The sequence below is a fragment of the Aquisalinus luteolus genome (assembly GCF_009712425.2).
In the GTDB taxonomy this organism is placed as follows: Bacteria; Pseudomonadota; Alphaproteobacteria; order Caulobacterales; family Parvularculaceae; genus Aquisalinus; species Aquisalinus luteolus.
In genome coordinates this window covers 676,029-731,925 of sequence record NZ_VCJR02000002.1, presented here as the reverse complement: position 1 = coordinate 731,925, position 55,897 = coordinate 676,029, and the positions used below count along the sequence as shown (strand labels likewise).

General features: G+C 60.4%; 59 protein-coding genes and 1 riboswitch (1 of these 60 running past the window's edge). Of the genes, 38 read left to right on the top strand and 21 right to left on the bottom strand.

Annotation, left to right across the window (positions count from 1 at the left end; genetic code table 11):
* The 4 genes from purD to FF098_RS12080 all read left to right on the top strand — a co-directional run.
* A protein-coding gene (purD, locus tag FF098_RS12095; RefSeq protein ID WP_155140834.1) for a phosphoribosylamine--glycine ligase crosses the window boundary here: on the top strand, positions 1-945 show its 3' portion. 330 nt of this gene lie to the left of the window's left edge; only the last 945 of its 1,275 coding nucleotides appear in the window; the start codon falls outside the window, past its left edge; it ends in the stop codon at positions 943-945.
* 7 nt (positions 946-952) lie between these two features.
* The gene (trhO, locus tag FF098_RS12090; RefSeq protein WP_155140832.1) at positions 953-1,900 is read left to right on the top strand and encodes an oxygen-dependent tRNA uridine(34) hydroxylase TrhO; all 948 of its coding nucleotides are present in this window, start codon (positions 953-955) and stop codon (positions 1,898-1,900) included.
* 83 nt (positions 1,901-1,983) lie between these two features.
* A complete protein-coding gene (locus FF098_RS12085) occupies positions 1,984-2,403 on the top strand; it encodes a hypothetical protein (RefSeq protein ID WP_155140830.1) in 420 nt (139 codons plus the stop codon).
* Entirely contained in the window at positions 2,393-3,046 is a 654-nt protein-coding gene (locus tag FF098_RS12080; RefSeq protein ID WP_155140828.1) for a glutathione S-transferase, read from the top strand. The genes FF098_RS12085 and FF098_RS12080 overlap by 11 nt, the downstream gene beginning before the upstream one ends.
* A 3-nt stretch (positions 3,047-3,049) precedes the next feature.
* On the opposite strand, the gene FF098_RS12075 is transcribed toward FF098_RS12080, so the two are convergent.
* The 4 genes from FF098_RS12075 to FF098_RS12060 form a co-directional block, all read right to left on the bottom strand.
* Positions 3,050-3,304 carry a hypothetical protein gene (locus FF098_RS12075; protein WP_155140826.1) on the bottom strand — a complete coding sequence of 85 codons (255 nt, stop codon included), beginning with the start codon at positions 3,302-3,304 and terminating at the stop codon, positions 3,050-3,052.
* A gap of 42 nt (positions 3,305-3,346) precedes the next feature.
* A complete protein-coding gene (locus FF098_RS12070; protein WP_155140823.1) occupies positions 3,347-4,219 on the bottom strand; it encodes a dienelactone hydrolase family protein in 873 nt (290 codons plus the stop codon).
* Between the two features lie 67 nt (positions 4,220-4,286).
* On the bottom strand, positions 4,287-4,811 hold the full coding sequence (msrA, locus tag FF098_RS12065) for a peptide-methionine (S)-S-oxide reductase MsrA (protein ID WP_155140822.1): 525 nt from the start codon (positions 4,809-4,811) through the stop codon (positions 4,287-4,289).
* Positions 4,812-4,899: 88 nt separating this feature from the next.
* Positions 4,900-5,406, bottom strand: coding sequence for a hypothetical protein (locus FF098_RS12060; protein WP_155140820.1), 507 nt, complete (start codon positions 5,404-5,406; stop codon positions 4,900-4,902).
* Positions 5,407-5,527: 121 nt separating this feature from the next.
* On the opposite strand from FF098_RS12060, the gene FF098_RS12055 reads away from it, so the two are divergent.
* A complete protein-coding gene (locus FF098_RS12055) occupies positions 5,528-5,851 on the top strand; it encodes a hypothetical protein (protein WP_155140818.1) in 324 nt (107 codons plus the stop codon).
* 7 nt (positions 5,852-5,858) lie between these two features.
* Here FF098_RS12055 and FF098_RS12050 read toward each other — a convergent pair whose 3' ends face one another.
* Positions 5,859-6,305: an acyl-CoA thioesterase gene (locus FF098_RS12050; protein WP_155140816.1), complete on the bottom strand. Its 447-nt coding sequence runs from the start codon at positions 6,303-6,305 to the stop codon at positions 5,859-5,861.
* Between the two features lie 89 nt (positions 6,306-6,394).
* Here FF098_RS12050 and FF098_RS12045 point away from each other — a divergent pair, with 89 nt between their 5' ends.
* Both FF098_RS12045 and FF098_RS12040 read left to right on the top strand, forming a co-directional pair.
* A complete protein-coding gene (locus FF098_RS12045) occupies positions 6,395-7,441 on the top strand; it encodes a phosphotransferase family protein (RefSeq protein WP_155140813.1) in 1,047 nt (348 codons plus the stop codon).
* Between the two features lie 175 nt (positions 7,442-7,616).
* Complete coding sequence (locus FF098_RS12040) at positions 7,617-8,849, top strand: TIGR03862 family flavoprotein (RefSeq protein WP_155140811.1); 1,233 nt, start codon at positions 7,617-7,619, stop codon at positions 8,847-8,849.
* Positions 8,850-8,911: 62 nt separating this feature from the next.
* Here the strand turns inward: FF098_RS12040 and FF098_RS12035 are convergent, their stop codons facing one another.
* Complete coding sequence (locus FF098_RS12035) at positions 8,912-10,423, bottom strand: esterase/lipase family protein (protein ID WP_155140809.1); 1,512 nt, start codon at positions 10,421-10,423, stop codon at positions 8,912-8,914.
* Positions 10,424-10,526: 103 nt separating this feature from the next.
* Positions 10,527-11,951, bottom strand: a complete 1,425-nt coding sequence (locus FF098_RS12030) for a UDP-N-acetylmuramate--L-alanine ligase (RefSeq protein WP_166426506.1) — start codon at positions 11,949-11,951, stop codon at positions 10,527-10,529.
* 149 nt (positions 11,952-12,100) lie between these two features.
* Between FF098_RS12030 and FF098_RS12025 the strand changes: the two genes are divergently transcribed.
* The 3 genes from FF098_RS12025 (at position 12,101) to FF098_RS12015 (ending at position 14,521) form a co-directional block, all read left to right on the top strand.
* Positions 12,101-13,240, top strand: coding sequence for a serine hydrolase domain-containing protein (locus tag FF098_RS12025; RefSeq protein WP_166426505.1), 1,140 nt, complete (start codon positions 12,101-12,103; stop codon positions 13,238-13,240).
* Between the two features lie 147 nt (positions 13,241-13,387).
* Positions 13,388-13,981 carry a hypothetical protein gene (locus FF098_RS12020; protein WP_155140804.1) on the top strand — a complete coding sequence of 198 codons (594 nt, stop codon included), beginning with the start codon at positions 13,388-13,390 and terminating at the stop codon, positions 13,979-13,981.
* An 18-nt stretch (positions 13,982-13,999) separates the two neighbouring features.
* Positions 14,000-14,521, top strand: coding sequence for a hypothetical protein (locus tag FF098_RS12015; protein ID WP_155140801.1), 522 nt, complete (start codon positions 14,000-14,002; stop codon positions 14,519-14,521).
* A 10-nt stretch (positions 14,522-14,531) separates the two neighbouring features.
* Here the strand turns inward: FF098_RS12015 and FF098_RS12010 are convergent, their stop codons facing one another.
* Together FF098_RS12010 and tadA are read right to left on the bottom strand one after the other, a co-directional pair.
* Positions 14,532-15,752, bottom strand: coding sequence for an acyl-CoA dehydrogenase family protein (locus tag FF098_RS12010; RefSeq protein WP_155140799.1), 1,221 nt, complete (start codon positions 15,750-15,752; stop codon positions 14,532-14,534).
* A gap of 86 nt (positions 15,753-15,838) precedes the next feature.
* Positions 15,839-16,297 carry a tRNA adenosine(34) deaminase TadA gene (gene tadA / locus FF098_RS12005; protein ID WP_155140797.1) on the bottom strand — a complete coding sequence of 153 codons (459 nt, stop codon included), beginning with the start codon at positions 16,295-16,297 and terminating at the stop codon, positions 15,839-15,841.
* Between the two features lie 80 nt (positions 16,298-16,377).
* Between tadA and FF098_RS12000 the strand changes: the two genes are divergently transcribed.
* The 5 genes from FF098_RS12000 to rsmD are packed head-to-tail and all read left to right on the top strand — an operon-like array spanning position 16,378 to position 20,567.
* Positions 16,378-17,301, top strand: a complete 924-nt coding sequence (locus FF098_RS12000; RefSeq protein WP_155140795.1) for a CPBP family intramembrane glutamic endopeptidase — start codon at positions 16,378-16,380, stop codon at positions 17,299-17,301.
* A 17-nt stretch (positions 17,302-17,318) separates the two neighbouring features.
* Positions 17,319-18,341 (top strand): CPBP family intramembrane glutamic endopeptidase, encoded by a 1,023-nt coding sequence (locus tag FF098_RS11995; protein WP_155140793.1) that lies wholly within the window; start codon positions 17,319-17,321, stop codon positions 18,339-18,341.
* Positions 18,262-19,086 carry a pseudouridine synthase gene (locus FF098_RS11990; RefSeq protein WP_155140791.1) on the top strand — a complete coding sequence of 275 codons (825 nt, stop codon included), beginning with the start codon at positions 18,262-18,264 and terminating at the stop codon, positions 19,084-19,086. Before FF098_RS11995 ends, FF098_RS11990 begins: the two co-directional genes overlap by 80 nt.
* On the top strand, positions 19,086-19,988 hold the full coding sequence (locus FF098_RS11985) for a hypothetical protein (protein ID WP_155140789.1): 903 nt from the start codon (positions 19,086-19,088) through the stop codon (positions 19,986-19,988). The genes FF098_RS11990 and FF098_RS11985 overlap by 1 nt, the downstream gene beginning before the upstream one ends.
* A gap of 3 nt (positions 19,989-19,991) precedes the next feature.
* A complete protein-coding gene (gene rsmD / locus FF098_RS11980) occupies positions 19,992-20,567 on the top strand; it encodes a 16S rRNA (guanine(966)-N(2))-methyltransferase RsmD (RefSeq protein WP_155140787.1) in 576 nt (191 codons plus the stop codon).
* A 99-nt stretch (positions 20,568-20,666) separates the two neighbouring features.
* Here the strand turns inward: rsmD and FF098_RS11975 are convergent, their stop codons facing one another.
* Entirely contained in the window at positions 20,667-21,443 is a 777-nt protein-coding gene (locus FF098_RS11975) for a hypothetical protein (protein ID WP_155140785.1), read from the bottom strand.
* A gap of 121 nt (positions 21,444-21,564) precedes the next feature.
* Entirely contained in the window at positions 21,565-22,359 is a 795-nt protein-coding gene (locus FF098_RS11970) for an META domain-containing protein (RefSeq protein WP_155140783.1), read from the bottom strand.
* Between the two features lie 138 nt (positions 22,360-22,497).
* Here FF098_RS11970 and FF098_RS11965 point away from each other — a divergent pair, with 138 nt between their 5' ends.
* The gene (locus FF098_RS11965) at positions 22,498-23,505 is read left to right on the top strand and encodes a P63C domain-containing protein (protein ID WP_155140781.1); all 1,008 of its coding nucleotides are present in this window, start codon (positions 22,498-22,500) and stop codon (positions 23,503-23,505) included.
* 81 nt (positions 23,506-23,586) lie between these two features.
* Here the strand turns inward: FF098_RS11965 and groL are convergent, their stop codons facing one another.
* Together groL and groES are read right to left on the bottom strand one after the other, a co-directional pair.
* Positions 23,587-25,242 (bottom strand): chaperonin GroEL, encoded by a 1,656-nt coding sequence (gene groL, locus FF098_RS11960; protein WP_155140780.1) that lies wholly within the window; start codon positions 25,240-25,242, stop codon positions 23,587-23,589.
* A 51-nt stretch (positions 25,243-25,293) separates the two neighbouring features.
* Positions 25,294-25,581 (bottom strand): co-chaperone GroES, encoded by a 288-nt coding sequence (gene groES, locus FF098_RS11955; RefSeq protein ID WP_155140778.1) that lies wholly within the window; start codon positions 25,579-25,581, stop codon positions 25,294-25,296.
* A gap of 382 nt (positions 25,582-25,963) precedes the next feature.
* Between groES and FF098_RS11950 the strand changes: the two genes are divergently transcribed.
* Positions 25,964-26,626, top strand: a complete 663-nt coding sequence (locus FF098_RS11950) for an OmpA family protein (RefSeq protein ID WP_155140776.1) — start codon at positions 25,964-25,966, stop codon at positions 26,624-26,626.
* A 57-nt stretch (positions 26,627-26,683) separates the two neighbouring features.
* On the opposite strand, the gene FF098_RS11945 is transcribed toward FF098_RS11950, so the two are convergent.
* Positions 26,684-27,055 (bottom strand): 2OG-Fe(II) oxygenase, encoded by a 372-nt coding sequence (locus FF098_RS11945; RefSeq protein ID WP_155140774.1) that lies wholly within the window; start codon positions 27,053-27,055, stop codon positions 26,684-26,686.
* Positions 27,056-27,136: 81 nt separating this feature from the next.
* On the opposite strand from FF098_RS11945, the gene FF098_RS11940 reads away from it, so the two are divergent.
* From FF098_RS11940 to mutL, 11 genes are all read left to right on the top strand, one after another.
* Positions 27,137-27,706, top strand: a complete 570-nt coding sequence (locus FF098_RS11940) for an SRPBCC family protein (protein WP_155140772.1) — start codon at positions 27,137-27,139, stop codon at positions 27,704-27,706.
* Between the two features lie 55 nt (positions 27,707-27,761).
* On the top strand, positions 27,762-28,193 hold the full coding sequence (locus tag FF098_RS11935) for an OsmC family protein (protein WP_155140770.1): 432 nt from the start codon (positions 27,762-27,764) through the stop codon (positions 28,191-28,193).
* Between the two features lie 42 nt (positions 28,194-28,235).
* A complete protein-coding gene (locus FF098_RS11930; RefSeq protein WP_155140768.1) occupies positions 28,236-29,099 on the top strand; it encodes a TIGR01459 family HAD-type hydrolase in 864 nt (287 codons plus the stop codon).
* Between the two features lie 8 nt (positions 29,100-29,107).
* Entirely contained in the window at positions 29,108-30,052 is a 945-nt protein-coding gene (locus FF098_RS11925; protein WP_205967483.1) for a bifunctional riboflavin kinase/FAD synthetase, read from the top strand.
* Between the two features lie 174 nt (positions 30,053-30,226).
* Positions 30,227-30,979: a DUF3011 domain-containing protein gene (locus FF098_RS11920; protein WP_166426504.1), complete on the top strand. Its 753-nt coding sequence runs from the start codon at positions 30,227-30,229 to the stop codon at positions 30,977-30,979.
* Between the two features lie 237 nt (positions 30,980-31,216).
* Positions 31,217-34,114 (top strand): isoleucine--tRNA ligase, encoded by a 2,898-nt coding sequence (gene ileS, locus FF098_RS11915; RefSeq protein WP_155140764.1) that lies wholly within the window; start codon positions 31,217-31,219, stop codon positions 34,112-34,114.
* A gap of 3 nt (positions 34,115-34,117) precedes the next feature.
* Positions 34,118-34,735, top strand: a complete 618-nt coding sequence (gene lspA / locus FF098_RS11910; protein ID WP_155140762.1) for a signal peptidase II — start codon at positions 34,118-34,120, stop codon at positions 34,733-34,735.
* Positions 34,736-34,796: 61 nt separating this feature from the next.
* Complete coding sequence (locus tag FF098_RS11905; RefSeq protein WP_155140760.1) at positions 34,797-35,354, top strand: DUF3035 domain-containing protein; 558 nt, start codon at positions 34,797-34,799, stop codon at positions 35,352-35,354.
* A 166-nt stretch (positions 35,355-35,520) separates the two neighbouring features.
* Entirely contained in the window at positions 35,521-36,132 is a 612-nt protein-coding gene (locus FF098_RS11900; RefSeq protein WP_155140758.1) for a DUF2799 domain-containing protein, read from the top strand.
* 43 nt (positions 36,133-36,175) lie between these two features.
* Positions 36,176-37,024, top strand: coding sequence for a tRNA 2-thiocytidine(32) synthetase TtcA (gene ttcA, locus FF098_RS11895; RefSeq protein ID WP_155140756.1), 849 nt, complete (start codon positions 36,176-36,178; stop codon positions 37,022-37,024).
* A gap of 52 nt (positions 37,025-37,076) precedes the next feature.
* Positions 37,077-38,990, top strand: a complete 1,914-nt coding sequence (mutL, locus tag FF098_RS11890; protein ID WP_155140754.1) for a DNA mismatch repair endonuclease MutL — start codon at positions 37,077-37,079, stop codon at positions 38,988-38,990.
* Positions 38,991-39,000: 10 nt separating this feature from the next.
* Here mutL and FF098_RS11885 read toward each other — a convergent pair whose 3' ends face one another.
* Positions 39,001-40,230: an APC family permease gene (locus FF098_RS11885; RefSeq protein ID WP_155140752.1), complete on the bottom strand. Its 1,230-nt coding sequence runs from the start codon at positions 40,228-40,230 to the stop codon at positions 39,001-39,003.
* 91 nt (positions 40,231-40,321) lie between these two features.
* Here FF098_RS11885 and FF098_RS11880 point away from each other — a divergent pair, with 91 nt between their 5' ends.
* Together FF098_RS11880 and FF098_RS11875 are read left to right on the top strand one after the other, a co-directional pair.
* Positions 40,322-41,005, top strand: coding sequence for a nitroreductase family protein (locus FF098_RS11880; protein ID WP_155140750.1), 684 nt, complete (start codon positions 40,322-40,324; stop codon positions 41,003-41,005).
* A gap of 56 nt (positions 41,006-41,061) precedes the next feature.
* Positions 41,062-41,727, top strand: a complete 666-nt coding sequence (locus FF098_RS11875; protein WP_155140749.1) for a MarC family protein — start codon at positions 41,062-41,064, stop codon at positions 41,725-41,727.
* A 145-nt stretch (positions 41,728-41,872) separates the two neighbouring features.
* On the opposite strand, the gene FF098_RS11870 is transcribed toward FF098_RS11875, so the two are convergent.
* The 5 genes from FF098_RS11870 to FF098_RS11850 form a co-directional block, all read right to left on the bottom strand.
* Entirely contained in the window at positions 41,873-42,538 is a 666-nt protein-coding gene (locus FF098_RS11870; protein WP_155140747.1) for a response regulator, read from the bottom strand.
* Positions 42,535-44,421: a sensor histidine kinase gene (locus tag FF098_RS11865; protein ID WP_155140745.1), complete on the bottom strand. Its 1,887-nt coding sequence runs from the start codon at positions 44,419-44,421 to the stop codon at positions 42,535-42,537. Before FF098_RS11865 ends, FF098_RS11870 begins: the two co-directional genes overlap by 4 nt.
* Before the next feature lie 152 nt (positions 44,422-44,573).
* Positions 44,574-46,055 (bottom strand): histidine--tRNA ligase, encoded by a 1,482-nt coding sequence (gene hisS, locus FF098_RS11860; RefSeq protein ID WP_155140743.1) that lies wholly within the window; start codon positions 46,053-46,055, stop codon positions 44,574-44,576.
* A 104-nt stretch (positions 46,056-46,159) separates the two neighbouring features.
* Positions 46,160-47,314 carry a hypothetical protein gene (locus FF098_RS11855; RefSeq protein ID WP_155140741.1) on the bottom strand — a complete coding sequence of 385 codons (1,155 nt, stop codon included), beginning with the start codon at positions 47,312-47,314 and terminating at the stop codon, positions 46,160-46,162.
* On the bottom strand, positions 47,298-48,446 hold the full coding sequence (locus tag FF098_RS11850; RefSeq protein ID WP_155140739.1) for an energy transducer TonB: 1,149 nt from the start codon (positions 48,444-48,446) through the stop codon (positions 47,298-47,300). The genes FF098_RS11855 and FF098_RS11850 overlap by 17 nt, the downstream gene beginning before the upstream one ends.
* 99 nt (positions 48,447-48,545) lie before the next feature.
* Positions 48,546-48,712, top strand: a riboswitch (FMN riboswitch).
* A 122-nt stretch (positions 48,713-48,834) separates the two neighbouring features.
* Here FF098_RS11850 and ribD point away from each other — a divergent pair.
* From ribD to FF098_RS11810, 8 genes are all read left to right on the top strand, one after another.
* Positions 48,835-49,974, top strand: a complete 1,140-nt coding sequence (gene ribD, locus FF098_RS11845; RefSeq protein ID WP_155140737.1) for a bifunctional diaminohydroxyphosphoribosylaminopyrimidine deaminase/5-amino-6-(5-phosphoribosylamino)uracil reductase RibD — start codon at positions 48,835-48,837, stop codon at positions 49,972-49,974.
* The gene (gene ribE / locus FF098_RS11840) at positions 49,956-50,600 is read left to right on the top strand and encodes a riboflavin synthase (protein WP_155140735.1); all 645 of its coding nucleotides are present in this window, start codon (positions 49,956-49,958) and stop codon (positions 50,598-50,600) included. Before ribD ends, ribE begins: the two co-directional genes overlap by 19 nt.
* Entirely contained in the window at positions 50,600-51,259 is a 660-nt protein-coding gene (gene ribB, locus FF098_RS11835; RefSeq protein ID WP_155140733.1) for a 3,4-dihydroxy-2-butanone-4-phosphate synthase, read from the top strand. Before ribE ends, ribB begins: the two co-directional genes overlap by 1 nt.
* Positions 51,260-51,274: 15 nt before the next feature.
* Positions 51,275-51,766 carry a 6,7-dimethyl-8-ribityllumazine synthase gene (gene ribH, locus FF098_RS11830; protein ID WP_155140731.1) on the top strand — a complete coding sequence of 164 codons (492 nt, stop codon included), beginning with the start codon at positions 51,275-51,277 and terminating at the stop codon, positions 51,764-51,766.
* Positions 51,759-52,394, top strand: coding sequence for a GTP cyclohydrolase I FolE (folE, locus tag FF098_RS11825; protein ID WP_188544105.1), 636 nt, complete (start codon positions 51,759-51,761; stop codon positions 52,392-52,394). The genes ribH and folE overlap by 8 nt, the downstream gene beginning before the upstream one ends.
* Positions 52,395-52,448: 54 nt before the next feature.
* Positions 52,449-53,099, top strand: a complete 651-nt coding sequence (locus FF098_RS11820; RefSeq protein WP_155140729.1) for a YqaA family protein — start codon at positions 52,449-52,451, stop codon at positions 53,097-53,099.
* Positions 53,100-53,155: 56 nt separating this feature from the next.
* A complete protein-coding gene (locus FF098_RS11815) occupies positions 53,156-53,614 on the top strand; it encodes a winged helix-turn-helix transcriptional regulator (protein WP_155140727.1) in 459 nt (152 codons plus the stop codon).
* A gap of 276 nt (positions 53,615-53,890) precedes the next feature.
* Positions 53,891-54,826 (top strand): serine hydrolase domain-containing protein, encoded by a 936-nt coding sequence (locus FF098_RS11810; RefSeq protein WP_155140725.1) that lies wholly within the window; start codon positions 53,891-53,893, stop codon positions 54,824-54,826.
* A gap of 15 nt (positions 54,827-54,841) precedes the next feature.
* On the opposite strand, the gene FF098_RS11805 is transcribed toward FF098_RS11810, so the two are convergent.
* Entirely contained in the window at positions 54,842-55,897 is a 1,056-nt protein-coding gene (locus FF098_RS11805) for a S41 family peptidase (protein ID WP_166426503.1), read from the bottom strand.

Below are 55,897 nucleotides of genomic sequence, written 5' to 3'. Positions count from 1 at the left end.
GCGGAATTCGAGATCCCCACAGCCCACTATGGCACTTTCACGCAGGCCGACGCCGCGAAGAAATTCCTCGCCAGGATGACCGCGCCCTATGTGATCAAGGCGAGCGGCCTTGCCGCCGGCAAGGGCGTCGTCATCGCCGAGACGATCGAGGAAGCGCACGATGCCATCGACGCCATGCTGGGCGGCCAGTTCGGCAGTGCAAGTTCGCAGATCGTGATCGAGGAATTCATGAAGGGCGAGGAAGCGAGCTTCTTCGTTATCACCGACGGCACGCGCGCGGTGAAGATGATCGGTTCGCAGGACCACAAGCGCGCCTTCGATGGCGACACCGGCCCGAACACCGGCGGCATGGGCGCCTATTCCCCGGCGCCGGTCTTCACCCCGGAAGTCGAGCAGCTGACCATGGAGCGCATCATCGAGCCAACGATAAAGGCAATGCGCGCCCGGGGCACGCCCTATGTTGGCGTGCTTTATGCCGGGCTGATGGTGACAGAAGACGGACCGAAGCTGATCGAATATAATGCCCGCTTCGGGGACCCCGAATGCCAGATCATGATGCGCCGTATGCAGAGCGATATCGTGCCCGTGCTGCTCGCCGCTGCCAGGGGCGATCTGTCAGGTAAGTCCTTCAGCTGGTCGGAGGAAGCGGCCGCCCTCGTCGTCTATGCGGCCAAGGGCTATCCCGGTGCATATGAGAAGGGTTCTGAGATCCGCAATATCGGTGCGGCGGAAGCGATTCCGGGCGTGGAGGTCTTCCACGCCGGGACAAAAGCCAAGGGTGTGCACCTGCTCTCCAATGGCGGTCGTGTGCTGAATATCACCGCGACCGGCAAGGACGGGCGCGAGGCGGTCGAGCGGGCCTATGAGGCGATCCGCCTGATCGACTGGCCCGACGGCTATTTCCGCACCGATATAGGCTGGCGAATGCTGGCCCGGGATGCCTGAGACTGGAATGACCGAGACTGAAGGAAATCAGTGGGTCGTTGCGGCCCTCTATAAATTCGTGTCGCTGCCGGACCATGCGGATCTGCGTCGCCCCCTGCTCGCGGCCTGCGAGGAAGCCGGGGCGTGTGGTACGCTGTTGCTGGCAAAAGAAGGCATCAACGGCACTATCGCGGCGCAGGGCGATGGCATCGACCGTGTGCTGGACTGGCTGCGCCGCGACGGGCGTTTTACAGATATCGAGGTGAAATATTCCCATGCGGAGGAACAGCCGTTCTATCGCATGAAGGTGCGCCTGAAGAAGGAGATCGTCACCCTCGGCGCCGGCGATGTCGACCCGAACGAGCAGGTCGGCACTTATGTGGAGCCCGGCGACTGGAACGCGCTGATCATGGACCCGGACGTCCTCGTCATCGACACGCGCAATGACTACGAAGTCGCCATCGGCACATTCGAGGGCGCGGATAATCCGCACACGACGTCGTTCCGTGAATTTCCTGCCTATGTCGAAAAGCTGAAGGCCGAAGGCAAGAAACCGAAAGTCGCCATGTTCTGCACCGGCGGCATCCGCTGCGAGAAGGCTTCCAGCCTGATGCTGCGCGAGGGCTTTGACGAGGTCTATCACCTGAAAGGCGGCATCCTGAAATACCTGGAGACCGTACCGGTGGATGAGAGCCTGTGGCGCGGCGAATGTTTCGTGTTCGACAATCGCGTGTCGGTGCGCCACGGCCTGGAAGTCGGCGACTATGATCTCTGCCATGCTTGCCGCATGCCGATCTCGGCAGAAGACAAGGCATCGGAGCATTACCGGCCCGGCCTCTCCTGCCCGCACTGCATCGGCGAGCGCAGTGAAGAGGAACTCGCCCGCTTCGCCGAGCGTCAGCGGCAGGTGCAGCTGGCCAGAGAGCGCGGCGAGACCCATATCGGGTCTAGACCCGAGAAAACGAAGCAGCGCTAGAAATAACTTATGATTTTGACTTGCCTTGTAATCTGATTTCGAAGCTCAAAATATAAGTTAGAGGTTTTAAGTATACGGTACCCATGACTACCAAGATTATAATATGGTGTAGGGTCATCGAGTTTGCTCTCGCAGTCATTGTGACTGCTTTATTCTGGAGGTTTTCCCCGGGGTTTCAGGGAAACTTCGAAGAGCTCAATTTCTTTTTCCTGCTGGTTTATGCTGCCGGGTTCTGGCTGGGGGCTTACTTTGCAGGTTTGTACATACCCTTGCTTTGCCTCCCCGCATTTTTGCTAAAAATTGTAAACTTGCGAAATGCATTCATTATGTCATTCGCCAATGTAATCCTTTCCTCCCTGTGGTTTGCAATCTGGATGTACTTACTATACGCACCTCCAAAAGTCTGGATACCTTACGCAATAATGTCCGCAGTCATATTTCTTCTGCCACCCGTAGTTTATTCCATACAACAGCATAAAGTTCAGGAGATCGATGACCTCTAGGCCCGTCCTCTATTCCTTCCGCCGCTGCCCCTACGCCATGCGCGCCCGGCTGGCAATATCCATCAGCAGACTGACGGTTGAATTGCGCGAGGTGGTGCTGCGCGACAAGCCGCCTTCCATGCTGGAGGCAAGTCCCAAGGGCACGGTGCCGGTGCTTGTGGCGGGTGACAGGGTGATCGAGGAGAGTGACGAGATCATGTTCTGGGCCCTGCGCCAGAGCGATCCTGAAAACTGGCTGCAGCCATGGCGGGAGAACCGCCCCGCCGTCGAAGCGCTGATCGTGGAAAATGACGGCCCCTTCAAGCGTCATCTCGACCGCTACAAATATCCCGTGCGCTATCCGGATGAGAATATCGTCGCCGAGGAACAGCGCGATGCTGCGCTGGAGATTCTCGCCGGGTGGGACAGCCTGATCGGCCGCGGCGGCTGGCTGTTCGGCGAGGAGGTCAGCGTCGCCGACATGGCCCTGTTACCTTTCGTGCGCCAGTATGCCCATGTCGACAAGGACTGGTTCGACGACCAGCCGATCCCCGCGGTCAAGGACTGGCTGGAGCGCTTTCTCGCCTCTGACCGGTTCAAGGCGATCATGCCGAAATTCGACCAGTGGGAAGAGGGAACAGACGGGGTCGCGTTCCCGGCTTGAAGTCTATTCAGACCTCAGCCATTTCAGCGTGCCTTCGGCCATGCCCTTGAACTTGGGATGATCCTTCAGCGGTGCGACCCAGAGCGTGTCCGGGTTCGTGCGCCGCTTGACCGCATGATAGAGCTGCGAGCGGGTCTGATCCGTCCGCACAAGGAACAGCCGGTCATCGAACTGGCGAATATCCGGTGAGTGGGTTTCCACCGGCTCTGAATTGCCCTTGATATAGACGGCGTAAAGGCGTTTCTCTGTGTCTGACATGTTCCAGAAACACGTCGTCTTATATGAGGGTTCAGTTTACCCTCAGGCCAGATGTTCCTTGAAGAAATCGATGGTCCGCTGCCAGGCCAGCGCCGCCGCCTCGGCATCGTACCGCGCGGCATTGGCGTCGTTGTTGAAGGCGTGGTTGACGCCCTCATACATGTGGATCGTGTAGTCCTTGCCCGCCGCCTCGAGGGCATCTTCATAGGCCTCGATCCCGGCATTGATGCGATCATCGAGCCCGGCATAGTGGAGCATGAGCGGCGCTTCGATTTGCGGCACATCGGCGGCATCGGCCTGGCTGCCATAATAGGCAACGGCGGCATCGAGGTTCGGGTCGCGCACGGCGAGACGATTGACCTGCCCACCGCCCCAGCAGAAGCCGACGGCCCCGACCTTGCCGGTCGCCCCTTCTGTCGTGCGCAGATACTCAAGACCAGCAAAAAGCCGGTTCGTCGCCGTTTCCGTCTCGATCTGGTAGATCATGTCCCGCGCCTCGTCCTGGCTTGCTGGCGTTCCGCCATAGGGCGACAGCATGTTCGGTGCGAAGGCGAGGAAGCCTGCCTGCGCCACTCGGGCGGCAACATCCTCAATATGCGGATTAAGCCCGCGGTTCTCGTGGATCACCATCACCGCCGGCCACGGGCCCTTCGTCTCCGGTGTGAACATTGTGCCGGAGACGGGCACATCGGCCTGATAGGTGACGGTGGATTTGTAGTCGGCCATGGCCTCCGACGCGCTCATCGCGCCTTCGGCAGCATAATTGTTCTGCAGGGTGGGGACGCAGGCCGAGGCAGCGGCGGCAGACCCGGTCAACACGGTCAGCTTCGCCATGAAGGCGCGACGGCTCATCGTGCCATGGGTGAAGGCATCATACAGCCTGATGATGTCCTGCGAAATCTTCGTATCGGCCATGCTTCCTCTCCTTCTCTCTCGATGACCTGAAAGATAGGCCATCGGGAAAGGAAGGCGAGTTGGTTTTTTAGCTGGCCTTGGCGCTGTCCAGCGTCCAGTCCGGACGCACATAATGGCACGTATAGCCATTGGGATAACGCTCGAGGTAATCCTGGTGGAAGTCCTCCGCCTGCCAGAACATCGGCGCGGGCACCAGCTCGGTCACCACCGGGCCCGGCCACTTGCCGGAGGATTCAACGGCATCGATCACATCTTCGGCAATCTTTTTCTGGGCCTCATCAGTATAGAAGATCGCGGAGCGATACTGGCTGCCGCGGTCATTGCCCTGGCGGTCCTTTGTTGTCGGATCGTGGATCTGGAAGAACCATTCAAGGATTTTCTCATAGGAAACCACGGACGGATCATAGGCGATCTCGATGGATTCAGCGTGGCCGGTACGGCCTGTCTTGACCTGGTCATAGGTGGGATTGTCCACCGTGCCGCCGGTATAGCCGACGCGGGTGTCGCGCACGCCCGGCACCTTGCGCAGCAGGTCCTGCATGCCCCAGAAGCAGCCGCCGGCGAGAATGGCTTTTTCAGTCGTGTCGGTCATGGATCTTGCTCCTGTGTATGCTTCCCGGGAAATAGGGCGCAAGCGGCGCACATGCAACGCCCCTCTCGAAACTGTCATGCGGGCAGCTTTACCAGTCGACAGCAGGCGCGATCGTACCCTCTGGGCAAGGCGAAAGCTTCTGTCCCTTACGGGGGTCCTCGATCCGCCGCTCCTGTTTCGTCTCTGGATGCATCAGCGTGCGCCGGGGCTGGGCAAACAGGAACGGCTCGCGGCGCGGGCCGGTACTGACCGTGAAACGCACACGATGCTGGACAACCTCGCCGGGGGAGGCCGGGTCGCGGGCGATGAAGTACCAGACCGTGCCGTCGATGCCGCCGGTCACGCCTTCGGCATGATTTTCACGTTCAATCTCCCGGTGCTGCAACAGGGCGCGGTCGACAGGTTCGCCATCGCGGAACATCTCGATCCATCCATCGCGGATCACCCAGGCATCGATCAGGCCGTCACAGCCTGCACCATTGTCCCAGCCCCAGACATGATCGCGCGTCAGCAACGCTTCTGTTTCATCGTTACCACCAGTGCAGGCGGCGAGCATTAACCCGGCAAGGAATATCGCATTAATCAGTCTCCCCATGAGAAGGCTCTATACTGCAACTTCACGCATTTGTCAGTCTCGGTCATTTTCAGAACTGGTAACGAGACGAGAACAGCGGTGTTATGACGGCCATCACAACAATCGGAGCGAGGAGTGATTCATGGCCATTTCATTTTTCGGCCACTGTGCCCTGCCGCCATCGGAGGCCGCCTTGCTGCTGGGCGAAATACGCGGCATGCATCCGGACTGGTTTTCCAATGTCTTCCGGATGACGGAGGCGCATGTCCCCTCGGAACCTTTCGGCAAGGACATTGCCCGCGGGTTTGGCATTGAGGCGAAAAGCGGCTTTTCCCTGCATGTCATTGACAAGTCCCGCCTCGACGAGGCAATGCAGGCGCTGGACGAACTCTATCGCCTGTTCGGCATCGACAAGCTGGTGATCACCCGGGAGATGGACAGTATCCACCCGCCGCCGGCCGACTAGAAGCGTCTCACTCCCGGAACTCGGCAGGGTCGAGACCGAAGATATCGAAAATCTCGTCAGTGATGCGCAGGGGGCGGCCGGTCTTCTTGTCCTTCATGCACCAGGTCGTCAGCGCCCGGGCGGAGAATTTCGACGCGCCTTCCTTGCGGATATCGACATAACGATCAAAGCGTGGCCCCTTGGCCTTGCCGAGCCAGGTAGAGATGACCGCCTTGTCGCCGGTGGTAATGGGGTCGCGATAATCGATCTCGTGACGCAGAACGACGAAGATCACCTGCTCCTGCAAGTCCAGCGGCGCGACCTTGCGCCAGTGACGCACGGCAACATCCTGCACCCAACGCAGGTAGACGGCGTTGTTGACATGTCCGAGCACGTCAATATCGCGCACCGTAGCAAAAATCTCGCGAGTGAATGCCGTCTCCAGCGAGACCGCGCCTTTTCCATTATTGTTCATGGGCTGTCCGCCCTCCTCTTGCCGCAACTGCGTCATCAGCTTGCGTCTCAATGTAGGGTGTGAATAGGTTTTCTCAAAAGGAGACCCGCATGTCCACCGGCACGATAGAAACACCTGACCGCCTGAAATTCGACGAGGAGGCGCTGGCCGCTTACCTGAACGATCATGTCGACGGGTTCGCCGGGCCGATGAGCGTTTCCAAATTTGCCGGCGGAGAATCGAACCCGACCTATCTGCTGACCACCCCGGAAAAGAAATACGTCCTGCGACGAAAGCCACCGGGCAAGCTGTTACCGTCCGCCCATGCGGTCGACCGCGAATACCGCATTATGACCGCGCTGGGCCAGCAGGGCTATCCTGTGCCGAAAACTCATGTTCTGTGTGAGGACGATAGTGTCATCGGCACCATGTTCTTCGTCATGGACATGGTCGAGGGGCGTATCTTCTGGGACAAGGTGATCGACGATGTGACGCCTGACGAGCGCCGCGGCTTCTTCAACGAGGCGATCGACAATCTCGCCCGCCTGCACCAGATCGACTATCAGGCGGCAGGCCTTGGCGATTACGGCAAGCCCGGCAATTATTTCGCCCGGCAAATCGAGCGCTGGACGAAACAGTACAAGGCGGCTGAGACAACGGCGATCCCCGAGATCGACAATCTCATCGACTGGCTGCCGAGTGCCGTGCCGGATGATGACGAGACGACCATTGTCCATGGCGACTACAAAATAGACAATTTAATCTATGCACCGGGCGAGCCGAAGATCATCGCGACGCTGGACTGGGAACTGTCGACCCTCGGTCATCCGTTGGCGGATTTTTCCTACTTCCTGATGCCTTGGTCGATGCCGCAGATCACGACGCTCGGCTATTCCGATGTCGATTTCGATGCGATGAACATCCCGACCATCGCCGAGGCGTCGGAGCGCTATTGCGCCGCGACCGGGCGATCCGCCCTGCCTGACCTCAATTTCTGCATGGCGTATAACCTGTTTCGCTTCTCCGGCATCGTGCAGGGCGTCTACAAGCGCGCGCTGCAAGGCAATGCCTCCTCGACCAATGCGGCAAAATACGGCGCGGTCGTCCCGATGCTGGGCCAGGCCGGCTGGGCGTTTGCGAAAAAGGCCGGGGCGTAAGGGAGCTGTATTAACTGGCCAAGAAGAATTCTCTCAAAGGCCTGTAAGGCAGAACCTGCCTTACAGGCCTTGGCCGCCATTGTTTCCATACGTCTCAATCAGTCAAGGGTGAAACCGCTTCGCGGCGGCGAAGCCGCCCTTGACAGATTGAGACGTATGGAACACTCCCAATTCCATGAGTAAGTCCAGACATATCGCCATCATCGGCGGGGGCCCTGCCGGGCTGATGGCTGCCGAGGCCGCCGCCCGAGGCGGCGCGCAGGTGCATGTCTATGACCAGAAGCCGACGCTGGCCCGCAAGTTCCTGATGGCGGGCAAGAGCGGGCTGAACATCACCCATTCCGAAGACCATGACACCTTTCTCTCCCGCTACGGAGCATCGGCTGATCGGTTGCGTCCTTATCTTGAAGACTTCGGACCTCAAGACGTGACCGCGTGGATGGAGGGGCTGGAGACGGAGTGGTTCACCGGGTCGTCAGGCCGTATCTTTCCCACGGCGATGAAGGCCTCTCCCCTGTTGCGGCGCTGGGTCGCGCGGCTGACCGATATGGGCGTGACCTTCCACATGCGCCACCGCTGGACCGGGTGGAGCAACAACACGCTGACTTTCACCCGCGAGGGCGTGCCGGTGACAGCCAGGCCGGACGCGGTGATCCTTGCCATGGGCGGGGCGAGCTGGCGGCGGCTGGGGTCTGACGGCGAATGGGCTCCCGTCCTCGACCATGCGGACGTACCTCTTGACCCGTTTCGCCCCTCCAATGTCGGCTTTGATGTAGCGTGGTCGGAACACTTTATCGGCAAGCATGGCGGCGAACCGGTCAAGCCGGTGGCGCTGCGCGTCGGCGAGACCATAGTGCGGGGCGAATTCGTCGTCACCCGCCATGGCATAGAAGGCAGTGCGGTCTATACGGTATCCTCCGCGCTGGTCGATGAATTGACCACAGCAGGCAAGGCTACCCTGACCCTCGACCTGCTGCCAGACCTGAAGCTGGGCGAGATCGAGGAACGCCTCGCCCGCCCGCGCGGCAAGCAGTCCCTGTCGAACCATCTGCGCAAGGTGCTGAACCTGACCGGCGTGAAGGCCGGCCTGCTGCGCGAGCTGACACCGCCTGACGTGATGGCCGACACGCAGGCGCAGGCGCTGGCGCAGTCGCTGAAGGCCCTGCCGGTGCCCATCGCAGCGGCTCGCCCGATGGACGAGGCGATTTCCACCGCTGGCGGCGTCGCGTGGGACGCGCTCGATGAGAACCTGATGCTTCGCAACCTGCCCAGTGTCTATTGTGCCGGGGAGATGATCGGCTGGGATGCCCCGACCGGCGGCTATCTGATCACTGCCTGCCTTGCCACCGGCCGCGCCGCCGGGCTTGCTGCCCTTCGTGGCCCGGCAAAGCCGGGCACCTCAGGGTGAGGCGTAAGCATTTCTGATCCTCATCCTGAGGTGGTCACGCAGTGACCCTCGAAGGACGAGGATCACCCCGAGTAAGGCTCTACCGAGAAGACATCATCGTCGGCGATACGCGGCACGATGATCTCGATATAGTGCGTCGCGTATCGGCGCAGGAACCGGTCATCGTGATTATAGTCGTTGTTGGTTTCCTCGGCCCGCAGCGGGATGAAGCCGGAGCCGTGTTTCGTGTCTCCATCGAAAAAGGAAATTTTCGATCCGCTGGCCGAGACGGTGATGCCGGCGACGAACATGTGCTCGCGGCGGTAATCGAGCGAATCGAAAAATCCGCCCTTCTTCTTCAGCTCCATCCGGTCCAGATGCAGTACACGGCGGTGAGAGGCACGGCGGTTGACATGGACATTGCGCAGAACATCCGTATGCGCCTTGATCTCAGCGGCGGTGATATTGTCGCTGACTTTCAGCCCGCGCGCAGGGTCATTGCGCGACGGTGCCGTCAGCCACAGGAAGTAATCGCCGATGGGAAAGGGCGTATCGTCCTTCACATCCAGCACGATCTGGTAGTGCTCGTTATAGCGCGAGGGGATGCGGTCACCTTCCTTTTTCAGCACGCGCTGGCGCAGTGCCTCCGCCTCCTCGCCGCTCTGGGCAAGGCGGCGGGTATGGTCGTTCACCGCCTGCCACGCCGCCTGCACCTTGTTGTACTGCGCGGCATTTTCCACGCTCAGCGCCTCGACGATCATCTTGCGCAAGCGGTCGCGGATCTCCGGATCGTCGGACAGGCTTTTGGAGTTGCGCGTCGGATTGAGGATTGTGAGATGCGTGCGGTCGGGCAGCACGGCAAAGGCGGTCTTCTCCGGCCCGCGCACCGTCCAGCCCGTGATCTGCGGATTACGCTTGTCCTTGGTGAAATCGACCGTCACGCCGCGCGGGTCGAAATTGGCACCCGCAATGCGCACCGTGCCGTCCCAGCCATTCTGATTGAGGATCGTCGTACCGTCGATCGGTTGCGCCCCGACGATGACATAGGGCCGGACCTTGTTGGCGGCATTGCCATAGGGGCTCGCCGTGTCGCCGTCGCGCGACAGCCGGTCGCGCAGGTCGAGCTGCTGCTGATAGGCGGAGCCAAGCTCCAGCGCATGCAGCAATTCCTCCCCGCTCTGGAAGCCACGGGAAAAGTTGAATTTCAGCATCCGCCCCAGCGCCGAGCGGCCATAGGTGGCAAGCGGCGAACCGTGATTGGCGGGCGCCAGCATCAGGAAGTTCTGTACCGGGACAGGTTTTCCGGATGCGAACAGATCGGCGATCCATTCGCGGGTAACGAAGGCCCCGGTGGAATGAACGACAACGTGAAACTGCGCCGCCAGTTTTCCATCCGCCTGCAGCCCGGTAATGACCTTGTCCATGCGCCGCGCGACATCTTCCACCCGCACATCGTCATAAAGCGATGGATATTCGCCGAGCAGCATCGGCACGACATTGAAGCCGGTGTCGCGCAACAGCTGGGCGACATCCTCCATGGACGAGCGACGCGCGCTCCAGCCGTGGATCAGCAATACATGCTTCGATAGTGGCATGACCTCTCTCCTCCCGTCATGATAGTACAGGATGGGCACGGAGGACATATAAAATCAATTGAGACCGCGGGGATAATTTATCTCAAATTATCCCGACTACTGATTATAACACGGGATAACGTAGCTCTGCCTCGGCGATGACCTTCTTGAGCAAACCGTCGAAACTGCCCGAGGACAGGATCAGCACCACGTCGCCCGCCGGGTCGGCATCGGTGAGGATGGTCTTGTAGCTTTCCGCATCGAAGGTACGCACGTCATCGTAATGCTTCACCGCCTCTGCGTGGATTTCATCGAGAGTGACCTGGTCGTGGGTACCGGCCCCTTGTGTCGGCGGGGCATAGAGCCAGATCCGCGCCGCACCGTCGAAGACGGTGGCGTACTGACTGAGGGCTGCGCGGTTGCGCCAGGTGAAGGTGTGCGGCTCGAACAGGATCGTCAGTCTGCGATCCTTGTAGTGCTCTTTCAGGGCGGTGATCGCCGAGCGTGCCTTTTCGTATGACGAGCCGAAGCCTTCATAGACGGGCAGCAGGCTCTTGTCTGTCTTGCGGTCGAGCCGCCTTTCGATCCCGTTATAGCGGGCTATGCCGGCGCGGAACTCCTCGAGTGTCACAAACCCACCACCGATCAGGCACGCCGCCGCACCGGTGATGTTCTCGATATTGTGCCGGCCGAGCAGGCTGGTCTCGATGGTACCCAGTTGCTCACCTTCATGGACAAGCGTGAAGCTGGAAATCTCGCCGAGCGCGATATCCTCTGCCGTCCAGTCGGCAGGACGCCCCAGCGCATAGCTGACCCTTTCGCCGGGATAGGCCTCGTAAAACGCGCGGGCGTTGTCCTCGCCGGTGCAGGCGATCAGGCGGCCATCGCGCTTTTTGAGCCCTTGCAACAGGGCAACGAAGGGCTTGTGATAGCTTTCCAGCGTCGGATAGATGTTCACATGGTCATGGCAGGCGGAGGTCAGAACCACCGTGGACGGATCATAATGCAGGAATTTCGCCCGGTCATCCCAGTTGGCGCTGGGATATTCATCGCCCTCGAATACGAATGTCCCCTTGCCCAACCCTGAGGAGTGGTCGAAATTCTTCGGGATCGCGCCGATGAACCAGCTCGGGTCATTGCCCGCATGGATCAGCACCCAGGCGATCATGGACGTCAGCGTCGACTTGCCATAGGAGCCGGCAACGACAATTCGCTCGCTCTCAACCGACAGATCCGCCAGCACTTCGGGGAAGGACTTGACCTTGTCCCTGTACTGATCGAGGGCGAGCGCGACTTCCTCATTCGTTTCGGGCACCAGCCTGGCGTTCTTGCCGATGACGATGAGCTCGACATCGGCGGGGATGTTGCTCGCGCGATAACCAGGCTCCAGCACCAGCCCGATGCGGGTCAGGTAATCGCTGACGGGCGGATAGAAGCCGTCATCCGAGCCGCTGACTTCATAGCCACGCCGCTGCAACAGATGCGCCACGGCGGACATGCCGGCCCCGCACAGGCCGATGAAATGGGCTTTGGGTTGGTTCTCGGACACTCTGAGCTCGCACATTTATATAGGAACTACGCTTATGCCCCGCCCGGACGTGTGCGCCAAGCCTTGATTCCATTCTTTCCAAGCCGGCCATTGACATGCCGGTCCACGCCCCTCACCTGTTCCTAAAGGGGCGCAACGAAGGGATAAAAATGAAAAGCTATTTTTGCAGCACCATTGCCGCCTCGCTCTGCGCAATACTTCCCGGGACAGTCAGCGCACAGGAAGACGCGCCCGGCCAGATCGAAACGAAACTGGAAGACTTCAGAAATTTCCTGCAGGAGTATCGCCGCGACAACCGCGTGCTGAGTTTCTCCGTCGCTCTCGTCAAGGATGGCGAGATCGTTCTGGCCGAAGGCATCGGCTGGCAGGACCATGATGCCGAGGAGCCGACGACTGCTGATACGTCGTACCTCGTCGCCTCGATCACCAAGACCTTCACTGCCGCAACCTTGCTGCAGATGGATGCCGACGGCCATATCGATCTCGATGATGACTTCACGGAGTTGAGCGACTGGGACGGGCGTTGCGAATGGCTGGCAGGCTCCGGCATCATCTTCGGCGGCGGCACGCTGGAGGATGGCACCGTGATAGAAGCGCCACGTTGCGACACCCCAATTACCCTGCGTCAGGTCCTCTCCCACCGGGTCAATGGCGAGCCGGGCACACGCTTTTTCTATAATCCCGTCGTCTTTGGCAGGCTCGCCAATTATGTCGAGGAACAGACAGGCCGGTCATGGGTTGACTGGGTCGATCAATATGTCATCGACAAGGGTAACCTGAACGACATCGCTGCCGGCTGGCGCGACGAAGATAAAGGCCATGTTCTGACCCATCTCGCACCGCCCTTCATGCATGTGCCGCTGGAAGAGGACAGCGACGGCCTTCAGCCCTCTCCCCTGCCCAATCCGGAAATGAACGCCAGTTCCGGCATCATCGCCAGCGCAAGGGTGCTTGCCGAATACTCCATCGCCCTCGACGAGAACCGCATCATGACGGAAGAATTGAAAGAGCGGATGTGGACGCCGCCAACCGATCTGGATGGCACGCCTGCGCCACATGCCTATGGCTGGTTCGTACAGGACTGGGAGGGCCATCGCCTCGTCTGGCACACCGGCTGGTGGCCCGATGCCTATGCCGGTCTGCTGCTCAAGGCGCCGGATGATGGCTGGACGCTGGTGGCGCTGGGCAATACCGATGGCATCCGAACCGATATCAACACGCTGGCGGATGCGCGCGTGCAGGACCATCCGCTGGCAGCAGAATTCCTGAAGACTTTCGTGGCTGACTAGCGCTCGTTCGCTTCGAAATAACACCGCACATCAAGAAGGCCCGGAACCTCTTTCCGGGCCTTTTCTCTTTCGGCCCTCCCCCGAAACGGGGGTTTGCCCATTGGGTATGGCATTGCATACTGGCGAAGAGAGCAAGGGGAAGATCACATGCATAAACGATTTCTCATGCCCGCTATGGCGGGCAAGTTCGCCGTGGCTTTGGTTGCTGGCGGGGCATTTTTTTCTGGCGGAGCCTCAGCTTCACAGAGCTCATTGCTAGAGCTCAAGGTCGAGAAGAAAGCCGATCAAGACAGTGAGGCCGGTATTTCCGGCTTGAAGCTGAAAGAGTTCGATACAAAGGGTGCCGACATGATCCTCGGCAGCTGGCAGCGCTCCGATGCCTCCGGTGTGCCGAGCATCGATATCGGCGTTGTAAAGTGTTCATCCGAAATGGACGATGCAAAGCTGCCAGACGGCCTGGAAGAAGCGAAGGGGGAATTCACCTTTTTCTACGCACCGGACGGGCTCTACCTGCTGCACCGCTCGCCATCGAGTGTCTTCTCTTTCTCCGACCCCGGACTATACAAGCTTGTTCATTCCCGGCTGGGTGTTGCCGGTGGCGTGACGATACACAACTTTCCGCATAATGGCGGCGAGCGTGAAGTCAAGATCTATCGCATGGAAGCCATCGCCAATGACGGCAAATCCATGTTGAAGCTGCAATCGCAGGACAGCAGCAAGTTCCTTTTGAAATGTGACTGAGACTGACGGGGGATTACCATGAAAGAGATTATTCTGGCAGCATTGCTGGGCAGTGCCATGGTGGCCGGTGCCACCGCACAGGAGGCCGCACCAGAACTGGAAGAGTTCACCGATTACGATGACTTCTCCGATGATGAAAGCCTGCTGGAAGGCAGCTGGGAACAGATGGCGCTGGACGACAGTGTCTATATCAACCCGCTGGCGGAAATTCCGTGCGAGCAATCGGCCGTTGTCAGCGGCGAGGGCGGCAGTATCACGGTCAGTGGCATGTACACCTTCTTCTGGAGCGATGAAGGTTTTGTCGTGATCGAACAGGGCTTCGGCCTTGGCGGTTTTTTCGGTGAGGCCGAAACAACCGTTGCCGTGCTCGACTATGACTACCAGTATGGCGGCGGGCTTATCGTGAAGAACACTATTGGCCCGCTCGCCCAAATGGTCATCACGCCGTTCGAGGATGAAAACTTTCCCGGCGAGCAGCTGATGGAAGTGCGCGAAGCGAAGGAAGGCGGCAGCGCGTCCTACTTCCGCAAATGCGGATAGGTCCGGCGACCTAACGGTTCATGTATTTCTTCATTTCCAGCCGGGCGATGGAGCGGCAGTGCACTTCGTCCGGTCCGTCGGCAAGGCGAAGCGTGCGCTGCATCGCATACATGTTGGCGAGGGGGAAATCGTCACACACGCCGGCGCCGCCAAAGGCCTGGATCGCATCGTCGATCACCTTCAGCGCCATGCGCGGCGCGGCGACCTTGATCATGGCGATCTCGCCGCGAGCAACCTTGTTGCCGACCGTGTCCATCATCCACGCGGCTTTCAGGCATAGAAGACGTGTCATCTCGATATCGACGCGGGCTTCGGCAATCCGCTGTTCCCAGATCGAATGCTGGATGATGCGCTTGCCGAAGGCCTCGCGCGAGCCGAGGCGCTTGACCATCAGCTCCAGCGCCCGCTCCGCGGCGCCGATAGTCCGCATGCAGTGATGAATACGCCCCGGCCCGAGGCGGCCTTGCGCGATCTCAAAGCCGCGCCCTTCGCCTAGGATGATATTTTCTTTCGGCACACGGACGTCTTTCAGCTCGACTTCCATATGGCCGTGGGGCGCGTCGTCATAGCCAAAGACCGGCAGGTGACGCTTCACCGTCACGCCCGGCGTGTCGGCGGGCACCAGGATCTGCGATTGCTGGAGGTGGCGCTCGGCTTCCGGATCGGTCTTGCCCATGACGATATAGATCGAGCAGCGCGGGTCACCCGCACCGGACGACCACCATTTGCGGCCATTGATGACATAATGGTCGCCATCGGCCTTGATCTGGGTCTCGATATTGGTGGCATCTGAGGAGGCAGCATCAGGCTCCGTCATCAGGAAGGCGGAGCGGATCTCCCCGGCCAGCAGCGGCTTCAGCCATTTTTCCTGTTGTTCCGGCGAGCCATATTTCTCCAGCACTTCCATATTTCCCGTATCAGGCGCGGCACAGTTGAACACTTCCGGCCCGATATGGCTGCGGCCCGTCAGCTCGGCGATCGGCGCATAGTCGGCATTGGAAAGACCGGGGCCGAAATCAGGGTTCGGCATGAACATGTTCCACAGGCCTGCCTCTTTTGCCTTCGCCTTCAGCTCCTCGATCACCGGCGGCACACACCAGCGCTCGCCCTTCGCGCTCGATTCAGCCAACTGGCGGAAATACTCCTTCTCGCCCTCCTCTACATGGTCCTGCATGAAGGCGCGGACCTTCTCGATATACTCCTTGGCGCGGGGGGAATGCTCGAAATCCATGTCATGTCTCCGGTAATCAGCTTTGCCCCAGTATGACGATGACAGGCGGCTGCCGAAAGCGGCGGGTGCAGTTGATCTGCAGCTGATTATGACTTTCGCCGTGCGCGGAAAAAATCCTTGAGCATGGCGGCGGCGTCCTCACCGAACGGCCCCTGCTCAACCACGGGCCTGTGGTGACAGGTCGGCTGCTCGAAAAAGCGCGGCCCATGCATGACGGCGCCACCCTTGGGGTCATCGGCGGCATAGACGAGCCGGGCGATCCGGGCATGGCTGATCGCCCCGGCGCACATGGCACAGGGTTCCAGCGTCACGAACAGCATCATATCGGTGAGGCGATAATTGCCGATCAACCGGGCGGCGTCGCGCAGGGCGCGGATCTCGGCGTGGCCGGTCGGGTCATGGCTGCCAACCGGCGCATTATGCGCCGCTGCGATCACGTCCCCATCGGGCGCAACAACGACGGCCCCGACCGGCACTTCCCCCGCTTCGGCAGCTTTTGCCGCCTCGGCCAGCGCAAGGCGCATATAGTCATTGTCGTCACGCATACGCCTTTGCAACCTGTGGATGATGTTCAGCCGTTGAAAACCGCCTTTATATCGCAAGTAGCAAGCTGAGGGGCAAGCTGTTGCGGGCAGGCGTATTTTTCAACCGCGTATCGCAGGCAAGAAGGCGCACGCCGGGGCTGGTCGCGCTCATCGTCTCTTTTGCCTGCATGATCGGCGGGGGCATCGTCGGCTACTTCCTGTTCTCCCCCCTTGTCGATCCCCGCGAAATGGAAGCCCGACAGGGCACCACCAGCACGAGCGTAGACCCGTTCGCCCTGCCCGATGCGATCTTCATGCTGGTCGGCTACACGATCCTCGTCTTCGTTTTCCTGTGGCTATGGCTGCGGTTTTGGGAGAAGCGAACCTTCACCAGTCTCGGGCTGGAGCCATCGGCGATGGCCAAGGGGCTGCGCGGCGTCCTGTTCGGCATGGCAGCAGTGATCATCTGGGCGGCCACACTGATCCTCACCGGTGTGGGAACGCTGGAAATCGCGGTCGGTGACTTCCCGCTTGCTGCCCTCCTCGCCGCCCTCGTCCTGATGCCGCTGGCCTGGGCAGTGCAGACAGGCTCGGAAGAGATCATCTTTCGCGGCTTCCTGCTGCAGACCGTCGGCCACCGCCATGGGCTCATCCTTGGCGTCGTTGTCTCCTGTGTCATCTTCACCCTCGCCCATGCCGGCAACGGGGTCGAGAATGGCTATTACTTCGCAGGCATCTTCCTGCTGGCAATCTTCCTCTGCCTTTATGCCATCGCCGAAAACAGCCTGTGGGGGGTGTGGGGCTTCCACCTTGCCTGGAACTTCACCCAGAGCGAGATTTTCGGGATGAAGGCAATCAGCGACGATGTCTCGCCGAACACGCTGTTCATCACCCTCGACAAGACACCGCGCCTGATGCGGCTTGAAGCAACCCAGACCGAGATATCGCTGGTCGTCATTGCCCTGACACTCGTCCTTATCCTGATTGCCTTTTTCGGCCTCATGAGGAACACTCGCCCCGATTAGGACAAGAGGGAACAAGCATGAGCAAACCGACCTTTTTCATGATGGCCGAAGCAGGCAAGCGCGTGACCGCCGCATGGTGGGGTGTGCCGCTGATCCTGCTGTTCTTCATCGTCGGCAGCACGATCGGGGCGCTTATTTTCTTTGCGCTTCTGGGTGCGGGCCTGTTGCAGGACGACATCGTTCTCGACCTCGAAAATTTCAGCGCGATGATGGCGACGTTCGATTCGACGACGCAGGGCATCTACCTGTTCCTGACCTTCATTTTCTGTGCGATCCCGATCCTTGTCTGGATCCTCGTCTTCGAGAAACGCTCCCTCGCCTCCTTCGGCCTTGGTAATTTCGGACCCGGTCTCGTCAAGTTCGCCCGTGGGTCGGTGCTGGCCATCGCGATCATGGCGGTCATGACCTATGGCCTGACAGCCTTGGGCATGGTCGAGAGCACGGCCCCTGCCGTGCCTGCAAACTGGACCATGGTCTGGCCGCTGCTGGTGCTGTTGCTCGGCTGGACGGTGCAGGGCTCTACCGAGGAACTGGCTGCCCGCGGCCTCTTGTTCCAGTCTGTCGGCGCGCGCCACGGCCTGATCGTCGCCTTCATCATCTCCTCGGCGATCTTTACCCTCGCCCATGGCAGCAATGAAAACGTCACGCCGTTGTTCCTGCTCAACCTAGTTCTCTACAGCGTCTTCATCGGCTTCTATGCCCTGCGCGAGGCAAGCCTGTGGGGCATTTGCGGCTATCACGCCATGTGGAATTTCGCGCAAGGCAACATCTTCGGCTTTGCCGTCTCAGGCTCCTATATCGGGGCTGACAGGCTGATGACATCGACCTCGACCGGGCCAGTCTGGATCACCGGTGGCGATTCCGGCCTTGAGGGAGGGGTTGTCACCATCGTCGGTCTGGCGCTAAGCACCGTGGCCGTCCTGACGATCAAGCCGGACGCCCACGCGAAAGAAATTGCCCATGTCGGAGAAGAAAACGCCGTCGCGAGACAGAAAGCCCGCACAGACGCGAAAGCCGCAAAAGCCGCCGCAAAGCCCTGATGCCGAGGCGAGCGGCGACCGCATCGCCAAATATCTCGCCCATGCCGGTGTGTGTTCGCGCCGCGATGCCGAAACGCTGATTGCCGAGGGCCGCGTCTCCGTCAACGGCGTCGTGCTGGAAACGCCTGCCTTCAAGGTCACCGGCGAGGAAGACATCCGCGTCGACGAAGCCCGTGTCGGTGCCCCGCAAAAAACGCAGCTCTGGCGCTATCACAAGCCCGACGGGCTGGTGACCACTCACAAGGACCCGCAGGGCCGCACCACCGTGTTCGACACCCTGCCAGCCGGCATGCCGCGGGTCATTTCCGTCGGTCGCCTCGACCTGACGACCGAGGGGCTGTTGCTGCTGACGACAGATGGCGCCCTCGCACGGGCGCTGGAGCTGCCCTCGACAGGCTGGATCAGGCGCTATCGCGTGCGTGCCTGGGGCAAGATCAGCCAGAAACAGCTCGACACGCTGGCCGATGGCGTGACTGTCGATGGCGTCGAGTACGGGCCGGTCAAGGCAACCCTCGACCAGCAGCAGGGCGACAATGCCTGGATGACCGTGGCGATCCGCGAGGGCAAGAACCGCGAGATCCGCAACGTTATGCGCCACATGAACCTGCAGGTGAACCGCCTTATCCGCACCGCCTACGGACCGTTCCAGCTGGGCAAGCTGCCGGTTGGCGGGCTGGAAGAGGTGAAGGCCAAGATGCTGAAGGAACAGCTGGGCGCGAAGCTGAGTGAGGGCCTCAATTTCTGATGCCACTGTTCGACGAGTATCTCGTCTGCGACTGGTCGGCGGCCAATGGCCCCAAACTGGGCAAGGATTCTATCTGGATCGCGACCGCCAGCCGCCGCAGCGGACGCGTTGCCGTCACCAGGCCTGAAAATATCCGCACACGACACGAAGCCATGGAAGTCATCAAGGCGGCCTGCGTGAGGGCCGCAGAAGATGGGCGGCGCCTGTTCGCCGGGTTCGACTTCGCCTTCGGTTACCCTGCCGGTACGGCAAGGGCGATTGCCGGAAAGGCCGATTGGCAGGCGCTGTGGCGAGTACTCGGCGAACTGATCGAGGATGACGAGAAGAACACTTCCAACCGGTTCGATGTCGCGGCCTTTCTCAACCGGTCGTGTTTCAAGGGGAACAGCCCCTTCTGGGGCCACCCTGCAGGTCGGAGTTATGACGGGCTGGGGCCGAAACGACCGAAGAAGATGCCCGCCGGTATTGCTGAAAAGCGCCGTGCCGAGACGATCATGGCCGGGGCGCAACCGGTCTGGAAGCTCGCTTATACCGGCGCGGTCGGCAGCCAGTCACTGCTCGGCATCGCCCGGCTGGAGGCCCTGCGGCGCGTCCCGGGATTGAAGCGGCACATCGCTGTCTGGCCTTTCGAGACTGATTTTGCAGAGACGCTCGACAAGGCGGTGACTCTGGCGGAGATCTACCCGTCCGCTTTTCCTGTCTCTTTACGCGACGGTGAGGTGAAAGACGCCGCGCAGGTACGCACGCTCGCCGCCGCCTTTGCCCGTCTCGACAAGGCGGACCGGTTCAGGCCATTGCTGGACCGGCCCGTAAGCCTTGACGACAAAACGATAGGTCAGGTGTTACGCGAAGAGGGCTGGATTGTCGGTGCCGGCCTGATCGGGTCGGAGTGGAAGGAGTAAGCCATGCGGATCATCGGTGGACAACATAAAGGCCGTGGGCTGATAAGCCCGAAAGGCCTGTCGACACGACCGACGACCGACCGGGTGCGCGAGAGCCTTTACAACATCCTCGAGAACGGGCGTGGCGTGGATTTCGAAGGTCTGAGGGTGATCGACCTGTTCGCCGGGTCCGGTGCGCTGGGTCTCGAAGCCATGTCACGCGGGGCTTCCTTCTGCCTGTTCGTCGAAACAGATGCGGAGGCACGCGGTGTCATCCGCGACAATGTCGAAGCGCTCTCCCTGTTCGGCAATACGCGAATCCACCGCCGCTCGGCGACCGATCTCGGCACCAAGCCGGCAGGTGTCGGCGCGCCGTTCGATGTCGCCTTCCTCGATGCGCCCTATAACAAGACCGGCGGTAATGACCTGACCGGCCCGGCCCTCGCCGCCCTGCGCGATGGCAACTGGCTCTCGGACGCGGCGCTTGTCATCGTCGAGCAGTCGACACGCGAGAAACGCTCCGTACCCGATGGATATGTCGAAGACGACAGGCGCATATTTGGCGACACCCAGATCGGCTTTCTGTTTCGCAAGGGATAAAACCGAAAAGCCCTGCCCCGGTTTTCGGGACAGGGCTTCTGCGGTGGTCGTCATGGCGCTGGGTGCTTTAGGGGACGCACCATGACGCGGTGAACATCGCTAAAGCGCTAGCGCTGCTTTCATCTTGTCTTTCTCGCTGGCCGTCAGGTCCTCGATATCATCAATGAACTCGACCGCATCTTCCTTGCTGACGCCTGTCATCTTCATGAAAGACCGGTTGACGCCATCATCGCTGTCAAAGTCAAAGACCATCTTGTGATTGGTTTTCACGACGACCTTCTTGCCGCCTTCTTCCGTCCACGTTGCTTCCGGCGGCAGCGGCGGTTCCGGCATGTCGACCATGTCGCCGTCTTCGCCTGAGCGGATAACCTCGACCTTGACATCTTTGGTTTCGCCATCATCGGATTTCAGCGTCTTCACGACGATGACCTTCTGGCCTTCGTCAGTATCGACCGTGATATTGCCCTCGATATCGACACCGGCTTTTTCCAGCAATTGCTCGACATCCACATCGATGCCGTCGCCGTCATCGAGCTCGACCACCTTGATCTTGTGCTTGCCGTTTCCGGTAATTATCCGCATGTCGGAGCCGTCATTGAGCTCCACGACTTCTGTATGCGGCATGGCATCATAAACGGCGGCAAGGCGCGCGTCGGCGTCGGCGCCTGATACGATGCTCACCTCACTGCCCTTCTTCTCGGCGACGACTGTCGTCTCGGTCGCGGTGTCGACCACGGCCCAGGTCTTGTCGTCATTGATGCTGGATGTGAACAGCTTGTAGCTGCCCTCGTCCCCGGCCTGCGCAGCAAGCGGTGCCAGAGCCAGAGCCCCGGCTGTGGCGGCGATGCCCATCCCGGCGATGATTTTCTTGAACATGGAAACCCTCCTTCTCGTAAATACGAAAGAAATAGAATATCAGCCTGTCCGCCGAGACAACTAAATCCTTCGTAATTAAACGGTAAGGTCGGATTTCCTGATTTTCTGCCCTCAGATCCGTCTATCGCCGGGCGATGATGGATATCTCGTCACCGGAAAGTTCCAGTGCGCCTTCCGGCGTGACCTGCCACGAACTGACGCTTTCCAGCGCATTCAGGAAAGTGGTTTCCTGGTTCATCAGCGCCTCGGCGCACATCTTGCGGGTCGCAGCCGCCGGGCCGATGGTCAGGGTGCGCTCGCCAGCCTCATAGCTCGCATTGAAATTGTTGCAGCTGGCCATGCCGGCGACGCGTCCGTCCTCACCGAAGTTGAGGGTCGTACGCGATGAATCGATCACACCGCCGCCATTGATGTCCTCGACGACCCATTCGCCGCCGCCAAGCCCCTCAGGCCCGGCATAGAGATCGCCTGTACCGGCATTCGTATCCACAGCGCCGGTCTCGACCGCTTCCGGTTCGCTGATCAGGTTGCATTCGGGATAGTCCTCCCCCGCCAGGGTCAGCATGGCCGTATTCCCTTGCGTCCAGAACACCGTGTTCGGATCATTTGCCGCCTGGAACCGGGCGCCGGAGGCAGAAACGACGCTGAACATGGTGTAGACCTCCTGATCCACTGTCATTTCCATGCGTTCCACGCCCTGGAAACGAACGGCGACCTGTGTCGCGCCACAGCGGAAGACATAGGCGTCGGAATTATCGACCTCTTCCATCTCGTCGAAGGAAGCTGCCTCATCGGCTGCACGCTCCATGTCATCGCCAAATGGTTCCTCTGTCGATTGCTCGCCCGGTCCGCAGGCGGCAAGGCCAAGGGCAGTAAATGACAGCAGGCTCAAGGTCAGGCGGGACAGGGTCGGCATGGGCTTTTCCTCCGGGTAATCGATAAAGGCCTACCATACAGATAGCGCGTCACCGAGAAAAGCAGCACAAAAAATGCTTGCATAAAAAATTTGCATGCATATGCTTGCATGACCATTTTTGCAAGCATGGAGGCTTGAATGTCTGAAAAAGATGAATCGAAATCGATTGGTGGAAAAGCCCGAGCATCAGCGCTTACACCTGAACAGCGCAGAGAGATTGCCAGAAAAGCGGCAGCCGCAAGGTGGGCCAAGGACACCCCAATAGCGCATTTTGAAGGTGAATTCTCAATCGGTGATAAGTCAATCGACTGTGCTGTTTTGCCGGACGGAACGAGGGTAATCAGTCAGGCTTCATTTCTGCGCGGTATCGGCAGGTCTAGGTCGCCTAAAGCCGGTACAGGCGTATTGAGCACAGTCGATAAGCTTCCATTCTTTCTTAGCGCACAAGTTTTGCAGCCCTTTGTCGACGATGATTTGAAGAAGGCAATCGAGCCGATTTTTTACAGAACCGAAAATGGTTCCAAGGCCGTTGGATATGACGCCTCCGCGCTCCCTGCTGTTGCGGAAGTATATCTCAAATACCGTGATGCATTAGTAGAGGAAGAAAAGTCTATACCTTCAAATTATCATCATATTATCAAAGCTTCCGACGTTTTGATGAGAGGCCTAGCCAATGTCGGCATTATCGCCCTTGTTGATGAAGCTACTGGTTATCAAGAAGTTCGAGACCGCCAAGCCTTACAGAAAATCCTTGATAAATATCTCGCCAAAGAACTTGCAGCGTGGGCAAAACGATTTCCGGATGAATTCTACAAGCAAATTTTTCGCCTTAGAGGCTGGGAGTGGAAAGGCGTTCAGGTCAGAAAGCCACAAGTAGTAGCTAAGTACACGAATGATATTGTATACGACCGTCTAGCGCCGGGAATTCTGGAAGAGCTAGAGCGTAAAAACCCAAAGGATGAGAAGGGTCGTCGAAAAGCTCGTCACCATCAGTGGCTAAGCGAGGATGTTGGCCACCCAGCTCTAGCTCAGCACTTGCACGGCGTAATCATGCTCATGAAAACAAGTGGATCTTGGAACGACTTTATGAATAAGCTGAACATAGCAGCACCCAAAAAGGGCAAAAACTTAGAGCTATCAGTTTAAGAATTTGATCAAACAAAAAGGCGGCCCCGAGAGGCCGCCTTTCGTCCAGAAGACATGTCTGGATGGTTGAGCGAGACTTCCTTAGAAGCCCATTCCGCCCATGCCACCCATGCCGCCCATACCGCCATCTGGCATGGCGGGAGCGGCGTCATCTTTTTTTGGTTTGTCAGCGACCATCGCCTCCGTCGTGATCATCAGGCCGGCAACCGAGGCTGCATCCTGAAGGGCGTGACGGACGACTTTCGCCGGGTCGACGATGCCCATGGCGAGCAGGTCGCCATACTCATCGGTCTGGGCGTTGAAGCCGAAGGAGGTAGAGTCCTGCTCCAGCAGCTTGCCGACGACGATCGAGCCTTCGCCGCCTGCGTTGGCGACGATCTGGCGGATCGGTGCCTGGGTCGCACGGCGGATGATGGCGATACCGGCATCCTGGTCGGCGTTTTCGCCCTTCAGGCCGTCGAGACCTTTGGAGGCGTACAGCAGCGCCGTACCACCGCCCGGGACGATACCTTCCTCGACCGCAGCGCGGGTAGCGTTCAGGGCGTCATCGACGCGGTCCTTGCGCTCCTTCACTTCGATCTCGGTCGCACCGCCGACCTTGATCACGGCAACACCGCCGGCCAGTTTCGCCAGACGCTCTTGCAGTTTCTCACGGTCGTAATCGGAGGTGGTGTTTTCGATCTGCTGACGGATCTGGGCCGTGCGGGCTTCGATCTGGGCTTTCTCGCCGGCACCGTCGACGATCGTCGTGTCGTCCTTGGTGATGACGACGCGCTTGGCAGTGCCCAGCATGTCGAGGCCGACATTTTCCAGCTTGATGCCGAGATCTTCGGAAACGACCTGGCCGCCGGTCAGGACAGCGATGTCCTCGAGCATGGCCTTGCGGCGATCGCCGAAGCCCGGTGCTTTCACGGCAGCGATCTTCAGGCCGCCGCGCAGTTTGTTGACGACGAGGGTCGCCAGTGCTTCGCCTTCGATGTCCTCGGCAATGATCAGCAGCGGCTTGCCGGTCTGAACGACGGCTTCAAGCAGCGGCAGCATGGATTGCAGGTTGGACAGTTTCTTCTCGTGCAGCAGCACGTAGCAGTCTTCGAGTTCTGCCTGCATCTTCTCGGCATTGGTCACGAAGTAAGGCGACAGGTAACCGCGATCGAACTGCATGCCTTCGACGACGTCCAGCTCGGTTTCCAGCGACTTGGCTTCTTCAACCGTTATGACGCCTTCATTGCCGACCTTGTCCATGGCGCGGGCGATCATCTCGCCGATGGATTTCTCGCCATTGGCAGAGATCGTACCGACTTGCTCGATGCCCTCGGAACCGGAAACCGGCTTGGCGATTTCCTTGATGGATTCAACGACGCGGGCGACGGCGAGGTCGATACCGCGGCGCAGGTCCATCGGGTTCATGCCGGCGGCAACTGATTTGGAGCCTTCGCGGATGATGGCCTGGGCCAGAACCGTGGCGGTCGTGGTGCCGTCACCGGCTTCGTCATTGGTCTTGGAAGCAACTTCCTTGACCATCTGCGCGCCCATGTTCTCGAACTTGTCTTCAAGCTCGATTTCCTTGGCGACGGAAACGCCGTCCTTCGTGGTGCGCGGGGCGCCGAAGGATTTCTCGATCACGACGTTGCGGCCTTTCGGGCCGAGCGTGACCTTTACGGCATTGGCGAGAATGTCGACGCCGCGCAGCATTTTCTCGCGGGCATCTGCATCGAATTTTACTTCTTTGGCAGCCATGTGTGTCTACTCCTGAAAGTGTTGATTTCGTTGGATTATTGGGTCTGAGGCCTAGTCGAGAATGCCGAGGATGTCGGATTCCTTCATGATGAGAAGGTCTTCACCGTCGACCTTGACCTCGGTGCCGGACCATTTGCCGAACAGGACCTTGTCGCCAGCGGAAACGTCGAGCGGCGTGATCTCGCCATTCTCGTTTTTGGCGCCGTTGCCGACAGCGACGATTTCGCCCTGTTGCGGTTTTTCCTTTGCGGTATCCGGAATGATGATGCCACCGGCGGTTTTCGTGTCTTCTTCGATACGACGCACGAGAACGCGGTCATGAAGCGGTCTGAAAGCCATTGAGTTCGTCTCCCTTGATGGATGGCTTGCCCTCCGGGTTGAAGGGCGCGAATTACTGTCTGCACCGACACGGAGGAGGCGTTAGCACTCACCCTGCCCCAGTGCTAACAGCGAGGTAGGAGGGCAGCCGGAAACTGTCAAGAAGCCCGCCCACAAAAATGTGACCCCCGCCCTGAAATCCGCCGCAATCGCGGGCACATTTTTGCCTTGATCCAAGTTAATGATGGCATCGACCGAGAGGACGGCGTAGACGATGCCTGTAGCCTCACAAATGGGCGTTGATGACGCTGTGAGGGAACAAATTCGTCGCGTAACACGTCTAATTGGATTGAGGGGTATGGATGAACCATATCCATTCGAGGATATTTGAGGAGATTTTCCCATGCGCAAACTTATCGCTGTCAGCGCCATGGCTCTCGCAGCCGCCGCCTGTACAACAACCGACCCGTATACCGGTCAGCAAAAAACGTCCAACACCGCCCGTGGCGCAGCCATTGGCGGCGTCGTCGGTGCTGTTGCCGGCGCCCTGACCAACACCTCCGATGGTGAACAGACCGCCAAGAACGCCGCTATCGGCGCTGCTGCCGGCGCTGCCCTGGGCGGCGGTATCGGCAACTATATGGACCGTCAGGAGGCCGAACTGCGCGCCGACCTGGAAACCTCCGGTGTCCGCGTCGTTCGTAACGGCAACAATATCGACCTGATCATGCCGGGCGCCATCACCTTCGGCGTCGACCAGGCAGATATCCGCCCGGCCTTCTATGACACGCTGAACGACATTTCTACGATCCTGGCGAAATACAACCAGACGACCATTCTCGTCGAAGGCCACACGGACTCCACCGGTGCCGACCAGTATAACCTCGACCTGTCGATCCGTCGTGCCGAAAGCGTCGGCAACTATCTGGCTGCCCAAGGCGTCAACGTTCCGCGCATTCGTGCTTTGGGCTATGGCGAGACGCGCCCGGTCGCTGACAACGGCACCGATGCCGGTCGCCAGCAAAACCGCCGCGTCGAGATCCGCATCGCACCGGCTCAATCGTAATTCTCTTCGAAGAGATGACAGACAAGCAGAAAGGCCCGGGACATCCCGGGCCTTTTTTCATGCACTGGTTTTCGACTTCCGCAGCCACCCTACACTGAAGATATAGCGCGTGCCTTTTGTCACCTCGCTCACGGAATGGGTCTCGATATCAGGTCTGAACCTGATCCAGCGCTTGCCCAGAAAGCGCCCGCTGCGAAAATTCTGACACTGGAATTTTCCGCCCTCCTCGCAATCTCTCAACACCATATTGAAACGATGATGCTCCCAACCGTCAGGAGCCGGATCATTGTGAGGGGGAATATGGTCGCCAGTCAGATAACGGATCAGATATACATCGAACTTCACGATCCACGGGCAGCCGAACAGCATGATCTTTTCATAGCCGCCTTCCTGCCTGCCCCTGCGCCAGAATTTGCGCCATAGTTTCATGAATGCCGTCCATCGAATAATGCTGAGCGTCAGTCCGATATATATAGTATATAGTTCCGAGAGGATTACGAGGAAGCAGACATGATGAAACTCATCGCAATGGGGATTTGCGTAGCGACCGCGCTGTTCGCGACGGCACAGGCCGAGGTGAAGACCAAGAGCGAAACAGGATTTACCATTGCCATAGAGTTTAGGCTCAATGCGACGCCCGACGAGACATGGGCCGCTCTCACCGAGCCGTCGACATGGTGGAACAAGGATCACTCATGGTCCGGGGATGCGGCGAATTTCTCCCTCGATCCCGTCGCAGGCGGCTGTTTCTGCGAGCGCTGGAACGGCAATGAGGTCAAACATATGGAAATCGCTACGGCAATGCAGGGCAAGCGCCTCGTCATGCGCGGTGCGCTGGGCCCATTGCAGGGTCTCGGCGTGACCGGTGCCCTGTCCTGGATCATCCAGCCGGATGAGGAGGACGAAACAAAGACCATGCTGACGGTCAATTACAATGTAGGCGGTTACGCTGATATGGATGCGTGGTCGGGGCCGGTCGACGGGGTTATCGTTGAACAGGCGGCGCGCCTCGCCCGACTCGTCAATACCGGCACGCCGGAACCAGACCTGACAACAAGGCAGGAACCGGCGCGGGACTGATTGCTTCTGGGCCGCCTCAGACTATCTCCCTACTGAACCAACAAGGGAGATCACCATGTCGATCAAGAAACACGCATCAGCCCAGTGGACCGGCGGCCTGAAAGACGGCAAGGGCAATATCTCGACCGAATCCGGCGTGCTGGATGCCCAGCCCTATGGCTTCAACACGCGGTTCGAGGATGGCAAGGGCACGAACCCCGAAGAGCTGATCGGCGCTGCCCATGCCGGCTGCTTTTCCATGGCAACCTCCGCCGAGCTCGGCAAGGAAGGTATCACACCGGACAGCATCGAGACCAAGGCCGTTGTCGTCCTCGACCAGGTTGAGGGTGGCTTCGAGATTTCCAAGGTCGAGCTGACGACGCGGATCGTGGCAAAGGGCGCCAACAAGGAAACGGTCGAAAAGGCCGCCCACGGCGCGAAAGAAGGATGCCCGGTCTCCAAGGTCCTCAACGCCAACATCTCGCTGGACCTGACCGTAGAGGTATAGGCGCCGCTTGACCGGCACACCGTGCAGGGCTACCTCGGCTCTATGCCAGAAACCAGAATTATCAGCGCCCTGCGCGAGATTGCCCCTGACTATGACGCCCTGCTCTGCGATGCGTGGGGCGTCGTCCATAATGGTGTAGAGCTTTTCGACGGCGTGGAAGAAGCACTGTCGCAATTCCGTGCAAAGCACGGCCCGGTCTTCATCCTGACCAATGCACCGCGGCTGTCCTCGGTCATCCCGGACCAGCTGGACAGCCTCGGCCTGTCGCGCGAGGCCTATGACGGGGTCGTCACCTCAGGCGATGCGACACTGGCGGCGGTGAGAAGTTTCGAGGGCAAGCCCGCCTTCAAGCTGGGGCCGGACAAGGACAACACGATCTTCGACGCGTTTGGCATCGACTACACAGAGCTGGAAGACGCCGCCTTCATTCTGTGTACGGGGCTTTTCGACGATGCGACGGAAACGCCGGAAGACTATCACGAACTACTCGGCAAGGCCCATGCATTGAACCTGCCCTTTGTCTGCGCCAACCCGGATATTGTTGTGCGCCGTGGCAAGGACCTGATCTATTGCGGCGGGGCGCTGGCTGAAGTCTACGAAAAACTCGGCGGTAATGTCATCATGGCCGGAAAGCCGCACGCGCCGATCTATGAGCTTGCCTATGAGCGTCTGGCCGAGGCCCGCGACGGTGAGAAACCGAAACGCATCCTCGTCATCGGCGACGGGTTCAACACAGACATTCTCGGCGCCAACCGCCAGCATCTTGACGTCGTTTTCATCGCCGACGGTATCTCGCAGGATATCGGCCGCAACGATCAGGGTCGTCTCGATGGCCAGCTCGTCGGCGACCTGCTCGACCAGCGCGGCCTGACAGCGACCGCTGCCATGGAAGCCTTGAAGTGGTAAGGGCTTAAATGAGCGAAGCGACCGTCATCCACGCCCCGATGGACTGCCCACTTGAAGATATCTTCCGCGGTACCGTCGCCGTAATGGGCAATCTCGATGGCGTCCACCGCGGGCACCAGGCCCTGATCGGCGAGGCGCGCAAGATGGCAGAGATCATGAGCAAGCCGCTGGCTGCGATCACCTTCGAGCCACACCCGCGCTATGCCTTCCGTCCGGAGACGGAGAATTTTCTGCTGACGACGCTGAACAAGAAGATCGAACTTCTGGGGCATCAGGGGGTGGAGACCGTCTTCCTGCTGCCCTTCAACCGCCGCCTGTCGATGCTGGACCCGGCCGAATTCGTCGAGGATATCCTCGGCAATATTCTCGGCCTGTCAGGCATCGCCGTCGGCGCGGATTTCCAGTTCGGGCGCAAGCGTTCCGGCACGGCGCAGATGCTCGACGAGTTGGCCCGCAAGGCGGGGATCGAACCGATGATCGTCAAACCGGTCGCCGACAAGGGCGCGGTCGAGAAATTCTCCTCCACCGATGCCCGCGACGCGATCAAGGAAGGCAGGCCGCAGGACACTGCCCGAATTCTGGGGCGGCCATGGTCGGTCACCGGCATCGTCGAAAAAGGCAAGCAGCTTGGCCGCACGCTCGATTTCCCGACCGCGAATATCCGCCTTGGTGACCTGATCGAACCGGCGAAAGGCGTATATGCCGTGAAGGTAAACCTGAACGGTGAGACTCATAACGGTGTCGCCAATTTTGGCTCCCGCCCCACCGTCGACGGCGAGGGCGTCTTGCTGGAAGTTTACATCTTCGATTTCAACGGCAACATCTATGGCGAGACGCTGGAAGTGGAGCTGCACCACTTCATCAGGCCAGAGCAGAAATTTGACGGGCTCGACGCGCTGAAAGCGCAGATTTCCGAAGACAGCGCCACGGCGCGCCGCCTGCTGACGCAATAATTTCCGATTGTCACCGCTATCATCACGCAAACGTATGAACCGCTGCCGCCCCGCCGCGGCGGCGCCACTCTGTTGCCTTAATTTCCGTTAATCATGGCAAAATATCGACAGGTAATCTGTTCATAGTTCACGGGCCGGGGGGCGGATAAGTGAAACGCCAGCATGGAGAACGCCATGACCCATACCCCTACCCGCACAAGCCGTTTCAGGCTTTCTACGATCACCGCAGTCCTTGCCGGCGGCCTCATGGCCATCACCGGCGCCGCCTCGGCCCAGACTCTATCAGTTCAGGTCGGCTCCAATTATGACCGTGATAACCGCTATGGCGGATCGACCCGCATCGTTTACTGCGAGTCCGACGACATGCGCTACGAGACCTGCAATCTCGGCGGCAATGTCCAGCGCGTCTACCTGCAGGACCGCAAGTCCAACTCCAGCTGCTATGAAGGCCGTGACTGGGGCTATGACCGCAACCGCATCTGGGTGCGCAATGGCTGCCGCGCCAATTTCGGTGTCGTCTATGCCGGTGGATACAACGGCGGCTATGACCGCGATCGTGGTTACGACCGTGACCGCCGCTACGACAATGACCGTTATGACCGCCCGGGCCGTGGCTATGGCCGGGACAATGTTTCCGCCCGCCGCGATGATGCCGTGCGCAGCTGCATCGCCGTTGCCAACCAACGCCTGAACCAGGATGGCCGCCGCGGCTATCGCTTCGACAAGGTGAACTTCGCAACGCCTGACCGCGATGGCTATGGCTGGACCGTCGGCCTGGAATACGATTATGGCCGCGGCTATCGTTCTCGCGAACGCGACATCATCTGCCAGTACGAGCGCGGCCGCGCATGGCTGACCTCCTATCGCTATTCCGGCTATGACGATCGTGGCCGGGACAGGGACAGGGACCGCGGTCGCCGTTACTAGGAGCGGCAACCATCGAATCTAAAAGGCCCGGACGCTCCGGGCCTTTTTTCTTGCCTCTGATGTCATGATCCGTAAAAGCTGTTCCTCATGTGCAGCCTGGCAAGCATATTCTCCCAGCGAATTACCGGCCCGGCCTCCGGCGCCGTATCGGCTGCTTGAGTCCGGGCGAAACCTTTTGCGCCGCGCGGTAACCCGCGCTAGAGACTTCCCCCTAGAGACAGACAGAACTGACCGACCATGGCTGATGACAAGAAAGCGCCGTCAGGGCGCGACTACCGCGATACGCTTTTCCTGCCGACCACCGATTTCCCCATGCGCGCGGGCCTGCCCAAGGCAGAGCCGGAGCACCTGAAACGCTGGGAGGAGATGGGCCTCTACGAGAAACTGCGCGTTGAGGCGGCGGACCGCCCGGCCTTCACCCTTCACGATGGCCCGCCCTACGCCAACGGACACCTTCATATCGGCCATGCCCTGAACAAGGTGCTGAAGGATATCGTCGTGCGCTCGCGCCAGATGTCGGGTTTCAACGCCAATTACGTGCCGGGCTGGGACTGCCACGGCCTGCCGATCGAATGGCAGGTGGAAAAGCAATACAAGGAAAAGGGCAAGGCCAAGGCCGACGTGCCGCCGTCCGAATTCCGCCAGGCCTGCCGCGACTATGCCGCCAAGTGGATCGACATCCAGAAGGGTGAGTTCCGCCGTCTCGGCATCGAAGGCGACTGGGCTGACCCGTATACGACGATGAAGTTCGCTTCCGAGGCTGCCATCGTCGGTGAGTTCCTGAAGTTCATCGAGAACGGCCTCGTCTATCGCGGTGCCAAGCCGGTGATGTGGTCGCCGGTCGAACAGACCGCGCTCGCCGAAGCAGAGGTCGAATATCACGACCGAAAGGTGCCGGTGATCTGGGTGAAGTTCCCGGTCAAGAATGCCGACAACACCTCCGTCGTGATCTGGACGACCACGCCATGGACCATCCCGTCTAACCAGGCGGTCTCCTACAACACCTCGATCTCCTATGGTGTCTACGAAGTGACCGCCGTGATGAGCGAGGAAGAGCTGGGCTTTGCGCCTTATGCTAAGGTTGGCGAAAAGCTGCTGCTCGCCGATGCGCTGGCCGACAGCGTCAAGGATGCCGCAAAGATCTCCGAGTGGACCCGCGTCGCCGATGCCGAAGACCCGGCTTCCTACAAGCTGAGCCATCCGCTCGCCGGGCTCGATCCGTTCTGGCAGCACGACATCGCCATGCTCGCCGGTGACCACGTCACCGACGATGCCGGTACGGGTTTCGTGCATACCGCCCCTGCCCATGGCGAGGACGACTACAACGTCTTCGTCGCGTCGGGCCGCTCGACCGGCGACATCCGCCAGATTGTCGACGAAAGCGGTTGCTACACGGATGAAGTGCCCGAACCCCTGCGCGGTCTCGACATCATCCGCACCTCCGGCAAGAAGCTTGGCGAACCCGGCAAGGCGAACCCGGAAGTCATGCGCCTGCTCGCCGAACAGGGCACGCTTTTGGCCCGTGGCCTGACGACGATCCGCGACGCCCACTCCTGGCGATCCAAGGCGCCGGTCATCCGGCGGGCGACACCACAATGGTTCATCCGCATGGGCGGGACTGGCACAGGCGGCCTGCGCGACACAGCACTGCAAGCCATCGCCGACACAAAGTTCTATCCCGAAAGTGGGCGCAACCGCATCCGCACCATGGTCGAGGGCCGCCCGGACTGGCTGGTCTCCCGCCAGCGTGCCTGGGGCGTGCCGATCACCATCTTTGCCAGCAAGAAGACCGGCGAGCCGCTGAACGATGAGGCCGTTAACAACCGCATCCGCATGGCGATCGCAGAGCGCGGTGCCGATGCCTGGTTCGATACCCCGGCGCAGGACTTCCTCGGCGACAAGTACAAGGCCGAGGATTATGAGAAGGTCGAGGATATCCTCGATGTCTGGTTCGATTCCGGCTCGACCCACGCGTTTGTGCTGGAAGGCCGCAACGACCTGACCGCACCAGCCGACCTCTATCTGGAAGGCTCCGACCAGCATCGCGGATGGTTCCAGTCGTCCCTGCTGGAGAGCTGCGGCACACGCGGTCGCGCGCCTTACAAGGCGGTGCTGACCCATGGCTTCGTCCTCGACGAGCAGGGCCGGAAGATGTCCAAGACCGAGGGCAATGTGACCGACCCGGCGGAAGTCACCCAGAAATACGGCGCCGACATCCTGCGCATCTGGGTCGCCAGTGCCGACTATTCCGAAGATCTGCGCATCGGCGAGGAGATCATCGGCTCCGCCGTTGACGGCTATCGCAAGCTGCGCAACACGCTGCGCTACCTGCTCGGCGCCGTTGCCAATTATGCGCCTACGGAGGAAGTCGAGCCGGAGGACATGCCGGAACTGGAGCGCTATGTGCTGCACCTGCTGCACAAGCTGGATGGCGAGATCACGGCGGCCTACCAGGCCTATGACTTCAAGACCGTCTGGCGTCGCCTGTCGGATTTCTGCTCCATCGACCTGTCCTCGCTCTATCTCGATATCCGCAAGGACAGCCTTTATTGCGACCGCCCGGACGATCCGGGCCGCATGGCCGCGCGCACGGTGATGAATATCCTGCTCGACTACCTGATGCGCTGGCTCGCGCCGATCTGTCCGTTCACGGCGGAAGAGGCCTATCTCTCCCGCCATCCGGAACAGTCTGCTTCTTCCGTTCACCTGCGCTTGTTCCTGCAGGCACCGGAAGAGTGGAAAGACGAGGCCTTGGCCGGGAAATGGGGCACAATCCGCAAGGTCCGCCGCGTCATCACCGGCGCGCTGGAAGTGGAACGCCGCGAGAAGCGCATCGGTGCCTCGCTCGAAGCCGCCCCGGTCGTCCATATCGAGGACAAGGCAACGCTGGAGACAGCCTCCTCCGTCGACATGGCCGAGCTGTGCATCACCTCTGCCATCACGCTGACCGGCGATCCGGTTCCGGCGAACGCCTTCCGCATGGAAGACATCGCCGGCATCGGTGTCGTTCCTGCCCGTGCAGATGGCGGGAAATGCTCGCGCTGCTGGCGCATACTGCCGGAGGTCACCGAAACCCACGAACTGTGCAATCGCTGCGAGGATGCTGTTGCCGCCCATGACAAGGTGGCGGGCTAGCGGATGGCAAGCGGCAAGAAAGGATTGCGGCCGGGCAAACGGTTCCGGATCTGGCGCCACCAGATCGCAAGGAATTCATATGCCCATTTCGCGCTCATTCTTTCTGCCGTGGTCATCGTCCTCGACCAGCTGACGAAGTTCCTCGTCCTGCGCAATGACACGCTCGCCGGCCCGCTCTGCTCGCCGACCAACCCGCGTTATTGCGGCCAGATCGAGATCTCGCAGATTTTCGACCTGACCATGGTGTGGAATCGCGGCGTCAGTTTCGGGCTGTTCGCGGGGGGCATGACCTCCCGCATTGGCCTGTCGATCCTGCAGGTCGGTGTCTCGATCGCGCTGATTTACTGGCTCGCCTCGCTGAAACGGCGGGTCGCGGCGCTGGGTGTCGGGCTGATCATCGGCGGGGCGCTGGGCAATGCCTATGACCGCATCGTCTATGGCGCCGTTGTCGATTTCCTTGATTTTTCAGGGCTTTATTTCCCCTGGGTCTTCAATATCGCCGATGCGGGCATCAATGTTGGCGTCGCCTGCCTGCTCTATGACGCATTCTTCGTGACTCCACGCCTCGAACGTGAGAAAGCGGCAAGCAAGTCAAGCAAGGCTGGACAAGAGCACGGTTAACGGCTTTTATCCGGCGAACAGCGGCGTTATAGTGTCCGCCAGAAGTTACAGGGAGTTACCCATGCAAGCGTTTTATCGCACGGTTCTGGCCATTGCCCTTGTTGGCCTGGCCGCCAGCGGCTGCTCCAGCCTGCGCTCTGCCATTGGCGGCGGCAAAAACCCGCCGGACGAGTTTGCCATCGTCACCAAGGCCCCGCTGACCATTCCGCCGGATTATTCCCTGCGCCCGCCAAAGCCCGGTGAGACGCGCCCACAGGAACAATCCCCGTCGCAACGCGCCCAGCAGCTGCTCGTCGGTGACCAGACCTCCCAGCCACCGAGCCAGGGTGAGCTTGTCCTGATCCAGCAATCCGGTGCACTCGATGTAGATCCGAACATCCGTTCGATCCTTTCTGCCGAAAATGGCGGCTGGGCCGAAAAGGATGACAGCCTCGCCAACCGCCTGCTGTTCTGGAAAGTGAACAACGGTACGATCGATGACGAAGCCGCACCGCTGCGTGTCGACGATCCGAATGACTGGCTGGAAAAACGCCGCCAGTCCATCGAGAACGTCACCGGCGGTCAGGAAGTGACGATCAAGCGCGATGCGAAAATCCTGAACCTGCCTGGCATCCGCTAGAACTTTCGGGAAACTGGACTTTTCAAAAGCCGTCCGCAATGCGGGCGGCTTTTTTCTTGGGCGCTCCCGTTCGTGATTATCATCCCGCCCGTGCACATTATGCTGACACAGTGCCGCCACATTGCTATTCTGTCATGTAAAGAGAGGGTCGAAGGGAGGAACCACGATGTTCAAGAAACTGACCGGACTATTCATCGCCTGCGTCGCGCTTGGCGGCTGCGTGTCGATGTCAGAGGATGACTGCCTGACCGCCAACTGGGCAGCAATCGGGGCCAATGACGGGGTCAACGGTGCGGCTTATTCGACACTGGAAACCCGCGTTAATCAGTGTCGTGAATATGGCGTGGAAGCAGACCTGACAGCCTATAATCGCGGCTATGAAGACGGGCTTCGAACCTATTGCACGCCGCGCAACGGCTTTGAAGTCGGCTCGCGCGGATCAAGCTACAGCAATGTCTGCCCAGTCGAGCTGGAGCCGGAATTCCTCGCTGCGTACAATGAAGGCCGCGAGCTCTATCGCCTCGAATCGAACCTGCGCTCGGCGGAAAATGCCCTGAACAGTCTGTATGCCCAGATCGACGACAAGGAAGACGATATAGAAGATCTGCGCAAGCGCCAGCGCAAGGACGGGACGAAACTGCCGGAAAATGAATATCGCAGTCGGCTCGATGACCTCTCCGGCGACATTCGCCGCCTGCGCCGGTATATCGACGAGCGCCAGTTCGATGTGCGCCTCGCTCGCGATGCACTGAATGCCTTTGCCTACCGGCGCTGGTAGGAGGCGCTGGTAAACATACCGCAGAACCGCTAAAGGCGATGGCATGACGGACCTTCTCGACCACCCGGATGCCATCGCCCTGCTGCGTCACGCGCCGCAGACGACCGCCTTCAACAAGCTGCGCAAGCGCCTGAACCGCCTGACTCGTGAGGCGATCGACACCTATGGCATGCAGCAAGATGGTCAGCCCGCTAAACCGGAAAAATGGCTGGTTTGCCTGTCTGGCGGCAAGGATTCTTGGGCGATGCTCGGTATCCTGATGGACCTGAAGGCGCAGGGCCTGTTGCAGGCAGACCTGCTCGCCTGCAATCTCGACCAGGGCCAGCCCGGCTTTCCGTCCAGCACCATCCCGGATTTCCTCAACCAGCATGGCATCACCCATCGGATCGAGTATCGCGACACCTATTCCGTCGTCACCGAGAAGGTTCCGGCGGGCAAGACCTATTGCTCGCTCTGCTCACGCCTGCGCCGGGGCAATCTCTATCGCATTGCGCGGGAGGAAGGCTGCACGTCCGTCGTCCTCGGCCATCACCGTGAGGATGCGCTGGAGACGTTCCTGCTGAACCTGTTCCATGGCGGCACCCTCGCTGCGATGCCGCCCAAGCTGCTCAACGACGAAGGCGACCTGACCGTGTTGCGCCCGCTCGCCCTGTGTGCCGAGGACGACCTGGCCAAATACGCCGCTGCCCTGTCCTTTCCTATCATCCCCTGCGACCTTTGCGGCTCGCAGGACGGGCTCCAGCGCCAGGCGATGAAGCAATTGCTGGATGAGTGGGAACGCAAGAGCCCCGGCCGCAAGGAAACGATATTCCGCGCCCTGTCCCACGTGAAGCCCGGCCACATGCTCGACCCCGCCCTGTTCGACTTTTCAGGTCTCGATCCGCGCAATTAGTGTGGAAAAGCGCCGCTGTTAACGAATCAGTCCCGGGGCGCATAATGGCCTGATGAGTGCCACTGCCCGAAAGTCCGACAATCCCCGCCCGGCGATCCACCGCCTGCCGCCAGATGCCGTCAACCGCATCGCCGCAGGCGAGGTCATCGAGCGACCGGCGGCGGTGATCAAGGAACTGGTCGAGAACTCCCTAGATGCCGGGGCGACGCGGATAGAGATCGACATTCGCGATGGTGGCAAGGCGTCGATGAGCGTCACCGACAATGGCTGCGGCATGGACGAAGCTTCGATGCTGCTGGCGATCGAACGGCATGCGACGTCGAAGCTCGCCCCGTCCGATGCCGGCGACTACGACCTGACCAATATCGCTACCATGGGCTTTCGCGGCGAGGCGCTGCCCTCCATCGGCGCCGTTGCCCGGCTGGATATCCTGTCGCGACCCGAGGGGCTGAACGCGGCGAAACTCTCCGTGCACGGCGGCAAGCTCGATGGCCCCGCGCCTGCAGCCTTCGCCGGTCACGGCACGCGGATCGAGGTGCGCGATCTTTTCTACGCGACACCCGCTCGCCTGAAATTCCTCAAGACCGACCGGGCCGAGACGATGGCGATCTCCGAAGTGCTGAAGAAGCTCGCCATGGCCCGCCATGATGTCGGCTTTGCCCTGTCGTCCAACGGCCGGAAGATGTTCGACTACAAGGCCGAGCCTGACACGCGGGAGGGCGCGCTCGCCCGCCAGGCCGCCGTGATGGGCCGTGATTTTGGCGACAATGCGCTGGCCCTCGACACCACCCGCGAGGATGTCCGGCTGACGGGCTTTGCCGGGCTGCCGACCTTCAACCGCGGCCTGCCCGACAAGCAGTTCCTGTTCGTCAATGGCCGCCCGGTGAAGGACCGGCTGATCATCGGCGCGATCCGCGGCGCCTATGCCGACTTCCTCGCCCGCGACCGGCACCCCGCCGTGACTCTGTTTCTCGACATGCCGCCATCCCAGGTCGATGTGAACGTGCACCCGGCGAAAACGGAAGTACGCTTCCGCGATGCCGGGATGGTAAGGGGGCTGATCGTTTCTGCCCTGCGTCATGCGCTGGCAGAGGCCGGCCACCGCGCCTCGACCACCGTCGCAGGTTATGCGCTTGGCCGTATGCAGACGGAAGGCCAGCAGAGTGCAGCCCCCCTTCAGGGCAGCTACCAGCCGCAACAGCGCTACAGCGGCGCCAGCCCGCAAAGCTTCCGGCGTGATGACTTCAACCGCGACAATCCGTTTGCGGAGAGTTATGCCCCTGCAGGCGGAGCAGAGGAAAGCGGAGAGAGCTTTTCAGGGTTTGACACGCCCACCGCCCGCCATGAGCCGGAGCCGGAACACGCCCCGCAAGAGCCACCAAGGAATTACCCCCTCGGCGCGGCGCGCGCCCAGCTGCACGAGACTTATATTGTCGCGCAGACACAGGATGGCCTCGTCATCGTCGACCAGCATGCCGCCCATGAACGCCTCGTCTATGAGCGCATGAAAAAGGCGCTGGCCCAGGGCGGTGTCGCCAGCCAAGGGCTGCTGATCCCGGAAGTCGTGGAACTCGATCAGGCAGAGGCCGATGCCCTGACCGAGCGAGCCGGGGAATTCGCAGAGCTTGGCCTGAAGCTGGAACCGTTTGGCGACGGCGCGGTCATCGTGCGCGAAACGCCAGCCCTCTTGGGTAAGACGGACGTACAGGGCATGGTTCGCTCGCTAGCCGAGGAAATCTCCTCGCTCGGCGAAGGGCTGGCCCTGAAAGAGAAACTGCAGGAGATTTGCGGCAACATGGCCTGTCGCGGCTCCGTCCGTGCCGGGCGCCGTCTGACCACGGAAGAAATGAACGCCCTCCTGCGTCAGATGGAGGCAACCCCCCATTCCGGACAATGCAATCATGGCCGCCCGACCTATGTCGAGCTGAAGCTCGCCGACATTGAACGCCTGTTCGGCAGGCGATAGGCCAGAGGCCTCACGAAACCCACAACAAGATTTGCGTCGCCACCGCACCGGCACTTGTTACTGCGCCGATGATCGGTACACCGATCCACATGTTCGGCACCCCGTCGGGCTGGGATTTGGCTTTTAACGCAAGCAAGGACAGATTCACTGCAGCAAAGACGATGAGAATGATCAGGCTGGTCGCTTCGGCCAGCTGTTTCAGCGGCACGAAGACGGCGAGCAGCATCACGATAGTACCGATGGCTATTGTCGCGACCACGGGCGTGCCCGTGCGCTGGTTGATCTGGCCGAACACACCCGGCGCCCCGCGCCCGTCGCGGCCGATATCCATCAGCAGCCGCGCCGCGCCGATGATCTGCGTCAGCGCACCATTGACGATGATGAACAGGCTGGCGATGCCGACCGGCCAGGCGGGCCAGCCTGCACGCTCGACCACCGCGACCAGCGGGGCTTCCGCCTCGGCGATTTGTTCGGTCGGGCCGGCTCCGACCACTGCCGAAGAAACCAGCAGATAGAAGACAAAGACGATAGCAAAGGCGATGACGATGGCGCGCGGCAGGGTCTTCTCGACCTTTTTCACTTCTTCCGCGGTCAGCACCATGTCGCCGAAACCGATGAAGGAATAAAGCGCAAGGAACGTCCCGCCGAACAGGCCGATTGCTGCCATGCTCGAAATGCCGCCCAGTTCTTCTGCCAGCATGACCGGTGTTGCGGCGAGCCCGTCGCGCACGGCCCAGACTACGGCGACCAGCGTCACCATGCCGATGATCGTCGTCATGGCCATGAACATGGTGCTCGCCTTCATTCCCACCGCGGCAAGAGACGCGAGCGCGATGATGATACCGATCGCCACAAGCCAGTCCGGCAAGTCGATGAAGACGCCGAGATAGCCGATGAAACCGCTGGTGATGGTCGCGGCTGAAACAGTGTTCGCCGCCACCAGCCCCCAGCCGGCAAGCGAGCCCAGATGCTTCAGGCCCGACGCCCGCTCGACATAGTCAATCGGACCGCCGGCTGTGGGGATGCGCGCCGCGATTTCGGCATAGGAGAGCGCCGTAGCGAAGGCGACGAGACCGGCAATGAGATAGGCTATCGGGGTCAGAGCCCCCGCCTCGCCGATCACCTTGCCGATAACGACGAATATGCCCGCCCCCAGGATCGTGCCGACACCATAAAAGACGAGCCAGGGCAGGGAAATGGAACGGGAGAGCTTGGGAGCGGGCGTATCACTGTTTTCCATGCATGCAGAACGCTTCTGAGCCGTGCTTGTTCACTTCCCGGCCAGACAGTCTAGGATGGGCCGATACTCAGCCGTTACCGGATCAACAAACATGGCCGACGAAAAACACATTCCTCTTGTTGAGCTGGGCGACTGGCAGGATTTATCCGAGACTGACATGCGCACGAAGGCAGAGGCGTTTCTTGCACAGATCCGCCGCCGCCATTCGATCCGGGATTTCTCGACCGAGCCGGTCGCGCAGGACATTCTCGAGGCCTGTATCGCCGCAGCGGGCACTGCCCCGTCCGGCGCCAACCACCAGCCATGGCATTTCGCGCTGGTAGGCGAAGCGGATATCAAGGCCCAGATCCGTGACGCCGCCGAAGAGGAAGAGCGCGCCTTCTATGAGGGCCGCGCCGGCGCCGAATGGCTCGATGCCCTCGCCCCCATTGGCACTGATGCCACGAAGGAACACCTGACCGACGCGCCATGGCTGATCTGCATCTTCGCCCAGCGCCGCGGCGGCGTGGAGGCAGGCGAGACCCGCAAGAACTACTACATCCACGAAAGCGTCGGCATCGCGACGGGCATGCTGATCACCGCGCTGCACATGGCAGGCCTCGCAACGCTGACCCACACGCCGAACCCGATGAGTTTCCTCAACAGGATCCTGAAAAGGCCGGATACGGAAAAGCCCTATCTGATCCTTGTGGTCGGCAAGCCGGCAGGCGACGCCACCGTGCCCGCCCATGCGCTGAAGAAGAAACCACTCAAAGATATCCTGTCGATCTTTTGAAATATTCTGCCACGGTGTGTGGACTTCCCCGATAAAGGGGCGTAAGGGCCTCGCCCATGCTGACAGCCTTTCTGACATCTTTTGTCGCGGCCTTTGTGACGCTGTTCATCGTGATCGATCCGGTCATGGTAACGCCGATCTTTGCCTCGCTGACGCGCCATGAAGAGCCGAAACGGCAGCGCATGATCGCCCTGTCCGCGGCGATCATCGCTGCCGGTGTGCTGACCTTCTTTGCCTTCTTCGGCCAGTTCATGCTGCACCATCTCGGCATCACCATGGCCGCGTTCCGCGCCGCCGGCGGCCTCCTGCTGTTCCTCATGGGTTTCCGCATGTTCTTCGACCCGGACGAGGAGATGGACGCCAAACGCCCCGGCCCGAAAGCGTCCTCTCGGGACAATATCGCGTTCTACCCCATTGCCCTGCCGCTGCTCGCCGGCCCGGGTGCCATCGCGACCGTCATGCTGCTGATGGGCGACAATCGCGAGCGCTTTGCCGATTCGGTCAATCAGATGGCCGCCGTCGCCGGTGTCCTCGCCTCTGTCTATGTCACGCTGATCGTCGGCTTTGCCTTCATGAGCTTTGCCGCGCGAATCTCTTCTGCGCTCGGGCGCACGGGCATGAACATGATTTCCCGCCTGCTCGGCATGCTGCTGATGGCGTTGTCGACGCAATACATTTTCGATGGCATCCGCGTCGGTGTGCTGGAGCGGGTCGGCAGCTAACACCTCCCCTCAAACGAATATCCCGGCAACTGCCTGGGGCGGCCATTGCCGGGACATTCGATAGGTACGCTCTCCCCCGAAAGCGTGATGTGACTGTGCGTTATTTTCCGGTGGCGGAACATCCCCCGAATGGGGGAGAAGGGTATCAATCCTCGTTACCACCCCTGTCACCGCTATCGGGGCGCAAGCCCAGACGTGTCGCATGCCATGACGCTTCTGCCCGGGAAGAGATACCGAGCTTGCGGTAAACGGACTTGATGTGGCTGGCGACAGTGCTTTCCGCCACGCCTAGATGGATGGCGACATCGGCATTCCTGAGACCCCTGCCGATGAGTGCCAGCACGCTTTTCTCCCGGTCGGTCAAGGTGCCATCTTCTTCGGCGGCCGGGCCGGTCTCACGGAAATGGGTCACGATGCGCCGGGCTATGGCAGGCGACAGCAGCGGCACGCCATCGGCATATTGCGACAGCTGACGGCCGAGCAGGCCTTCATCGGTATCCTTCAGCAGATAGCCCTGCGCCCCGGCGGCCAGCGCCGCGACGACGGAGGCATCCTCACCGATTACCGTCATGACGATGGGGATAGTGTCCCCGTTCTTTTCCGTCACGGCACGGATTACATCCAGTCCCGAGCCATCCGGCAGGCCAAGGTCGATCAGGGCGAGGTCAAAAGTTTCCTCACGAACAAGCTGAAGGGCCGTGCGGATGTCACCGGCTTCCGATATGGCGCAGGCGCCGACGGCCTGCCGTGCCAGTTCACAAAGCCAGCGACGCGTATCGACCAGGTCTTCGAGGATCAGGACTTTCTTCATGCCTCGATCTCTTTCTTCATACCTGTTGAGGCAGGCACCGGCACCTGCGCTGCGATGGTTGTTCCGCCCTCGCTGGAGCCGATTGATGACGTGCCCCCCAGTCCGGCAATACGATCGGCGATGTTTTTCAGGCCATTGCCCGGCACGATGGTCTGCGGATCGAACCCCTTGCCGTCATCACTCAGCGTTACGCTGATCGACCCGTTCACCTGCATGATCGACACGCCGACGCGGCGGGCGCCCGCATACTTTATCGTATTGCTGACGGTTTCGCGAATAACGGAACGCAGGGCATGTATCGCCTGTGGTGTCATCTGCACATCATCTGCAATATCGCTGTGCCAGTCGAGGGCCAGGCCTGCCGCCTCTGCCCGCTCTGCCGTTTCGGCGCGCAGGTCGGCGAGCGCTTCATCGAGCGAAGCCTCCTCTCCACCGGCATTGTTGATGATGTCACGCAAATCGGTCAGCGTTTCACGGATCAGCACGTCCTTGCGCGGCCCAGACTGGCTGTGCAGGGCACTGAGCAATTGCGAGCCGATATTGTCATGCATGTCGCGGGCGATGCGCGTGCGCTCCTCCTGCATGCCACGATCATAGGCAACGCGGCTTTCCTCGGCCTGCAGCATCAGGCGCATCAGCTGATAGGCTGTCTCGCGATGCCGTGGCGCAAACAGCCCGCGCCCCTCCCAAGGATAGCGCAGCAGCAGGCCGGGAAGTCCCTTCATGGCTGGCAAGGCAAGCGCCAGGCCGTCTTCCCTGATTTCCGGCTCGCCCTGACTGATATCGGCTGTCTCGCATTCCAGTACGAGAAAATGTCGGCGGAACAATTGCTGCCATGCGGCGGCCCGTTGTTCGGCATTGGGCTCGAAGGCGACATCGACAACGGCGCGGAACAATTCCTCAGTGCTCGACGCATCACGCCGCAGGACCTGACGGCCAATCCAGTCCCGCAGGGGAAGATAGGCGACCGCGATGATGAAGATGGCAAGACCGAAGGCCGGCCCCTGTTCCAGCGGCAAGGCCAGCAGCAGAACCGCATCGAGCACAAGCAACAGCGCGGCACCGATCGTGTAGAACAGGATCTGGAACGCCCACTCGCCCAGCTGGAACAGGCGATAGCGGGTCAACCCGACGGCAAGGCCGATATAGATCAGCAGGAAGAAGATGAAGGCATAGCGTGCTTCCATCAGCGACCCAAAACCGAACGTGCTCGGTATGGCGACAAGCGCGATAAACGGCCCGGCGCCGAACAGTACCGACAGGCCAAGCCACCAGGCAATCGCACGCTCCCGCGGCTGGCCACCGGTTGCCTTGATCTGCAGGGCGACGACGATGCAGATACCGATCATCTCGGTAAAGGTGATCGTCTGGACAAGCGTCGAGCCGGAGAACATCATCGTCAACCCGAACAGCGTCCAGATGCCGAAACCACCGACGACCAGTGTCGTCCATAGACGCCAGTGGGGCAACCTGACCGGGTAAACCAGAAACAGGACGATCATCACGATCCCGAACAATGACGCGCCACCGGCATTGAACAGGACGAACAGGATCTCTGCCCAGTCCGGCAAGGGCACGATGACCGAATTGCCGATGCCGGCGCCGAAGGTGAACATCAGCGTCGCAAGGCCGCTGATCGCGAACAACATCGCCGCGAGGTCTCGCGGGCGCAGAGACCAGACGAGCGCCCCGATAAGATAGGCACCGGCACCGGTGATGAATTGCGTCCAGAAGCTGGAATCGAGCTCGAGCGGCGAGCGGAACAGTGCGTCGCCCGGGGCCTGCAGCACCATAAAGACGAAACCCGCCATCATGGCGAGGCCGAGCCCCATGGACACGGCCAGCCGGCGGCCCGGCATCATCAATATCTGAGTGGCACTCATGCCAGAATACTCTCGCCCCAGAACCGGCCGGCATTTCGGGGGATGCACGGCCGGGATACTGGCACCAACAGCGGTACCGATTGAAAATATTACGTATTTCGGCCCTCAGGGCTAGAGCGGGACCTGACAATTCCGGGTCGGCTGCGATCAGGCTAATGCCGCGCCAGAACCTCGCGCACGGCCTCGACCAGTTTTTCGCGTGGCACGGAGAATTGCGCCGGCTGGTCCTCGCGCCAGGCCTTGTTGTCCTCGATCTCCTTGGACAGTTTCGCACCAAGGACCAGGTCCTTCAGCTGGATCTCGCCATTGGCGCGTTCATCCTCGCCCTGGATGATGGCAACCGGCGCATCGCGCTTGTCGGCATATTTCATCTGCTTGCCGAAATTCGATCCGCCGAGATAGACCTCCGCCCGGATACCGGCAGACCGCAACTCGGCGGCCATTAGCTGGTAATCGGCCATGCGCGCCTTGTCGAAGACGGTGACGATGACCGGACCGGTTGCTTTCGGCATCGCGCCTTCACGCGCCTGCAAAGCGGAGAGCAAGCGCGAGACACCGACGGAACAGCCGACCGCCGGCACTTCCTGACCCTTGAAGCGCTTGACGAGATCGTCATAGCGCCCGCCGCCACCGACGGAACCGAAGCGGACCGGACGGCCTTTCTCATCAGCGACCTCGAAAGTCAGGTCTGCCTCGAATACGGGGCCTGTATAATATTCAAGACCGCGCACGATCGACATGTCGAGCAGCACTCTCTTCTCGTCATAGCCGAGTGCGGACAGGGTTTCCGCCATGCTCGCCATATCGGCGATCCCGGCCTGCCCCGCTTCGCTGGCGCCAATGATATCCTTCAGGGCACTGACGGTCTCTTCGTTGGAGCCTTTCGTCGCAGCCATGAACGCCATGACGATATCGGCCTGGTCGCCGGAAAGCTTCGCGCCATCGGTGAAGTCGCCGCTCTCGTCCTTTCGGCCCTCGCCGAGCAGCTGGCGCACGCCCTCCTCGCCAAGCCGGTCGAGCTTGTCCATGGCGCGCAGGGTGACAAGGCGTTGCTCCGCCTGTTCTTCACCGGACAATCCGGCAACATCAAGCAGCCCGTTCATCAACTTGCGGTCGGAAATGCGGATGACATAGTCGCCGCGCGGCACACCGGCCGCCTCGACCGCATCGGCAAACATCATTGCGATCTCGGTATCGGCATGGGGCGCCGGCGCACCGACACTGTCGGCATCGCACTGGGTAAATTCGCGGAAGCGGCCCGGCCCCGGCTTTTCATTGCGCCAGACACGGCCAACGGCATAGCGGCGGAACGGCTTGGCGAGGCCGTCGAAATTCTCTGCGACAAATCTGGCAAGCGGCGCGGTCAGGTCATAGCGCAGGCTCATCCATTGTTCGTCATCGTCCTGCAACGAGAACACGCCCTGGTTCGGCCGGTCGACATCGGGCAGGAACTTGCCCAGCGCATCGGTATATTCGAAGGCCGGCGTCTCCAGCGGATCGAAGCCATAGCTGGCATAGACGTCGGTGATGCGCTCAAGCATCGCCTTTTCGGCGATCAGCTCCTCGCCCAGCCGGTCGCGAAAGCCGCGCGGCACCCGCGCCTTGGGGCGGAATTCCTTCTGTTTCTTGGCCATGGATCGGCTTCCCGTCAGGGTAACTTGCGTGAGCGCCCTGCTTAGTCAATCCAGCCCTGTTGAGCAATAGGAAGGGGGTGGGCAATAGGGCGGGCAGTCAGGGATCAATTCATGATCTGAAACTTGTAAGTTACCGTTAGATCACGGATGGAAACGGACTCGCCTGCTTCGTTCACCGGGTTTTCATATCGCCAGGTCCTCATCGCGGTCAGACAGGCGGGGATAAATTTATCCTGATTTGAGAAAATGACGCGCTGGTTCTGTACCTGACCCGTGTCGTCGACATCAAACATTATTTCTATGACGACAATGCCGTCCAGATCTCTGACATTGCTGGGAAAACGAGGCTCGGTACGCTTTTTGATGCAAGCCGTAATAATTGTACCATCGGGTTGAGTGTATTCACACTGATAAGCCGGGTCCTCGTCGTCCGGAGCATCCTCGTCACGAAAGACATCGTTACTCGCGCCACGAAAACGGGCATAGGCGGCAATCGTCTCCCGGTCTTCAGCACCTGCAAGCTCACGATACATACGCCACGCATTACCATAGGCATCAGCTGCTTCCTCCCTTTCTTCCTCAGGAGTACCGTGTCCCACAAGCATCCACGCTGCTGCCAGTGCTGTCGATGTATCGCCATAGAATTCAGGCAGCAAGGCGACAGCCTGCTGGCCGTGATACCGGGTCCGCTCCAGTGATAGCTCTCCCAGTCGGTCCCTGAAATAGTACGCGCCCGGAGGCATATAGATGTTCGCGGCCACCAGATGCGCGTCCGCCCGATACTTTCGCAGCTCGGCATCGTCCGGCAGCATCGCGGCGACGGTCAGCGCATTCTCGAACGCCTCTTTCGCCTCATCCGGATCGCTGCGGTTCACATAGAACCAGCCGAGACCGTCCCAGCAATAGGCCACGTCCGGCACCGTCTCCGGGAAATAGTCTTTCAGGATGGCGATACAGTCCTTGAAAACCGGCTCTGCCCGGCTCGACTTGTCATCCAGCACCAGCGCCTCTGCATAATTCGCGGCGAGATAACCAAGCTGGATGTCGCCGGCCTCCAGCACTTCTTGCGCCCGCTCATAGGCATCACCGGCATAGCGGGCCATGGATTTTGTGTCCCCATTTTCCGCCGCCCGCATATAGGCCTGATAGGAAGAGGCGAAGGAGCCATCATCATCCTGCGCCCGGGCATGCACCCCGACCATCAGCATAGAGAGCGTTAGCGCCGCCAGCACCTTGCGCCATTCAGTACTCTTCATCATACAGCTTCTCAGGGTTGAAAGTGAAAAATTCATTCACGCCTGTCACGGCGACCACCTCACCCTCATCGGTCACCGGCGGCTTGAAGGTCCACGCACCCAGATACCAGGCTGCCGTCTCACCGAAATAGTCTTCCGGCCAGCTCCTCAGCACACGCACATTATGCGGCTTACCCTCTATATCGATATCATAGGTCAGCTCGGCGAAACCGAACTGGTTTCGCTCGACCGCCTCCGGCGGGATCGGCGGATACCAGCTGCGCTCGATACAAACCGTGGTGATCCCATTGCGGTCCAGCGTCGCACAGCCATCATGGAGAACATACAGCGCATCATCATAACGCGAAACAACGCGCCATTGCGCGGCGACCTTGATCTCCTCCAGCAGGATCCAGGTGAAACCACCCATGCTGGGATAAGGGTCGAGAGCATCAAACGCCGGTACCAGATGGTCAAGGGCCTGGCGAAATTCTCCCTCCGCATACAGATATCTTCCGATCAGCGCATGCAGGAAGGCCGGGTGTTTCTCGCCCTTTCCCATCAGCTCTTCCAGTTCAGGCAGAAGCGCGAGCGCCTTTTCATATTGCGCGCGCTCATGGTCCTCGTCCATTACGGTGCCATCATAGGCGATAACGATATCCATGAACCGGGCGAGGACACTGACGCGCCGCGCCTCCCGGCTTTGCGGGCCGGCCTCTGCAATCCTCACCGCTTGGTCGATCAGGGCCAGCCCTTCTTCAGTCTCGCCCATGATGCCGGTCAACTCACCTTTGCGCAGGATGCAAAAGGCACGCTCGGCCGTGAAATCCTTCAACCCGGCAAGGAGCTCGGCACACTCGCCGAACAGGTCGCGTGCATCGTGAAATCCGCCGGTTTCAGCCTTGGCGTTGCCAAAGGCAGTGGCATAGCGCGCCATTTCCTGTGGCGGCAAATCAGCTTCGGAAGCGAGATTATAGGCCTTTCCCGCATAGTGAAGTGCTTTCCAGAACAGCCTGTCTTCGACCGCTTGCTCGAAATCGGCCAGCGCTTCCTCGTGATCAGGCTGCCTCGCCATATCGGTAGTCACGGGCAGCTGCCCCTGATGTCCCTGGATCACCAGCATGACCATCAGGAAAAACTGAATGAAGAAACTCATACCCTCGAACTCCACGTCCCTCCCGGAAACGCTACCACCCCAACGTGTGACCGGCAATATTGCCAAGCCCGCCTCATGTCCCTATATTCCCGGTCAGAAATGAACTTTCGGGGCGGGGTGAAAGTCCCCACCGGCGGTAATCTGGAGAGTTTGGTACCCAAGCCCGTCCAGTCAGCCCGCGAGCGGAAACGGGAGAAATCCCGCGGATGCAGGATCTGGTGAGACTCCAGAGCCGACGGTCACAGTCCGGATGGTAGAAGGTTCGATGGCAGTCAACGCCCGAAGAAGGCGTGGTGTGCATGCTGGTATTGCGGGGTTTTCCCTCGCGCCCGCCTTGCGCCCTGACTGTCATGGCACGCCCTGAAAGCACTGTAGTAAAGAGGCTTTCATGGGCGACACCCGCTCCTACATGATGCGCGCGATTGATCTCGCCAGACGGGCGGAGGGATACACCTCTCCGAACCCGATGGTCGGCTGCGTCATCGTCAAGGACGGTCGTATCATCGGCGAAGGTTTTCATGCCCGCCCGGGCGGCGCCCATGCAGAGGTTGCGGCCCTGCGCGAGGCCGGCGAGGAGGCGAAGGGCGCGAGCGCCTATGTCACGCTGGAGCCCTGTAATCACACCGGCCGCACCGGGCCGTGCACCGAAGCGCTAATGAAGGCCGGCATCGCCCATGTCGTCTATGCCGTCGCGGACCCCAATCCGCTGGCCGCCGGTGGCGCAAAGCGCCTGCGCGAGGCCGGTATCCGCGTCGAAAGCGGGCTGTGTGAGCCGGAGGCCCGCGAACTCGCCCGCTTCTGGCTGCACCGCCAGCGCACGGGCCTGCCCTATGTAATCGCAAAATATGCCGCCAGCCTCGACGGGCGCATCGCCACGAAGACCGGCGATTCCAAGTGGATCACGTCGGACGCTGCACGCCTGCGCGCCCACGACCTGCGCCATGCCGCCGATGCCATCCTGGTCGGGGCCGAGACCGTGCTAAAGGACGATCCGTCGCTGACTGCCCGCCCGGCCCTGCCCGCAGGCCGCAAGGATGCAAGCCACCCGGTGCGCGTCATTCTCGATTCCCGGGGACGCGTACCGGTGGACGCAAAAGTGTTCCGCTCGACAACGCCCGGCAAGGCCATGGTGATCAGCACCGGCGCAATGCCGATGCTCAAAGTGAAGGCACTGGAGAATCGCGGCGTCGAAGTCATCCGCCTGAAACCTGCCGCCAATGGCCGCCCGGCGCTGTCCGACGTGCTGAAACTGCTGGCGTCCAAAGGCTTCCTGTCCGTGATGGTCGAGGGCGGCGGCACCGTACTCGGCGCTTTCTTCGACGAGGGTCTGGTCGACGAGGTCTGGGCCTTCATCGCGCCCGTCATCATCGGTGGCGGCAAGCCCGCGATCAACGGTACGGGCGGCGAGAAAATCGCGGATGCCTTCCGCCTGGCCGCGCCGGTGACCGAGCATCATGACGGCACCCTTCTCATCCGTGGGCGGATCGCCCGCGAAAAACAGGAGGCGGCATGTTCACAGGTCTCGTAGAGGAAATGGGCATGGTCAGGTCGATCGTGAAAACGGCTGACTCCTTCACTCTGACCATCGGCGCGAAAGTCGTGCTGGATGGCGTGAAGTTCGGCGACTCGATCAACGTCAACGGCGTGTGCCTGTCGGTGACCGATTTCTCAGACGATGAGTTCACCGTCGGTCTAGCCCCGGAAACACTGAAGCGCACATCGCTGGGCCAGCTGGTCGAAGGCGACCGCATCAATCTCGAGCGCTCGGCAACGCCGCAGACGCGCCTTGGCGGCCATTACGTACAGGGCCATGTCGATGCGACCGGCGAGATCGTCGAGTTCCGCGAGGACGCCGACGCCCTGTGGGTGACGATCCGCACAAGCCCGGAGCTGATGAAGTACATCGTTATCAAGGGCTATATCACCATAGACGGCACCAGCCTGACCGTGGTCGATACCGGCGCCGACTGGTTCAATGTCACCCTCATCGCACACACGCAGGAGCTGATCGTCCTGCCACGGAAGAAGTCAGGTGACCTCGTCAATCTCGAGGTCGATATCATCGCCAAATATGTGGAGAAGCTGGTCGCTGCCAATGCGGGCCACACAGCCACGCCATCCCAGACACAGCTTGCCAGCAAAGGAGGCCAGTAATGCCACTTGCCAGAATTGAAGACGCCATCGAGGAAATTCGCGCCGGCAGGATGGTCATCATCGTTGATGATGAAGACCGCGAGAACGAAGGCGATCTCGTCATGGCTGCCGAACATGTGACGCCGGAAGCGGTGAATTTCATGGCCAAGGAAGGCCGCGGCCTGATATGCTGTTCGCTGTCTGGCGAAATTATCGAGCATTTCGACCTGCCGCTGATGGTACCGCAGGCGGACAACCGTTCCGGCTTCGGCACGCCCTTCACCGTATCCGTCGAGGCTGCCCATGGCGTGTCCACCGGCATTTCCGCCGCCGACCGCGCCCATACGATCAGGACCCTGATCGACCCGGCCTCGACCCGCGCCGACATCGTCATGCCGGGCCACACCTTCCCGCTGCGCGCCCGCGACAATGGCGTGCTTGAGCGTGACGGCCAGACCGAGGCGAGCGTCGACATGGCCCGCCTTGCCGGCCTGCGCCCCGGCGCCATGCTGTGCGAGATCATGAATGATGACGGCACGATGGCCCGCCTGCCGGAACTGGAAGTGTTCGCCGAGAAACACGGCATGCTGATCATTTCCGTTGCCGACCTTCAGGCATACCGCCGCCGCATGGAAAACGTCCACGCCACGGGCACGGATGCCCTAGTTGCAGCTGAGTGACACAAGGATAACGACATGCGCAACCAGTCCCTGCAGGAAGCGATAGACGGTGTTCACAACGCCAAAGGCAAACGCTTCGGCGTCGTCACCACCCGCTGGAATGACGATATTATCGGCATGCTGAAAACCTCCTGCCTGGAAACACTGAAGGCGCAATCCGCCGGCGCAGTGGAGGAATTCATCGTGCCCGGCGCTTTTGAGCTGCCTGTGGCGTGCAAGACCCTGGTCAGCGGACCGCGTTACAATGCCATTATCGCGATCGGCTGCGTCATTCGCGGTGACACGCCCCATTTTGACTATGTCGCAGGCGAGGCCGCACGCGGCATAACCGATGTCTCGCTAATGAGCGGCGTGCCTGTGATATTTGGGGTACTGACGGTCAACAATCGCGAACAGGCGGTCACCCGCGCTGATCCGGCACAGGACAACAAGGGGCGTGAGTTCGCCCTGGCGGCCATCGAGATGGCCAATCTCGTTACATCGATCAAGGAGAAAAGCTATGGCTGAAGGTGCAATCATGACCGACAAGAATGCGGAAGACAGCGCTGCCAGGCTCGCTGAAGACATCACCCGGCGCCCGGGCCGCAAGGAAGCGGAAGCTGCCGTGCGCACGCTTCTTGCCTATATCGGCGAGAACCCGGACCGCGAGGGCCTGCTCGACACACCCAAGCGCTTCGTCAAGGCATGGGACGACTGGTTCGAGGGATACAATCTCGATGCGGAGGATGTGCTCGCCCGCACATTCGAGGAAGTCGAAGGCTATGACGATATCGTGCTGATGAAGGACATCCGCGTCGAGAGCCATTGCGAGCATCACGTTGCCCCGATCATCGGCAAGGCCCATATCGCCTACCTGCCGGACACCCGCGTTGTCGGCATTTCCAAGCTCGCCCGCTTGGCCGACATCTATTCAAAGCGACTGCAGAGCCAGGAGATCCTGACCAACCAGATCGCCCAGACCCTCGACCGTGTGCTGCAGCCCAAGGGCGTGGCCGTGCTGATCGATGCCGAACACCAGTGCATTTCGACCCGCGGCATCCACAAGACAGGCGTGTCCTGTGTTACCCGCTGTTTCACCGGCGCGTTCAAGACCGATCCGGCGCTGGAAGACCGCTTCTTCCGCCTGATCGGCTGATAAACAGGCACGCCGTGGCGGCACCATCACCCGCCCCGGCGTGTTCATCCCTCCATGGGTAGAACTTACGACAACAGCAGCCATCGCGCCAGCGACGACGCCGGAGCATCCGGTGGCGAGGAGGACAAGCCGCATAAATCCGGCATCTTCGGTGCGCTGCGCGGCCGTCTTGGCCTGACCGGCGGCTTTTTCGTCTATTCGATTTTCGAAAGCACGATCTTCCCGGTACCGATCGAGGCACCGATGATCCCGGCCATGATCGCGCGACGCAAAGCCATCTGGGCGATCTGCACCGCCGTGCTCGCCGGCTGCATTGTCGGCACCGTCGCGGCGTATCTGGTGGGTGCATGGCTGTTCGAGCCCGTTGCCCAGCCGCTGATCGACCTTTTCGGGGTGCACCAAGGCTTTGACGACGCACTGCAGCAGTTCGAGCAGAACGGCATGGCGACCATTGTCGTCATTGCATTGTCTCCCATCCCGCTTGTTCTTGCGTCCCTCGGGGCCGGTGTCGTTGGCATCAACCCTTTCGTTGCTATCGGCTTCATCGCAGTGACCCGCGCCGTCCGCTATTATGGAATGGGGCTAATCGCCTGGTATGCCGCCCCTTCCTTGCAAAAATTGTGGGACCGGCTCGACAGTCCATGGATAAAATGGACGCTCATTCTAATTTCTGTACTTGCCCTCGCAGCCCTCTTCATGCTTTAAGTTCACAGGATGGACTTTGCACCCATTGAGGGTGAATATCGAGGAGAGCCTGACGCATGGCGACAAACCCGCCCAAGCAGTCCCGCATTCCGGTAACGGAATGCAATCTGGCCAAGGCCTTCGACCAGATCGGTGATCGCTGGTCGCTTCTCATCCTGCGCTCAGCCTTCTACGGCCTGCGCCGTTTCGGCGATATCCAGCAGGAGCTGGGCATTCCCCGCACCGTCCTGTCCAACAGGCTGAAGAAATTCGTCGAGCTCGACATCATGGTCACCCGCAATTACCGCGAACCGGGCCAGCGCCCGCGACCGGAATATTTCCTGACGCAAAAAGGCGCTGATCTCGCCGTTTCCCTCATCGCGCTGAACCAGTGGGGCGACAAATGGCTGGGCAAGGGTACCGCGCCGCTGGAATTCCTTGACCGGGAAACCAACAAGCCGGTCGTCGCGTCGCTGGCCGCCGACCCGGCAACGGCAATCCCGATGTCGCAGATCAAGCGCCGTATCAATATCTGAGAGAGCCTTACTATCTCTGCAACTGCCGCTAGACTGTTCTCAACCGGGCAGCCAAAAGCAGAGGACAGACCGATTGTGAAACGCTCTTCATCACTTCTCTTTCTATCAACTCTTCTGACAACCGCCCTGCTGACTGGCTGCAACGAGGCATCGACGCATACCGAAGATGTCGGCCCTCAGCCAACTGACACCGCTCTAGCTGATCCCGCTGAACAAAGCGCAGAGCCGCCAGCCGATCAGGCACCGCCGCCCCTTGCCCTTCCGACACAGGATCAGATGGCCGCCCTGCTCAACGGCTTTTCCGTTCCCGGTGCCAGCATGGCATTGATCAAGGACTGCCAGGTCTCCGACTTGGCAGCCTATGGCACGGCTAATCTGGAAACCAGTGCTGCAGTGACTGACACAACGCTGTTCGAGGCCGCCTCCCTGTCCAAGCCGGTCCTTGCGTGGATCACCGTCGCACTGGCCGATGAAGGGGTGATCGATCTCGATGAATCGATCGCAGAGAAAATGGACTGGCCGCGCATCGCTGATAAAGATGCATACGCACAGATTACCCCGCGCATGGTACTTACCCACCGGACAGGCCTGCCCAACTGGTCTGGCGCTTCACTAGACTGGGATCGCGAAGACCCGCTGGACTTCCTCGCCGAGCCGGGCACGCAACCGACCTATTCCGGTGAGGCGATCCAGATCCTGCAGGCCTGGGTCGAACAGGAGACGGGCAAGACACTGCAAGCCCTGTTCAAGGAACGCCTCGGTGAAACCATGCCCCATTCATCGTTCACTGTTCCGTTCCCGGAGGGTACCTCAGTGTCCATGGGCTATCAGAGCAGCACCGAGCCGGACAGCGCCCGCAAGATGCACCACCCTGACCGGGCACAGGCCGCCGGCGGCCTGCTGACGACGGCAGAGGACTACGCAGCCTTCATGGCTAAGGTCTGCCGCCGCGAAGGGATGAGCGAGGCCGCCTATGAGGAAATGCTCTCACCACAGACAGAAGTCATCGAAGGCGATTCCGGGGCGCCGACAGCCTTTGGTCTCGGCTTCGCGATCCTGTACGTGCCGGGCGACACGATCATCGGCCATGACGGCAACAATGATGAGTACAGGACAGCGGCGTTCATCTCACCGCAATATCGCGAAGGGTTGGTATATTTCTCCAATGGCGCGCGTGGTGCCGACCTGTTCAACACGATGATGGGCCAGTAAGTAGACAAGGAAAGATCACTCGACCGGGACGTGGCGCGGTGGCTGCTGGGAACCATCCTGCCTGCCGATTCTTCCCGTATCGATCAGGTCGAGCGCAAAGCCGAGGACACGGTCCTGCCCGGTCTCGATATCGTCAGCCTTGTTGGCCATCCAGTAATCCGGCGGCACACCGATACCTTCCCAGTTGAAGCCGTCCGGGTCGCGGAAAATGTTCACCGACACATCGACCGTCCAGCCATTCGGCAAGGGCACCTGCCCGGCATCGGCAAAGACGCCTGCCGTGTATTCGCCGACGATGGCCGCATGGGGCAACGCACGCATGGCAAGCGCGAAATTCTCCGCCGCGCTGATCGACCGCGAATTGGTCAACAGTACCACAGGCCCTGTAAACTGCGCCGGACCCGCAGGCTCAAGATACCAGTCGACAGGCTCGGCAAAGGAATCGCGCGGCTCCATGATGTTGCGCATCTGCACGCTCATATAGAGGCGCTTCTGATCGGCGAAGCGGTTGGCGATCGTCTGCCCCACCGCGTCGCTGCCGCCGCCATTCTGGCGTACGTCGATGATGACCGCCCCCGCGCCCTCGAAAGCTGAAATAATCTCGTCGATCGCCCCTACGCTCGTCTCCATGTCGTTGAACGAGCGGAAATGCAGATAGCCAACATTGCCGCTCAGCATGCCGTAATGAAACGTTCCGTCTGCGATGCTTTTCAGTCCATCAGTCGCGTAAGATTGGCCGATCAGGTCGAGGGAGAAAGTGCCGATATCGAAATCGCCAGTCGCCAGGCTGCGCGAGCCAGAGCGATAGAACCGCCCGCCTTTCTCATCCCGGATCACCACATGCAGATCGTGCATCAGCCCGGCGATTTCGCTGATGATCGCGAACAGGTCCTCATCGCTCGTCTCAGCCGTTACCTTTGGGCGATAGATATCGTAGACGGCATCCCAGTCGATATTCTTCACACCGAACAAGGCATAGCCGTCATTGTAGATCGCCCAGAATTCCTCGAAAACTTCTTCAGGGGACGCTTCAACCTGCTCTTCCTGAGCGACGGCAGGCAAAGCAGTCAC

Coding starts and splice junctions, on each gene's coding strand:
- trhO (WP_155140832.1), top strand. CDS start 953: ATGACCGAGACTGAAGGAAATCAGTGGGTCGTTGCGGCCCTCTATAAA.
- FF098_RS12085 (WP_155140830.1), top strand. CDS start 1,984: ATGACTACCAAGATTATAATATGGTGTAGGGTCATCGAGTTTGCTCTC.
- FF098_RS12080 (WP_155140828.1), top strand. CDS start 2,393: ATGACCTCTAGGCCCGTCCTCTATTCCTTCCGCCGCTGCCCCTACGCC.
- FF098_RS12075 (WP_155140826.1), bottom strand. CDS start 3,304: ATGTCAGACACAGAGAAACGCCTTTACGCCGTCTATATCAAGGGCAAT.
- FF098_RS12070 (WP_155140823.1), bottom strand. CDS start 4,219: ATGGCCGATACGAAGATTTCGCAGGACATCATCAGGCTGTATGATGCC.
- msrA (WP_155140822.1), bottom strand. CDS start 4,811: ATGACCGACACGACTGAAAAAGCCATTCTCGCCGGCGGCTGCTTCTGG.
- FF098_RS12060 (WP_155140820.1), bottom strand. CDS start 5,406: ATGGGGAGACTGATTAATGCGATATTCCTTGCCGGGTTAATGCTCGCC.
- FF098_RS12055 (WP_155140818.1), top strand. CDS start 5,528: ATGGCCATTTCATTTTTCGGCCACTGTGCCCTGCCGCCATCGGAGGCC.
- FF098_RS12050 (WP_155140816.1), bottom strand. CDS start 6,305: ATGAACAATAATGGAAAAGGCGCGGTCTCGCTGGAGACGGCATTCACT.
- FF098_RS12045 (WP_155140813.1), top strand. CDS start 6,395: ATGTCCACCGGCACGATAGAAACACCTGACCGCCTGAAATTCGACGAG.
- FF098_RS12040 (WP_155140811.1), top strand. CDS start 7,617: ATGAGTAAGTCCAGACATATCGCCATCATCGGCGGGGGCCCTGCCGGG.
- FF098_RS12035 (WP_155140809.1), bottom strand. CDS start 10,423: ATGCCACTATCGAAGCATGTATTGCTGATCCACGGCTGGAGCGCGCGT.
- FF098_RS12025 (WP_166426505.1), top strand. CDS start 12,101: ATGAAAAGCTATTTTTGCAGCACCATTGCCGCCTCGCTCTGCGCAATA.
- FF098_RS12020 (WP_155140804.1), top strand. CDS start 13,388: ATGCATAAACGATTTCTCATGCCCGCTATGGCGGGCAAGTTCGCCGTG.
- FF098_RS12015 (WP_155140801.1), top strand. CDS start 14,000: ATGAAAGAGATTATTCTGGCAGCATTGCTGGGCAGTGCCATGGTGGCC.
- FF098_RS12010 (WP_155140799.1), bottom strand. CDS start 15,752: ATGGATTTCGAGCATTCCCCCCGCGCCAAGGAGTATATCGAGAAGGTC.
- tadA (WP_155140797.1), bottom strand. CDS start 16,297: ATGCGTGACGACAATGACTATATGCGCCTTGCGCTGGCCGAGGCGGCA.
- FF098_RS11995 (WP_155140793.1), top strand. CDS start 17,319: ATGAGCAAACCGACCTTTTTCATGATGGCCGAAGCAGGCAAGCGCGTG.
- FF098_RS11990 (WP_155140791.1), top strand. CDS start 18,262: ATGTCGGAGAAGAAAACGCCGTCGCGAGACAGAAAGCCCGCACAGACG.
- FF098_RS11985 (WP_155140789.1), top strand. CDS start 19,086: ATGCCACTGTTCGACGAGTATCTCGTCTGCGACTGGTCGGCGGCCAAT.
- rsmD (WP_155140787.1), top strand. CDS start 19,992: ATGCGGATCATCGGTGGACAACATAAAGGCCGTGGGCTGATAAGCCCG.
- FF098_RS11975 (WP_155140785.1), bottom strand. CDS start 21,443: ATGTTCAAGAAAATCATCGCCGGGATGGGCATCGCCGCCACAGCCGGG.
- FF098_RS11970 (WP_155140783.1), bottom strand. CDS start 22,359: ATGCCGACCCTGTCCCGCCTGACCTTGAGCCTGCTGTCATTTACTGCC.
- FF098_RS11965 (WP_155140781.1), top strand. CDS start 22,498: ATGTCTGAAAAAGATGAATCGAAATCGATTGGTGGAAAAGCCCGAGCA.
- groL (WP_155140780.1), bottom strand. CDS start 25,242: ATGGCTGCCAAAGAAGTAAAATTCGATGCAGATGCCCGCGAGAAAATG.
- groES (WP_155140778.1), bottom strand. CDS start 25,581: ATGGCTTTCAGACCGCTTCATGACCGCGTTCTCGTGCGTCGTATCGAA.
- FF098_RS11950 (WP_155140776.1), top strand. CDS start 25,964: ATGCGCAAACTTATCGCTGTCAGCGCCATGGCTCTCGCAGCCGCCGCC.
- FF098_RS11945 (WP_155140774.1), bottom strand. CDS start 27,055: ATGAAACTATGGCGCAAATTCTGGCGCAGGGGCAGGCAGGAAGGCGGC.
- FF098_RS11940 (WP_155140772.1), top strand. CDS start 27,137: ATGATGAAACTCATCGCAATGGGGATTTGCGTAGCGACCGCGCTGTTC.
- FF098_RS11935 (WP_155140770.1), top strand. CDS start 27,762: ATGTCGATCAAGAAACACGCATCAGCCCAGTGGACCGGCGGCCTGAAA.
- FF098_RS11930 (WP_155140768.1), top strand. CDS start 28,236: ATGCCAGAAACCAGAATTATCAGCGCCCTGCGCGAGATTGCCCCTGAC.
- FF098_RS11925 (WP_205967483.1), top strand. CDS start 29,108: ATGAGCGAAGCGACCGTCATCCACGCCCCGATGGACTGCCCACTTGAA.
- FF098_RS11920 (WP_166426504.1), top strand. CDS start 30,227: ATGACCCATACCCCTACCCGCACAAGCCGTTTCAGGCTTTCTACGATC.
- ileS (WP_155140764.1), top strand. CDS start 31,217: ATGGCTGATGACAAGAAAGCGCCGTCAGGGCGCGACTACCGCGATACG.
- lspA (WP_155140762.1), top strand. CDS start 34,118: ATGGCAAGCGGCAAGAAAGGATTGCGGCCGGGCAAACGGTTCCGGATC.
- FF098_RS11905 (WP_155140760.1), top strand. CDS start 34,797: ATGCAAGCGTTTTATCGCACGGTTCTGGCCATTGCCCTTGTTGGCCTG.
- FF098_RS11900 (WP_155140758.1), top strand. CDS start 35,521: ATGTTCAAGAAACTGACCGGACTATTCATCGCCTGCGTCGCGCTTGGC.
- ttcA (WP_155140756.1), top strand. CDS start 36,176: ATGACGGACCTTCTCGACCACCCGGATGCCATCGCCCTGCTGCGTCAC.
- mutL (WP_155140754.1), top strand. CDS start 37,077: ATGAGTGCCACTGCCCGAAAGTCCGACAATCCCCGCCCGGCGATCCAC.
- FF098_RS11885 (WP_155140752.1), bottom strand. CDS start 40,230: ATGGAAAACAGTGATACGCCCGCTCCCAAGCTCTCCCGTTCCATTTCC.
- FF098_RS11880 (WP_155140750.1), top strand. CDS start 40,322: ATGGCCGACGAAAAACACATTCCTCTTGTTGAGCTGGGCGACTGGCAG.
- FF098_RS11875 (WP_155140749.1), top strand. CDS start 41,062: ATGCTGACAGCCTTTCTGACATCTTTTGTCGCGGCCTTTGTGACGCTG.
- FF098_RS11870 (WP_155140747.1), bottom strand. CDS start 42,538: ATGAAGAAAGTCCTGATCCTCGAAGACCTGGTCGATACGCGTCGCTGG.
- FF098_RS11865 (WP_155140745.1), bottom strand. CDS start 44,421: ATGAGTGCCACTCAGATATTGATGATGCCGGGCCGCCGGCTGGCCGTG.
- hisS (WP_155140743.1), bottom strand. CDS start 46,055: ATGGCCAAGAAACAGAAGGAATTCCGCCCCAAGGCGCGGGTGCCGCGC.
- FF098_RS11855 (WP_155140741.1), bottom strand. CDS start 47,314: ATGATGAAGAGTACTGAATGGCGCAAGGTGCTGGCGGCGCTAACGCTC.
- FF098_RS11850 (WP_155140739.1), bottom strand. CDS start 48,446: ATGAGTTTCTTCATTCAGTTTTTCCTGATGGTCATGCTGGTGATCCAG.
- ribD (WP_155140737.1), top strand. CDS start 48,835: ATGGGCGACACCCGCTCCTACATGATGCGCGCGATTGATCTCGCCAGA.
- ribE (WP_155140735.1), top strand. CDS start 49,956: ATGTTCACAGGTCTCGTAGAGGAAATGGGCATGGTCAGGTCGATCGTG.
- ribB (WP_155140733.1), top strand. CDS start 50,600: ATGCCACTTGCCAGAATTGAAGACGCCATCGAGGAAATTCGCGCCGGC.
- ribH (WP_155140731.1), top strand. CDS start 51,275: ATGCGCAACCAGTCCCTGCAGGAAGCGATAGACGGTGTTCACAACGCC.
- folE (WP_188544105.1), top strand. CDS start 51,759: ATGGCTGAAGGTGCAATCATGACCGACAAGAATGCGGAAGACAGCGCT.
- FF098_RS11820 (WP_155140729.1), top strand. CDS start 52,449: ATGGGTAGAACTTACGACAACAGCAGCCATCGCGCCAGCGACGACGCC.
- FF098_RS11815 (WP_155140727.1), top strand. CDS start 53,156: ATGGCGACAAACCCGCCCAAGCAGTCCCGCATTCCGGTAACGGAATGC.
- FF098_RS11810 (WP_155140725.1), top strand. CDS start 53,891: ATGGCCGCCCTGCTCAACGGCTTTTCCGTTCCCGGTGCCAGCATGGCA.